Here is a 41,664-nt window from a genome sequence, read left to right on the forward strand (position 1 = left end):
CCGGCGCGTCTTCCTGCTTCATGCCGACAGTGTGATAGCCGGCATCAACGTGATGCGTCTCGCCAGTCACGCCCGATGACAGGTCGGACAGCAGGTAAAGACCCGCACCGCCCACGTCCTCGATCGTGACATTCCGGCGCAGCGGGCTGTTCAGCTCGTTCCACTTGAGGATGTAGCGGAAATCGCCGATGCCGCTGGCGGCCAGCGTCTTGATCGGACCTGCCGAAATCGCATTCACGCGCACGCCCGAAGGCCCGCAGTCGTTGGCGAGGTACTTCACGCTGGTTTCCAGCGCCGCCTTGGCCACGCCCATCACGTTGTAGTGCGGCACGACCTTTTCCGCGCCGTAATAGGTCAGCGTCAGGATCGACCCGCCGTTCGGCATCATCTCCATGGCCCGCTTGGTCACCGCCACGAGGCTGTAGGCCGAGATGTTCATGGTCATCAGGAAGTTGTCGAGCGTGGTGTCGTAGAACTTTCCACGCAGCTGGTTCTTGTCGGAATAGCCGATGGCGTGGACGATGAAGTCGATCGTCGGCCACTTCGCCTTCAGTGTTTCGAACGTCTGGTCGAGCGCGGCCATGTCGGACACGTCGCATTCGATCAGGAAATCGCTGCCAAGGCTCGCGGCCAGCGGGCGCACGCGCTTCTCCAGCGCTTCGCCCTGGTAGGAAAAGGCCAGTTCCGCGCCGTGTTCGTGAAGCTGCTTGGCAATGCCCCAGGCGAGCGACTTGTCATTGGCGAGGCCCATGATCAGGCCGCGCTTGCCTTCCATAAGTCCAGTCATGCGTCAGTGTTCTCGCTTCTTGTCTCGTTCCCGGCGCTCGTGCGCGATGCGCGTGCGCGATTGTCAGCCTGGCCCAGCATGTCGCGCTCTTCCGGTGTTTCGGCAAGTGCGGCGTTGAGTTCGGCCCCCACCACCATCCCTAAGCCCACCAGCCAGAAAAAGAAAAGGGCGATCATCACCCCGGCGAGACTTCCGTAGGTGAGATCGTACGAAAAGAACGTCCGCAAGGCGGTGGGCAGCAGCGTCGTCACTACAATCCACCAGATCGTCACGAACAGCGCCCCCGGCCATTTCGGATAGCCGCGCCCGCGATAGGCGCCGGGGGTCAGCGAAATGAACAGCAGCCACAGCGCGCCATAAAGAACCACGGCGGGAATGAAGCGCGAAAGGGCCAGGCTGCCGAGGATATCCGCGAATTGCGGCAACCATGCCTCGATGACTTCCTGCGCAGCGCCGATCACGACCTGTGCGAAAATGGCGAAGAGAATGAGGACGACCGACGCCAGCGTGATTCCGGTCGATGCCAGCCGGTATCGCCAGAAGGCATGTTCCCAGCGCGTGCCATAGGCGCGGCGCAGGATGTCCCGGATCGTCTCGACCAGACTGCCCACTGTCCACAGGCCGAAGATTCCGCCGATCCACAGGAGCCAGCCGGTACGCGCTTCGATCACGCTGCGGGCAACCGGTTCGATGGTCGTCGCAACGACCGGAGGCAGGGCGATGAGCACCGTATCGATTGCGGCCGCGCGCTGGCTCGCCTCGCCGATAAACGAGAACAGCGCGGCCCCGGTAATGAAGAACGGGAACAGCGCGATGACGATCATGTAGGCAAGATTGCCGGCATGGATCGAACCGTCATTGAAGACGCCGGTCCACACGCGCTTGATCACTTCCCAGGCCCTGCTCCCTGGGCCTAGCCTTTCGCGGGCCTCGGCAAGTCCGGAGCGCCAGCGCAGCGCTTCGCGCCGCCGTGCTTCGGGCGAAAGATCCGGCATGTCGACAAGCGGGCGGGGCCCCGGCGGGGTCTGGCCGGGAGCGTTCACTCAGACACCAAGCTTGTCACGAAGGTTGCGCATGTCCGCCCAACCCTCGAGACGTGCTTTCAGGTCCCCGTCATCGGCAGGAATGTCGATCTGCAGCGTCACCAGCTGGTCGCCGCGGGTGCCATCCTTGCGGGTGAAGCCCTTGCCCTTGAGGCGCAGCGTCTTGCCGCTCGAACTGCCCGGAGCCACGGTCAGCATGACGGCGCCATCGACTGTCGGCACCTTGACCTTTGCTCCGTTCAGCGCCTCGGCAAGGCTGATCGGCAGGGCGAGCCGGATGTTGTCGCCGTCGCGCTCGTAGAAGGGGTGGCTGCCGATCTCGATAGTGACGATGGCGTCGCCGTTGCCGCCGGGGCCGGGTTCGCCCTTGCCACCCAGCCGCATCTGCTGGCCGCTCTCGAGCCCTGCAGGCAGCTTCAGGTCGATGGTCTTGCCGTCCGACAGGGTGATGCGCTGGTTGGCGCGCGTCGCTGCATCGACGAACGAGACCTGCAGGCGGTAGTTCACATTGGCGCCCTTGGGCGGAGGACCGCGGCGCGCCCCGCCACCCATTCCACCCATTCCACCCATTCCGCCGCGACCGCCGAACAGTCCTTCGAAGATGTCGCCGATATCGACTCCCTCGGCGCCGCCGAAGCCGCCTTCGAAGCCGCCGTCATGGCGGAAACCGCCCTGGTGCCCGCGAAAGCCGCCGCCTCCGCCGAAGCCACCGCCGAACGGGCCGGTCGGATTGCCTTCTGCGTCGATCTCGCCACGATCGAACTTGGCCCGCTTGTCCTTGTCGGACAGCAGGTCATAGGCGCGGGTCACTTCGGAAAAGCGCTCCGCCGCCTTGGGGTTGTCCTTGTTGGTGTCCGGGTGCAGTTCCTTGGCCAGCTTGCGATAGGCGGACTTGATGTCCTTCTCGCTTGCGTTGCGCGGAACCCCCAGGGTGGAATACGGATCGGCCATGGCACTCTAGCTAGGATTTGCAAGCGTTGCCCGCAAGGTTGCCTTTCCTACATCGCAGCAGAAGAGTAGGCCGGTCTCCATGCAATTGATCCCGGTCATGGAAAACCGCTCCCGCCATGCCAGACACCTCATGAAGGCAGGGAGCCCGGTCGTTCAGAAAACCCCGCCGGAAAGTTTTCTCTGGACTGTGTAAACCCCGTAAACCCCTTTCAGGAAATTCCAGTGCAACCTGAACAGACTTCCGACGCGATCCCCCATGCCGATCCGCTCGCGATCTTCGAATCGTGGTATGCTCAGGCGCAGGCCAGCGAGCCCAATGATCCCAACGCCATGGCGCTGGCGACATCTACGCCCGACGGCCATCCCTCGGTGCGCATGGTGCTGCTCAAGGGCCACGGCCCGGACGGCTTCGTGTTCTACACCAACTTCCACAGCCGCAAGGGCGGCGAATTGGCGGCAAATCCCCACGTCGCGCTGCTGTTCCACTGGAAGTCGCTGCGCCGCCAGATCCGCATCGAGGGTTCGATTGCCGAAGTCACGGCTGCCGAGGCCGATGCCTATTTCGCCAGCCGCCATCCCGAATCGCGCCTTGGCTCGGCCGCATCGGACCAGTCGCGCCCGCTGCCGGACCGTCAGGTCTACCTCGACCGGGTCGATGCGTTGCGGCAGCGCTATCCCGATGGCAACGTGCCGCGCCCGGCGCACTGGTCGGGCTACCGCGTAACCCCTGTCGCAATCGAGTTCTGGCAAGACCGCGATTACCGCCTGCACGAACGTCGCCGCTTCGTGGCCGACGGAGCAGGCGGCTGGACCAGCACCCTGCTTTACCCCTAAGGCACCCGCCATGGACATGACCCGCGCCGACACCCACGCCGACCTCAACCGCAAGGCTGCGCTTGCCAGCATTTCGGTGGCGGTGCTTCTCGTCGGCATGAAGGCGTGGGCAGTGCTCTCGACCGGGTCGACTGCCATGCTCGGCAGCCTTGCCGATACCGCGCTCGATCTGGTGGCGAGCCTTGCCACCTTGCTCGGCGTGTGGGTCGCCTCGCAGCCTGACGACCACAACCACCGCTTCGGGCATGGCAAGGCCGAAGCGCTGGCGGCGATGTTCCAGGTCGTGCTGATCTCGATCTCGGCCATCGGCCTTGCCTTCCGTGCGGTCGGGCAGTTCCTCGGGCAGGCGCAAGTGGCCGAGGCGGAGTCGGGCGTCGTTGTCTCGACCATCGCGCTCGGCGCGACCCTGGCACTGCTGGCCTACCAGCGCCACGTCATCCGTCAGACCGGCAGCCTGGCGATCAGCACCGACAATGTGCACTACAAGTCCGACCTGTTCCTCAACCTCGCGGTCATCGCCGCGCTGGTGCTCGACACTTATGTAGGCATCAAGGGTGCCGACGCGGTGTTCGCATTCGGCATCGCGCTATGGCTGGCGTGGGGCGCGTGGGGCGCATCGCAGGAAGCCGTCGATCAGCTGATGGACCACGAATGGCCGCTCGAGAAGCGCGAGCGTTTTCTCGAAGTCGTCGCCCAGCACCCTGAGCTCAAGGGCCTGCACGACTTGCGCACCCGCACCAGCGGCAACCGCGATTTCGTCCAGTTCCACGTCTGGGTCGACGGACGCATGACCGTGACCGAGGCGCACCGTGTTATGGACGAGATCGAGGACAAGCTGATGGCGGAGTTCCCCGGCGTCGAGATCCTCATCCACCCAGACCCCGAAGGGCTGGTCGACGAGGACATGATGGGCGCCGAGAACCTGCTCAGCCCCGGTCCCGATGGCACCAGCCCGGCCATCCTCGCACAGGGTGCGCCGAACACTTGAGGACAGCCGCGTGACCGATTCCCGAGTTCCCTACTTCCACGTCGATGCTTTCACCGCCCGCGCCCTGGGTGGCAATCAGGCGGCGGTGATGATGCTCGATGCCTGGCCTGACGACGCAACGCTTCAGGCGATCGGCGCGGAGAACATGTTCGCCGAAACCGCCTTCCTCGTGCCCGATCAAACCGGCAGGGCCGATTTCGAGCTCCGCTGGTTCACCCCTGCTGTCGAAGTGGCGATGTGTGGCCACGCCACGCTGGCATCCGGGCACGTCGTGCTGGCGCAGGACCCGATGCGGGGCCGTGTCACGTTCTCGACGCGCAAGGCCGGCGTGCTCGAGGTTGCGCGCGATGGCGATCGCTACGTGCTTTCGCTTCCGGCCGTGCCCACGGCTCCCGGTGCGTTCGACGATGCGGTGCCTCTGCTCGGGCCGGGCAAGCCGATCGACGTCTGGCAGGGCGATGGCTACAACATCTTTCATTACGCCACGGCTGACGAAGTCCTCGCACTCGCGCCGGATTTCAAGGCCCTGCTACGGTTCGGCGACACGCAGTTCATCGCCACCGCCGCGGGCAGCGGACATGCCTCGGGCGCAGACATCGTCAGCCGCGTGTTCGTGCCGGGTGGCGGGATTGACGAGGATGCCGCCACCGGATCGGCCCACGCTGCGCTCGCGCCGTACTGGGCAAGCAAGCTCGGGCGCGCGACATTCTCGGCGCATCAGGCCTCGGCACGCGGCGCGGACTTCGTCTGCCGCCTCGAAGGTGACCGCGTGTTGCTGGGCGGCGATTGCGTGACCGTGGTCGAGGGGCTGTTCCGCCTGCCGTGAAGCCTCAGCGGTAGAGCGCCACAACGTCCGCCAGGCCGTCCACCAGCGGGGCCAGCTGTTCGTCCGGCGTCTTGCCGAGGCGCACCACGGTAAGCCCGCGGCTCGGGCTGACGATCACGTACTGGCCAAGATGGCCGATGCAGGCGAACAGGTCCTTAGGGCCACGATCGGGAAACAGCGAGGATTCGCCGTTCGTAGGGGTTCGGTTGAGCCAGATCTGCGCGCCGTACTGCGCCTCGCGCGGTGAGGGCGTGACCATGAACTCGATCCACTGCCGCGGGATGATCTGCGCGCCCTTGACCGAGCCCTTGTTGCGCAGAAACTCGCCGAACTTTGCCCAGTCGCGCGCGGTGCCGTGGATCAGCGAACCGCCGATCAGCGTGCCCGCGGCGTCGAATTCGGGCAGCATCGATTTCATGCCAGCCGGTTCGAACAGGCGGGTGCGCAGGTAATCGGCCACGGCCTGACGGCGATTCTCCGGGTTCGGCGCGGGCGAGAGCACGCGCGCTGCGAGATCGGCGAGGATCACGCTGGTCGCCGAAGAGTATTCGAACTTGCGGCCGGGCTCCGCTTCGAGCGGCTGGTCCTCGGCATAGCGCGCCATGTCGTCGCGACCGTCGAGGAACAGCATGCGCACTTCGTCGGATTCGTAGACCGGATCGATCGCTTCGGAATGGCGCAGGCCCGACCGCATCTGCAGCAACTGGCGAAGCGTGATCTCGCCGCGCGGATCGCCGGGGCGCTGCCACGCCGGAACCGGCGCGGTCTCGTCCAGCCGCAGGCGCCCATCGGACACGAGCATCCCGATCATCACGCCGGTGACCGACTTGGCCATCGACCAGCTGACGAAGCGGGTATTCTCGTGATAGCCCTCGGCGTATCGCTCGGCGACGATGCGGCCGTTCTTCATCACGATGACGGCGCGCGTCTCGCCCATCTCTGGCGCGAACAGGGCGTCGACCGCGCGGGCCAGCTTTTCGCGACCGGTGCCGGGGTCCTTGACCACCGCCTTCATCGCTTCTTCCGAGATGGGCGGCGGACCTTCGGCCTCATTCGTCCCCCGCGAACAGCCAGCCACGGCTGGCAGCAGCGCAAGGGTCAGGATAAGGGAGAGCGAGCGGCGGGCCATCGGGCCAGTCCTTTCGACCAGAATCGGCAGTCATGGCAACCGGCAACCACAGTTCCCCCACAGCTCCGTCATTGACGATCGCACCCAAACGCAGCTGGCGCTGGCGCGCGCTGCTGATCGCACTGGCTCTGCTGCTTGCGGTGCTGGCGACGTTCTGGACCGCAATTCGCGGCTATGCGACGACCGGGGCAAGCTATGGCGCGCGCGTGGCATGTTCGTGCCGCTTCGTCGGCGGGCGCGAACTGTCGGATTGCCGCAAGGATTTCGAGCCGGGAATGGAACTGGTGTCCCTGAGCGAGGATGCCGAGGCCAAGAGCGTGACAGCGCGCTTCGCCCTGCTGTTCAGCCAGACCGCAACCTATCGCAAGGGGCCGGGCTGCGTGCTCGAGCCGTGGAAGAAATAAGGCGCAAGAATTGAAGCTTCAGGCGTCCCAACGCTCGGTCGAATCGATCCAGCCGCCGCCGACCACCCGCTCGCCCGCATAGAGCACAGCGGCCTGCCCCGGAGCGACGCCGTACTCGGGCTGCATGAAGCGGATCGTTGCGCTGGCGCCTTCGCCGAACGGACCTTCCAGTTCGACCGGTACGGGCTTTGCCAGCGAGCGCACCTTTGCCGTCAGCGGTCCCGCCGGGAGCGGGCCGATGCGGTTGGTTTCCGTGATCTTCGCGCGGCTGACTGCCAGCATCGGACGCGGCCCCACCAGCACGCGGCGCTGCGGCGCATCGAGACCGATCACGTAGAGCGGTTCGGGCTGTCCGCCGATCTCGAGGCCGCGCCGCTGGCCCACGGTATAGTGGATGATGCCGCGATGGTGCCCGAGCACTCCGCCACTGGCAGCATGGACGATCTCGCCGGGCGCGTCGCCTTCGGGCCGGACCGACCGCACGATCTTCGCATAGTCGCCATCCGGCACGAAGCAGATGTCCTGGCTGTCGGGCTTGGCGGCGACGACGAGGCCCATGTCCTCGGCGATGCGGCGCGTTTCGGTCTTCGGCAGGCCGCCCAGCGGGAAACGCAGGAAATCGAGCTGGGCCTCGGTCGTGCCATAGAGAAAGTAGGACTGGTCGCGCGCCGGATCGAACGCACGGTGGAGTTCGGGGCCGTCGGCACCGACCACGCGGCGCACGTAGTGACCGGTCGCCAGGCAATCTGCACCCAATTCGCGGGCCATCGCCAGAAGATCGGTAAACTTCGGTCCCATGTTGCAGCGAACGCAGGGAATCGGAGTCCGACCGTTGAGATAATCATCGGCAAAGCGCTCGACGACTTCCTCGCGGAAGCTGGATTCGTGGTCGAAGACGTAATGGGCGATGCCCAGGCGGTCGGCCACGGCACGTGCATCGCGGATGTCGTCACCGGCGCAGCATGCGCCCTTGCGCCCGGTCGCCGCGCCATAATCGTAAAGTTGCAGGGTAATGCCGATCACTTCGGCCCCGCTTGCCGCAGCAATTCCCGCCACGACCGAACTGTCGACGCCGCCGGACATGGCAACGACGATGCGCCGCGCCTTGACCGGTTGGGGCAGGTCGAAGAGGTCTGGAAGTGTTGCCGTGTCGAGCATGAGGCGCGCCATAGTCGGTTTGGCGCCGCAGCGCAAAGCGTGCGGCAGGAACACGGATTCGGACCGTCACAAGATTAACAACAATTAAACGGCCCCTTTACCGGACCTTAGCCATCTCGCGCCTAGAAGCACCGCGATGGATATGAGTTTGAACGATCATGCGGCGTTTTTCGGCGGCGATACGGTTTCGACAGCCGGGTCCGGGTTGCGTCCGCTGTCGTGGCACGGGCTGTGCGCCCGCATCGCCGCAACGCAGGATCTGCGCCGATCGATGTGTGCGGAAGGCGAAGATGGGCTCGCCGAGGAAGGTGGCAGTTTCCACAGACTCACCGCCGCCTTCATTGCGTCGAACGTATGGGGCAATCCACCGCATGAACGGGTCGTTAACCCTAAGTCTTCAGCGAATGGCAAAGCAGGACTGGGCACATTCGCCGCCGATATGACCGTGACGCGGCAAGGCCGCGCCGAAGCACGAGACTGACATGATCGAGAACCAGAAAATCCGTCCGGCACAAGTCATCGGCCCGCTCGGCGAACCCCTGACGCTCGACAGTCTGCCGCCTGCCAACACCACGCGCTGGGTGGTCCGGCGCAAGGCGGAAGTCGTAGCGGCAGTGAACGGCGGGCTCCTGACCATCGACGAGGTCTGCGAGCGCTACAACCTCACGCTCGAGGAGTTCGCATCGTGGCAGCGCGCGGTCGACCGCTCGGGCATGCAGGGCCTGCGCGTGACCCGGATCCAGCATTATCGCGACCTGTACGAGCGACAGCTCAAGTATTGATCGCAACAACCAGCTCCATCCGCGGCGGCCGCTTCCTTCGGGAGGCGGCCGTTGTTCTTTGGGGCATCTGTTCCGTTGTTCGCTTGCACTGCAAAGGTATCCGGCGGGTTACAAAAAGTTACAGGTGCAAGAAAGACACGGTGTCCATTTCGGCATAAGTCCTTCGTCGAGACGGAATTGCGCCTCGTCGGAAGGGTAGCTATTGCAATGCAATGACCTGCCATACGGCGGTGCCGCATGCTTGCGGCAAGTGCGTTATGAATGTAACACACCTACTCGAATTTCAAGGGGCCTGCCCTCGCCCCGCCGCGGGACGAAGGCATTGACGAACATGAACTACGAAACGACGATCAACGCCGACAATACCGTCTCGCCCGCTTTTGACGGAGAGGGCGATGGTCGGCTGTCGTCCCGACGCATCTGGATCATCGGTGCAGCGGTTCTGGCGGTTCTGGCAGCAGCGTGGTTTCTCATGCACCGGGGCGATGGCAATGCCGCTGCCGATGCGCAGGAATCGCAGGCGCAGGTCGTGACCGTCGTGGTGCCCGGTACCACCACCATCGCTGGAACCATCACGGCCAGCGGCACGATTGCCGCGAGGCGCGAGATGCCGGTCGGGGTTGCCGGGGAAGGCGGGCAGATCGTGCAGGTGCTGGTGGATGCGGGCGACTGGGTCCGTGCAGGCCAGGTTCTCGCTGTGATCGACCGGTCGGTCCAGGGCCAGCAGATCGCGAGCCAGGCCGCCAATGTCGAAGTGGCCGCCGCCGATGCCCGGCTGGCACAGGCCAACCTCGATCGTGCGCTGAAGCTGGTGGAGCGCGGATTTATCTCAAAGGCAGACATCGACCGGCTCACCGCCACCCGCGATGCCGCCAATGCACGGGTGCGGGTGGCAAGGGCCAGCCTTGGCGAACTCGGTGCCCGCGCTGCGCGTCTGAATATCGTCGCGCCGGCGGCGGGTCTTGTCCTGACGCGTGCGGCCGAACCGGGCCAGATCGTTACCCCGGGTTCTGGCGTTCTGTTTTCCATGGCGCGTGACGGGCAGATGGAAATGCAGGCCCGCCTTTCGGAATCCGACCTTGCGCGTCTTGCGGTGGGCGCGAGCGCGGAAGTCACGCCTGTCGGCACCGACCGCAAGTTCTCGGGTCAGGTCTGGCAACTCTCGCCGACGATCGACCAGACAAGTCGCGAAGGGATCGCGCGCATTGCCCTTGCCTACGACAAGGTCCTGCGCCCCGGCGGCTTTGCCACCGCAACGCTGGTTTCCGGGACAACGAACGCGCCGCTTCTGCCGGAATCGGCCATCCTCAGCGACGATAAGGGGTCCTACGTCTTCGTCATCGACCAGGATGACAAGGCGGTTCGCCGCCCGGTGAAGACCGGTCAGGTCAGTGCGAAGGGCATCGCCGTCGTCGAGGGCCTTTCGGGCCGCGAGCGGGTGGTGCTGCGGGCCGGCGGCTTCCTCAATCCGGGGGACAAGGTCCGGCCGGTCGTTCAGAAATAAGGGCTGGCGATGAACTTCCAGAACATCTCGGCCTGGTGCATCCGCAACCCGGTCGTACCCATCGTCCTGTTCCTCGGGCTTACGCTCGCTGGCCTCGTCTCGTTCATGCAGATGAAGGTCCAGGACAACCCGGACATCGAATTCCCGGTCGTCATCGTGCAGATCAGCCAGCCCGGCGCTGCTCCGACGGAGATCGAGAACCAGATCACGCAGCGTGTCGAATCGGCCGTGCGATCGATCGCCGGTGTCGACACGCTGACGTCGACTGCCTCCGAAGGCAGCAGCCAGACGCAGGTCCAGTTCAAGATCGGCCAGGACATCAACGCCGCGGTCAACGAGGTCAAGAACAAGGTCGACCAGATCCGTTCCGACCTGCCCGAGGGCATCCTCGAGCCGCAGGTGTTCAAGGTCGAGACCTCATCCAACCCGATTGCCTACTTCGCGGTCGCGGCGGACGACATGACCATCGAGCAGCTCTCGTGGTTCATTGACGATACGATCGCCAAGCGCCTGCTGACCGTGCCCGGCATGGCCGAGGTCAGCCGTTCGGGCGGGGTCAATCGCGAGATTGCCGTCACGCTCGATCCGATGAAGATGACAAGCCTCGGCGTCACTGCAAGCCAGGTCAATGCAGCGCTGCGCCAGGTCAACATCAACGCGGCAGGCGGCAAGACCGAAGTGGCCGGCTCGCGCCAGTCGGTTCGCGTCCTCGGCAATGCGAAGACCGCGTACGAACTGTCGCAGACCGAGATCAGCCTCAGCGGCAATCGCACGGTGCGTTTGGCCGACGTTGCCGATGTCAGCGATTCCTATAGCGAACTGACCTCGATCGCGAAGTTCAACGGCAAGCCTGTCGTGACCTTCTCGTTTTCGCGTGCGCGCGCGGAGTCCGACGTGTCCGTCTATGACGGTGCGCTCAAGGAAATGGAGAAGATCAAGCAGGAGCAGGGCGGCAAGATCCACTTCGAGCTCCTGTTTACCTCGGTCATCCAGACCAAGGATCAGTACCGTTCGTCGATGAACGCGATGGTCGAAGGCGCTGTCCTGGCGGTGGTCGTGGTGTTCCTGTTCCTGAGGGACTGGCGCGCGACGATCGTGTCGGCGCTGGCCATTCCCCTGTCTTCGATCCCCACGTTCTGGGTCCTTGACCTGATGGGCTTCACGCTCAACCAGATGTCGCTTCTGGCGCTGGGGCTTGTCGCGGGCGTACTGGTCGATGACGCGATCGTCGAGATCGAGAATATCGTCAGACACATGCGAATGGGCAAGACCGCCTATCAGGCGGCGATCGACGCCGCCGACGAAATCGGTCTCGCGGTTGTGGCGACGACGTTCTCCATCGTAGCCGTGTTCTTTCCCGTGGCGCTCATGCCCGGCGTATCCGGCCAGTTCTTCAAGAACTTCGGCCTGACCGTGGTCATCTCGGTCCTGTTCTCGCTGCTGGTCGCGCGCATGATCACCCCGATGATCGCGGCCTATTTCCTGCAGGCGCACGGCGAGGCGGAGCATGGCAGCGGGCCGTGGATGGACAAGTACATGAAGGTGCTGGGCTGGTCGCTCGATACCTCGAAGGCGAGGGCCTACCGCGCCGAGCATCCGCGCCGCCGCTTCCGCGCGCGCTTGCGCGACCACCGGTTGTGGATGATGGGCATCGGGGCCGGTGCCTTCGTGCTGACCATCGTCATGTTCATGTCGATCCCGGCACAGTTCTTCCCCGACGCCGACAGCGATTCGAGCACGGTCACCATCGAAATGGTCCCGGGCACGACCTTGCAACAGACCGAGCGCAAGGTGGGCGAGGTCGTCGACCTGCTCGCCAAGCAGCCCGAGGTGGAATCGCAGCTGGCCTCGGTGCGGGAGGGGCGCGGCAACATCTATGTCAACCTCCGGCCCGACCGCGAACGGACGAGCCTGGTCTTCGAACGCGAATTGACCCCGCAATTGCAGTCCATCTCGGACATCCGGGCGAACTTCCAGGCCCAGGGGCCGAGCGGTCCCGGTGGCGGTTCGGGCCGACCGATCAGCATCATGCTGGCCGGGTCCGATCCAGAATTGCTGCAGAAGACCGCACAGACGCTGGTCGATCAGATGAGCACGCTGCCGCTCGTCGTGGCCCCGCGCATCAGTGCCGACTTGCGCCGGCCTGAAGTGATCATCAAGCCAAGGCTTGATCTTGCGGCGAGCCTCGGCGTGACAACGCAGACGCTGAGCCAGGTGATCCGCATCGCGACTCAGGGCGAAATCGACCAGAACAGCGCCAAGTTCTCGCTGTCCGATCGTCAGGTTCCGATCCGCGTGAAGTTGCCGGAAGCCTCGCGCCGGGACCTTTCGACGCTGGAGAACCTGCCGGTTCCGACCGCTTCGGGTGGATCGGTTCCGCTGTCGCGCGTGGCCGAGATCGAATTCGGTTCGGGGCCGACGCAGATCCAGCGCTACAACCAGAGCCGCCGCGTCTTTGTCGGTGCGGACTTGCCTCCGGGCGTGGTCAAGGGCGATGCAATGAACGCCATCGCGAAGCTGCCCGTAATGCGAAATCTGCCGCAGGGCGTTTCCAACACTGCGGCAGGCGAAGACAAGTTCCAGGCCGAGCTGATGTACAATTTCGTCATCGCCGTCGCTTCGGGCATCTTGCTGGTGTTTTCGGTACTGGTGCTGCTCTACCACCGCTTCATCTCGCCGCTGGTGAACATGGGGTCGCTGTTCCTCGCCCCGCTGGGCGGCTTGCTGGCGATCGGCCTGATGGGGCAGGCGCTGTCTCTGCCCGTGTTCATCGGCATTCTCATGCTGTTCGGCATCGTGGCGAAGAACTCGATCCTGCTGATCGACTTCGCGATCGAGGAGATGGCCACCGGGAAGGCCAAGCTCGAGGCCATTACCGAAGCCGGGCACAAGCGTGCGCAGCCGATCATCATGACCACCGTGGCCATGGTTGCCGGCATGATCCCGACCGCGGTTTCGGTCGGCGGCGATGGTGGATGGCGTGCTCCGATGGGCGTCGTGGTGATCGGCGGGCTCACGCTGTCCACGGCCTTGACACTGCTGATCGTGCCGGCGGGCTTCAGCCTTGCCGACGGTCTCGAGAAGCGCGTCGGGCCATGGCTCGCCCGCAAGGTTCTCGGGCATGAGCCGGCACCAAGGCCCGTTGCCAAGCCGATTGTACCAGCCACGCGGAACGAACCGCAGCACGAGGCATTTCCGGCGGAGTGACCGCCAGATCGCAACAGCCCGTCGAAGCAGCGCCTTCGAACCCCAGCGGACCCGTCCGCATCGGTAGAGGGCGCGCCATGCCAGTGGTGGTTGATCGTGCCCGGCGGATGCGTATCGTCGCCACCTGCCTGCTGGTGGCGATGGCGCTGATCTATGTTGCCACTCGACGGTATGAGGGACTGCATCCGGCAATCGGCTTCATCCGGGCCTTTGCCGAAGCGGCGATGGTCGGTGGCCTGGCGGACTGGTTTGCGGTAACCGCGCTGTTTCGGCATCCGCTCGGGCTGCCAATCCCGCACACGGCGATCATACCCGAAAACAAGGACCGCATCGCCGATACGATGGCATCGTTCCTGCAGGCCAATTTCCTGACTCCGCAGGTTGTCGCGCGCCGCATGGGGGCGGTCAACGCCGCCGCCGCCGCCGGTGCGTTTCTGTCCGATCCGCGGACGGGGGAAAGCCGCTTGCGCGATGGCGCGGCAGGGTTGCTGGCCGATGTGCTGGAATCGCTCGATCCCGATGAACTTGGCGGTCTTGCCAAAGGCGCATTGCGGACGCAGCTGGAGAAGCTGGAACTGGCGCCATTGCTGGGCCAGCTGCTGGGCGCGGCAATCGCCGATGGGCGGCACATGCCGGTCATCGAAAGCCTGATCCGCAAGGCTGCAGAGACGATCGAGGCAAACGAGCCTCTCATCCAGTCAACCATTCACGAGCGCGCCAACACGATCCTGCGCTGGACAGGCCTTGATGAAAAGCTGGCGAATGCCATCCTCGATGGCCTTTACAAGCTTCTGGCCGAAACGCTGGTCGTCCCCGACCACCCGTTGCGCCGCAAGATCGAGGAAGGTCTGGCAACGCTTGCCGACGATCTGGTGAACGACGCCGATATGCGCGCGAAGGTCGAACGGATGAAGCACGAGGTGCTGGCCAATCCCGCATTCGGCCGGTGGCTGGACGGATTGTGGGAACGTGGCAGGATGCGCCTCCTGCAGGTCGTCCGCAACCCGCGCGGCGCGCTGGGCGGCCAGTTGGGGGCAAGCCTTGCCGAGCTTGGCAATGCGCTGCAGCGCGATGTGCGACTGCAGAAGGTGGTCAATCGCTTTGCCCGGCGGACGCTGGTCGGCGTGTCGACGCGCTACGGCGCGCAGATCGTGCGGCTCGTGTCCGAAACCGTGAAGCGGTGGGACGCCCGCACCGTGACTGATCGCATTGAAGGGGCGGTCGGCCGGGACCTGCAGTTCATCCGCATCAACGGCACCCTGGTCGGTGGACTCGTTGGCCTCGTGTTGCATGCGATGGACGTAATGTTGTGAACGAGCTGCCGCAGTTGGAGACGGATCGGCTGATCCTCAGAGTGCCGGGGCGCGACGATTATCTTCTCCTGCGCGATCTTGTCGCCGATCCCGAAGTGCATCGGTTCCTCGGGCCTCGGCCGGAAGACCCTACCACAGACATGTTTTCGCGTGCCCTGCGCGGGGCTGGCTCATGGCAGCTCTACGGCTACGGCATGTTTCTCGTGCACGAGAAGGGCAGCAATGCCTTCGTCGGGCAAATGGGCCTGTTCCATTCACTGCGCGGCTTCGGCAAGGGGCTTGATGACGTGGTCGAGGCAGGGTGGATCGTGGCGCGGACCTTCTGGGGCCGTGGCTATGCAAGAGAAGGCATGGAGGCGGCGCTGGACTGGTTCGACCGCACTCATGAGCCGCGCCGCATCGCTTGCATGATCGAGCCTGAGAACCATTCGTCCGTGCGACTGGCCGAGCGTCTTGGCTTCGTTCGTTATGACGAACATACCTTCGAGGACGAAGCGGCTGTCGACCTCTACGAGCGGGTCATAGAGAGCTGACTGCAGGAGACGGCACTCCAGAGGGATGGGCTAGATTGCCGGCGAGCAGGCGCGCAGCCTGTCGCTGGAGTTCCTCGATGGGGAAGGGCTTGGTCAGGACCGCGGTTCGATCCTCCAGACGGGCATCGTTCTGCAGCACTACGCTGTCGGCGTAACCTGTCACGAACAGGACGCCTAGATCAGGCAGGCGGCGGCGCGCCTCGTCGGCAACCTGTCGGCCGTTGAGCCCGCCTGGCAGGCCCACGTCGGTGACAAGCAGGTCGATATCGGGGTAGCGATCAAGCACGGCGAGCGCCGCTGCGCCATCGGCAGCTTCGATGCAGCGCATGCCGATCATGGCCAGCGCGTCGAGCATCATCATGCGCACGGTAGGTTCGTCGTCCACGACCAGCACGGTGGCATCGGGCGGCGTATCGAGGCCACGGATGTCTGCGTGCTCCACGACATCTTCGAGCGCAGCATCGTGCCTCGGCAGGTAGATCCGCACTTGCGTGCCCACGCCCTGCGTCGAACGGATCCGGACAATGCCGTTGCTCTGGCGTGCAAAGCCGTAGACCATTGACAGGCCCAGGCCTGTTCCCTTGCCCGTGGGCTTGGTCGTGAAGAAGGGTTCGAACACGCGGTCGAGATCTTCGTCGGCAATGCCCACGCCGGAGTCGGACACGGTGAACGTCATGTAGTCACCGGATGGAAGACCCCGGCTGCGCGCATCGTCCTCGTCCAGCGCGAGATTGAGCGTCGAGATGGCAAGCGTGCCGCCGTCCGGCATCGCGTCGCGGGCATTGATGCACAGATTGAGCAGTGCGTTCTCGAGCTGGTTGGCGTCTACCAGCGCGAGCCAGAGTGCAGGATCGAGATCGGTTTGCACGGCAATCTGCGGCCCCATGGTGCGCCGGACGAGTTCGATGAAGTCCTCGATCAGGCGATTGGCATGTGTTGCCCGCGGCGACAGGGTCTGGCGACGGGAAAACGCAAGCAACCTGTGGGTCAGTGCTGCAGCGCGTTGTGCGGCGCCAAGCCCTGCTTCGACATAGCGTGGCACCTCGTCACTGCGGCCTTGGTTCACGCGCCGGCCTACCAGCTCGAACGCGCCGGTTATACCTGCCAGGAGGTTGTTGAAATCGTGCGCGAGGCCACCGGTCAACTGGCCCACCGCTTCCATTTTCTGCGCCTGGCGCAGGGCGTTCTCGGCCTGCTCACGCTGCGCGAGCGCATCGGCAATCCGCTGTTCGAGCGTTTCATTGAGCTGGTGCAAGGCGCCTTCGGCCCGGACCCTCTCGGTCACGTCCTTGAACAGGACCGCGACCAGCCGATCCTCGAACGTGCCGATGCGGAACGACGAAACCTCGAGGTGGCGGTTGGTTGCGACCAATTCGTTGCGGAACCGGATTGGCTCGCCCGTGTGCAGCACCTTGCCGTAGAAGGCGATCCAGTCATCGGCCTCGTCAGGCACCATGTCGCGCAAGTGCTGCCCGACTACGTTCGGAATTCCGGTGTGCCGCTCGTAAGCAGGGTTGGCGAGGACGTGGACATAGTCACTGAGGGGGCCGTGGGGCCCATCGAGGAACTTGATGACGCAAAAGCCATCGTCCATGTTCTCGAACAGGATGCGATAGATCTCATGGCCGACAGCGGGCGCGCGGAAAGACGGATCCGCTACGGCGACGCCGTCTTTCACGGATGGATCGATTCAGGCGAGCAGGATTGGGCGCAGTCCATCGCATGCCAAACGCAGTTCATCGCAGCTTGTTCCCGCGTCCTGCCAAAAGGGGCGGGAAAACGAAAAAGGCCGGAAGGATTGCTCCTTCCGGCCCAATTCGTGTCAGCTTGAACAGGCGTGGACTTAGAAGTCCATGCCGCCCATGCCGCCCATGCCGCCCATCGGCGGCATCGCGGGCTTGTCGTCCGGCTTCTCGCTGATCGCCGCTTCGGTGGTGATCAGCAGGCCCGAGACCGAGGCAGCGTCCTGCAGGGCAGTGCGCACGACCTTGGTCGGGTCGATCACGCCGGCAGCCTTGAGGTTCTCATAGGTGTCGGTCGCGGCGTTGAAGCCCTGGTTCTCGTCGTTCTCGCGCAGCAGGTTGCCGGCGACGACAGCACCGTCGTGACCCGCGTTTGCAGCGATCTGACGGATCGGGGCCTGGATCGCGCGGCGCACGATGTCGATGCCCTTGGTCTGGTCGTCGTTGGCGCCCTTGAGGCCGTCGAGAGCCTTGGTCGCATAGAGCAGCGCGGTACCGCCGCCCGAAACGATGCCTTCCTCAACCGCAGCGCGGGTGGCGTGGAGAGCGTCGTCGACGCGGTCCTTGCGCTCCTTCACTTCGACTTCGGTCGCACCGCCGACCTTGATGACGGCAACGCCGCCAGCAAGCTTGGCCAGACGCTCCTGCAGCTTCTCACGGTCGTAGTCCGAAGTGGTGACTTCGATCTGCGCACGGATCTGCTCGACGCGGGCCTTGATCTCGTCGGCCGAACCGGCACCGTCGACGATCGTGGTGTTGTCCTTGTCGATGGTGACCTTCTTGGCCTGGCCGAGCATGGCGAGCGTGACGCTCTCCAGCTTGATGCCGAGGTCTTCGGAGATCATTTCGCCGGCGGTCAGCGTGGCGATGTCGCCCAGCATGGCCTTGCGACGGTCACCGAAGCCCGGAGCCTTGACGGCAGCGATCTTGAGGCCACCGCGCAGCTTGTTGACGACGAGGGTCGCCAGCGCTTCGCCTTCGATGTCTTCGGCGATGATCAGCAGCGGGCGGCCCGACTGCACAACCGCTTCGAGGATCGGCAGCATCGCCTGGAGCGACGAGAGCTTCTTCTCGTGGATCAGGATGTACGGGTTCTCGAGCTCGACCGTCATCTTTTCCGGGTTGGTGATGAAGTAGGGCGAGAGGTAGCCGCGGTCGAACTGCATGCCTTCGACGACATCGAGTTCGAATTCGAGGCCCTTGGCCTCTTCCACGGTGATCACGCCTTCCTTGCCGACCTTTTCCATCGCCTCGGCGATCTTCTGGCCGACTTCGGTGTCACCGTTGGCCGAGATGATGCCGACCTGGGCGATTTCGGCCGAGCCTGCGACCGGGGTCGAACGCGCCTTGAGGTTCTCGACGACCTTGCCGACGGCGATGTCGATGCCGCGCTTGAGGTCCATCGGGTTCATGCCCGCAGCAACCGCGGTCATGCCTTCGCGAACGATCGCCTGGGCGAGAACGGTCGCGGTGGTGGTGCCGTCACCGGCCGCGTCATTGGCCTTCGAGGCCACTTCGCGCAGCATCTGGGCGCCCATGTTCTCGAACTTGTCCTTGAGTTCGATTTCCTTGGCGACCGAAACACCGTCCTTGGTGATGCGGGGCGCGCCGAAGCTCTTGTCGATCACGACGTTGCGGCCCTTGGGGCCCAGCGTGACCTTCACCGCGTCGGCGAGGATGTCGACGCCGCGCAGAATGCGTTCACGAGCGTCGCGCGAAAAGCGTACGTCCTTGGCAGCCATTTCTCGTTCCTTTGAATGTCTTGAGTTGATTCAGGAAATCCGGGGTTCGGCTCAGCCGATCACGCCCAGGATGTCCGATTCCTTCATGATCAGCAGGTCTTCGCCCGAAACCTTGACTTCGGTGCCGGACCACTTGCCGAACAGGACGCGGTCGCCGACCTTGACGTCGAGCGGGGTGATCGTGCCGTTTTCGGCGCGAGCGCCGGTGCCGGTGGCGACGATCTCGCCCTCAGCGGGCTTTTCCTTGGCGCTGTCGGGGATGATGATCCCGCCGGCAGTCTTTTCCTCGGCTTCGACGCGGCGTACGAGCACGCGATCGTGCAGCGGACGGAAAGTCATGGGTTGCTCCCTCTTCCAAGTTAAAAAATGAGCCTTGGCACTCTCAAGGCGAGAGTGCCAGCGGGCGGCATATGGGTGCCGGTGGAAGGGGCGTCAATGGGTCTGGCGCAGATTCTTTTCACGCAGATGAACAAATCGGCGAAGCGCACCGTCAGGCCGGCAGGAGCCCCAGCTTCGCGCGGTTTGCCCAGCGCCAGTGCATCAGTCCGGCAACGAAGATCAGCCCGACAAGCAGGCCGAACCACACGCCCAAGCCACCAAAGCCGGTAAACAGACCCAAGCCCAGCGCCGTGCCCACGCCTGGCACCCAGTAGCCGAAGATTGCGATGAGCATTGGCACGCGGGTGTCCTGCAATCCCCGCAGCTGGCTGGCCCCGACTGCCTGCGCGCCATCGAACAGCTGGAATGCAGCTGCAACCATCATGTACTGCAGTGCCAGCGCCACGACCGTCGCGTTCTGTGGGGCAGCAGGGTCAATGTAGAGCTGCAGGAGCTGAAGCGGGAACAGCAGCATGACGGCGGCCGACAGGGCCATGAAGCCAATGCCGAGTTGAGTCGCCACCCGGCCAGCTAGGGCGATGGCCGGGTTGTCGCCCGCGCCATAAGCGAGGCCGACGCGGATCGTCGCCGCCTGGCCGACGCCAAACGGTACCTGAAAGGCGATTGCCGCGAATTGCAGGGCCAGCGTATGTGCGGCCAGCTCGACTTCGCCGATTCTGCCCATCAGGAAGGCCGCGCCGTTGAACATGCCGGCCTCGGCGATGATCGTGCCGCAGATCGGCAGGCCGATCTTCAGAACATCCGCGAACCGCGTCCATTCGGGCTTCCACCACCGGCCAAGCAGGCGATAGCGGTGGAGCCTTCGATCGAAGCGTATCACGACGACGAACGCCAGCAGCATCGCCACGCTGGTCAACACGCTGGAGATCGCGGAACCAAGCAGGCCCAGTTCGGGCGCCCCCATGTGGCCGAAGACGAAGAGCCAGTTTCCCAGAGCATTGATCGCCACCGCCATGCCGGTGATCGCGGTGCCGATGCCGGGCCTGCCGAGCGTTGCTACAACGGTGCGGAGAAGCGCTGCAAGGACTGCGGGAATCGCGGCCCACATCAGCACCTGCAGGAAGGGAACGGCGCGCGCGATCACGCCAAGGTCCTGCCCGGTGATGCGCATCAGGGGCCCGCCGAGCATGCACACACCGATCGCGACGAGGGAGGCAAGCAGGCCAGCCCAGGCAGCCATGCGCACCGTGCGGCGCACTTCGCGAACTGCGTGCCGCCTTCGCCCAAGTTCCGCCGCGATCAGTGGCGATGCGGCACCGACGAGGCCCGTCAGGCTCCATACCAGCAGACCGAACAGCGAAACCGACAGCGACGAGGCTGCCAGCGCTTCCGGCCCGAGCCGCGCCACGAACACGACATCGACCGCGAAGACTGCCATCTGCAGGAGGTTGGCACCGACAAGCGGCGCGGCGAGCCGCAGCATCGCCCGCAGTTCGTCGATCCATCTGTGAGGCGGCCGTTCAAACATGGGACGCGCGGTGTAGGGCCGGGGGGCCCGGAAGGAAAGCGCTGTGTGACCGAGTCGCGGCAGGCCATGGCGCCACGCGGTCCAAGGGCCGTGGGCAGAAACTCCGCCATGAGCCAAGCGCCGTCACAAATCCATGATATATGTGGATTTCATGCGGCTTGATGTCACAAATCATGTCCGCGTGGCGGCAATGGTTGACCCACTCCCCGGTCAGTGACAGCGTTCTGCCGATGGAAGGGTTCGGCCAATGGGCAGACCGGCTGCGCATGGCACGCAAACCGGCGGCGCGGGCGCAAGGCGGCATCGGTCGCCTTCGCGCGCTTGTCGATGCGCACCCGCCGCATGGACCGAATCTGTCGCGACTGGCGGTGCGCGCAGCGACGCTTCTGCTGGTCATGGCCGCCGTCCAGGCCGTGGCGAGCCTCGCCTTCTACGATGTCATCGACAAGGAGACGCTGCGCGAGGATCACGCTCGGCGCGTTGCCGAACTGCTCGTGGTCAGCAACCGCGTGCACGAACTGCATCCGGACGCACTCGGCACGATCATGAGCACGAGCCACCTGGAAGTCGCGCTGTCCAACTCGCCACAGGCGCTGGTCGGTCGCGAGGACGAAGCTGTCAGCGAGATCCGGGGGCACATTCTGCGCTGGGAGCCCACCTTGGCCGGGCAGCAGATCATGCTCGGACTTGAGCCGTCGCGCTTGGGCTACGGCAATCTCGTCGGAGCGATGCGGCTTCGAGACGGGCATTGGCTCAACTTCCGTTCGCGCGACGTGACCTCGGGCTGGCCGATTGCCCTGCGCGCCACGGTATTGACGCTGATCACGGCCGTAGTCGGCTTTGCCCTGTCGCTGTGGTCGCTGCGCATCATCACCCGGCCCTTGCGCGAACTGACCGACGCCGCCGACGCGATCGGCAAGGGGCAGGTCGTGCCGGTGCGCGAAAGCGGCCCCAACGACCTGCGCAGTCTCGCCCGGTCGATGAATGCCATGCAGGAGCGCATCGCGGCGATGCTCGAGGATCAGGCGCGATCGTTCGAGGCCATCAGCCATGATCTGCGCACGCCCCTCTCGCGCGTGACCATAGCCGCCGACCTGATCGACGATGCCGAGATTGCAGGCCTTGTCCGTGATGCCACGAGCGAAATGGAAGCCATGCTGATGTCTCTCCAGCGCTACCTCAGGGCTCAGCACCTTGCGCCTGAAGCGGTCATGATGGACCTCGGCCTCGCAGTGACGGACCTTGTCATGGGCAGCTTTGAAGGGAAGGCCGAGGTCGAGGTTACGCCAGGGGCCATGATCTGCACCTGGCGCGAGCCCTTGCTGATGGCCCTGCACCCGCTGATCGAAAATGCCGTGCATTATGGCGGCAAGGCAAAGGTCTGCGTCGAACCGGATGCGCAAGGCCGCTGGCATGTATTGATCGCCGATGACGGGCCGGGAATTTCCGAAGACCAGTTCGAACGGATTCTTGCGCCGTTCTACCGCATCGACGACGCGCGGGCGCGCGACACGGCAGGTTTCGGGCTTGGCATTCCCACTGCACATCGTCTCCTTGAGCGCTTTGGTGGCGCTATCAAGTTCGCACGCGCGGAAAGCGGTGGGCTGTTGGTCTGCGTGCGGGTCCCCGTCGCAACGGACTGACCACAAACGAAAAAGGCGGAGCTGAATGCCCCGCCTTTCCCTGTAACTTGTCCGGAAAACCGGAAGAAGATTACTTGACTTCGACGGTGCCGCCGGCTTCCTCGATCTTCTTCTTGATGTCTTCGGCTTCAGCCTTCGACACGCCTTCCTTGATCGCCTTCGGAGCGCCTTCGACCAGCGCCTTGGCTTCGGTCAGGCCCAGGTTGGTGATCGCGCGGACTTCCTTGATGACCTGGATCTTCTTGCCACCGTCGCCGGTGAGGATGACGTCGAATTCGGTCTTCTCTTCAGCGGCTTCAGCAGCAGCGCCAGCCGGAGCAGCAGCAACGGCAACAGCAGCAGCGGCGGAAACGCCCCATGCTTCTTCGAGAGCCTTGGCGAGGTCAGCGGCTTCGAGGACGGTCAGCTTCGAAAGTTCTTCAACGAGCTTGGCGATATCGGCCATGGTATTTCACTCCTGATCTTGTGGTGCCCACGCGCCCGAGTGGCGCGGCGAGCGTAAATCGAACGAACGGTCTTATGCGGCTTCCTTGGCGTAGGCGCCGAAGACGCGGGCCAGCTTGGCTGCCGGAGCAGTCGTGAGCTGGGCGATCTTCGTGGCCGGAGCCTGGATGAGGCCGATAAGCGTGCCGCGCAGCTCGTCGAGGCTGGGCATGGAGGCGAGCGCCTTGACCCCGGCTTCGTTGAGAACCTGCGAACCCATTGCACCACCGACGATTTCGATCTTGTCGGTGGTCTTGGCGAACTCGACCACTGCCTTGGCGGCAGCAACCGGATCGACAGAGGCGGCGATTGCGGTCGGACCGGTGAAGAAATCACCCAGACCTTCGTAATCGGTGCCTGCGACGGCAAGCTTGGCAAGACTGTTCTTCGCAACCTTGTAGGTCGCGCCCGCTTCGCGGATCTTCGTGCGCAGGGCGGTGGACTGGGCCACCGTCATGCCGAGGTTGCGGGTGATGACCACCGCGCCGGCCTCGCTGAAGACGCCGTTAAGGAAGGCGACCGAATCGGCTTTCTGCGAACGATCCATGCCATACTCCTTCACATGTGACTGAGCCGGGAGACCCGGACAGTCGGCTACGTTTGTCGATGGCCCGAAGACCACCGGCGAGTCCGTGACAAGGGAAGGAGGTGCGCCGTAAAGCGCGAGGGGCGCCACGATCCTTGCAGGAGCGAGGGGCCTTGAAACTCTTTTCCCCGTCTAGGCTGGAGATTAAGTGCAGGCAGATCCTGCACACCAACTGTCTCGGACGGATGATCGGCAAGGCCAAAGAGGCCCACCGGTCGGGCGGGCCTCTGGCGGATTCGCGCTGTGAAGTCAAGCTTCGGGGCTATCGCCGCCTTCCGGTTCATAGCCCAGAACGTCGCCGGGCTGGCAGTCAAGTTCCCGGCAGATCGCTTCCAGCGTCGAGAAGCGGATGGCCTTGGCCTTGCCGGTCTTGAGGATCGAGACGTTGGCGAGTGTCAGGTCGATGCGTTCGGCCAGTTCGGTCAGCGTCATGCGGCGGGCGTGGAGCAGGTCGTCAAGTTTGACATTGATCGGCATCACACGGTCCCTTCCAGGTCTTCGCGCATCTGCGCGCCGGTGCGGAACACCCGGGCGAGGATGAACAGGACGAGGGCCAGAAGCAGGCCGTTTGTCGAGAACTCGGCGTCGATGTTGACGGACCCCGCTTCGCTCGTGGCTTTCTCGAGCAGCGAGCCGACTACTCCCACGGGAAGCGAAAGAAGCTGGATAATGACCGACAACCACGCCATCGCCCGCAGACGCTCGGCGTTGTCCGGAATGAACGGATCGCCATCCTCCACCGTGCAGACGATGGCGCGAAGCTTCTCGACGAAGCGATGCATTGCGGCAAGCATTGCGGCGATCAGCGGAAACATTGCCAGAACGAGCCAGTAGGCTGATTCGCCTGCACCGGCCTTCGCCAGCTTTTCAGCGACCATGCCGTGCAGCCCTATTGCAGCGGCAAAGCCGATGCCGAGGCCGACCATGCCGATCACGATGACGACAAGCATGAACGTGAGCAGAGCCTTGGCCAATCCCAGAAGCGGGTCGGTGCGGAGTGTGGACATTGGATGGCCTCCTGTTGAGTGAGCGGTCAGGCGGCGAGCGGGAGCTGGTAGGTCGCCATGACCGGACCATCGGCGAGCGCGAACGGGGCAGAGCCGGCATCCACCGTCGGCAGCCACAGCGTGGCGGCCAGCAGCAGCGAGAGGATCGCGGCGGCGGTCTGGGGAAGCAGGCGGGACATGATCGTTCTCCGATAAGGTCGATATCGATATTCAATAATGTCGATCCGCCTTATCGTCAATCAATAATATTGAAAAACGATATATCGCTTATCGTTTTGCGACGTTGCCGCGCATTTGCCATGCAAAAAGGCCCCGTCCAGCGGACGAGGCTCATTTGTCCTTGAGGGGTTTTGGAAGGGTTCAGGCCTGCGCGTAGTCCGTGCGAACCTCGGGCGCGACCTGTTCGGGGCGCGTGGTCGGCACTTCGCTGCGTGCGGCCATCGATTGCACCATGATCCGCGCACGGCGGCGGCGCGCCTTGCGCGACTGGAACGGGTTGGCATCGTCTGGCGGAGACGCAACGATGCGTTCGATCAGGGCTTCGCGCTCGCTCGCGGTGCGGGTGCTTGCAGCCGACATGGCGTATGTCGGGGTCGAGGGTCGCTCGGGCGGCATTGGCGGCGCGACGCGGCGCTCGGGCTGGGGCCTCAGACTGGGCCGGGTTGCCACCGAGGGCACGAAATCCACATCTTCCGCATACACGCGACGGCGGCGGCTGACGGCAAGGCCCACGCCACCCAGCACGAGCAGGGTTGCTGCAGCGCCGACCGGCAGTACCCAGCCCGGTGCTGCACTGTCCGTGGCGACGTCTGCCGCAACGGGGGCTGCTGTCGTTGGCTCTGAAACGGAAGAAGGTGCAACAGCCGGGATGGGGGCCGGGACGGGGGCTGCGACCGGCGTTGGCGTCGATTCCGTTGCAGCTGCTGGCGCAGGTGCAGGCGCCGACTCACGCGCCACTGAACGCGGCGCGGGACGCGCGGCCGGTCGGGGCTGCGCGATCGGCGTGGCCACTGGCGTCGATGCGGTCGCGGGCTCAGGAACAGGCTCCGGCGTTGCAGTCGGGATCACGATGGTCGGAGCTGCCGGCGCGGGAGTCACGACAGGGGCCGCTGCCACAGGTGCATCAGTTACAGGAATAGTAACGTCCTGCGCATGGGCAGTTCCGGCAGTAAGCAGCAGCATGGCTGAAATCGCCATGGTGTTGCGGGGCGATATGGCGTTGATCTTGGTCATGAAGTGAAAACGCGACGAACCGCGCAATAGGTTCCGTATTGGCGACGAAACGAGCGGTTATTGCCCGTGAGGTGTCGCCACTTTGGTCTCCGCAACAATGTTTCACGGTTTCTGAACCGACGTTCATCGTTTAACGGAATTACTTGGCGGTGCCTCCCGTGGCTCCCGAAATGCCTTTGCGCCCTTTGACTTAACGATCGGCATTGCCTATATGCCGCCCCTGTCCAGCGCTTCGAGCAAGGCCGTCCCATGCGCAGGGGGTGGCTCGGGAAGGAGGCGCAGGGCAATCCATCTGACGCAAGAGGCTGCGGGCCATGGCTTCCGTTGAACGGGGTGCCGTGCGCTGTGCGGCCTTTCGCCGTTTGGTGGCCCATCGCCCGCGCGTGGCAGAATTTCCGCCGGTTTTCCGGCCATTTGTTGAAAGAGGCTCGCAACCTTTATGGTTTCCAAGACAGCCAGTCGTCCCGGTGTGAAGAAGCGCATCCGCAAGATCTTCGGGGACATCCACGAGGTCGTGCAGATGCCGAACCTCATCGAGGTCCAGCGCGAATCGTACGAGCAGTTCCTCCGCTCCGATCCGTCGATCGGCTATGTCTCGGGCCTCGAGAAAACGCTGCGTTCGGTCTTCCCGATCCAGGATTTCGCCGGCACCGCCAGCCTCGATATCAAGGAGCGTGACGGTTACGTCCTCGAAGCGCCGAAGTACGACGTGAACGAATGCCGCCAGCGCGGCATCACCTATGCTGCTCCGATGAAGGTCACGCTCAAGCTCGCCACCTTCGAGGTCGATGCCGAGACCGAGACCAAGTCGCTCATCGATATCAAGGAGCAGGACGTCTACATGGGCGACATCCCGCTCATGACCGAGAACGGGACGTTCTTCATCAACGGCACCGAGCGCGTGATCGTGTCGCAGATGCACCGTTCGCCCGGCGTGCTGTTCGACCATGACCGCGGCAAGACCCACTCCTCGGGCAAGTACCTCTTCGCGGCCCGCGTGATCCCCTACCGTGGTTCGTGGCTCGACTTCGAATTCGACGCCAAGGACATCGTCAACGTCCGTATCGACCGCAAGCGCAAGCTGCCGGTCACCGCGCTGCTTCATGCGCTGGGCCTGGACGACGAGCAGATCCTCCACCACTTCTACGACACCGTGAACTGGGCACGTGCCGAGGGCGGCTGGAAGGTGCCCTTCGTGCTCGAACAGTGGCGCGGATCGAAGCCGATGTTCGACATCGTCGATGCCAAGTCGGGCGAAGTGATCTTCCCGGCGGGCCAGAAGATCTCCCCCCGCGCTGCCAACAAGGCGGCCAAGGACGGGCTTGAAGAGCTGCTGATCCCGACCGAGGAGATCTTCGGCCGCTATGCCGCGCGTGACCTGATCGACGAAGCCACGGGCCGCATCTGGATCGAAGCCGGTGACGAAGTCTCGCCGGAAAACCTCGATCTGCTCGACAAGGCCGGGATCGACACGCTCGAACTGCTCGACATCGATCACGTCTCGACCGGTCCCTGGATCCGCAATACCCTCAAGGCCGACAAGGCTCCGGATCGCGACCACGCGCTGGCCGATATCTATCGCGTCATGCGCCCGGGCGAGCCGCCGACGCGCGAAACCGCCGAAGCGCTGTTCGATGGCCTGTTCTTCGATGCCGACCGCTACGACCTCTCGGCCGTGGGTCGCGTCAAGCTGAACATGCGCCTCGGCCTCGAGTGCGATGACAGCGTCACCACCCTGCGCACCGACGACATCCTCGCCGTGGTCAAGGAACTGGTGAACCTCAAGGACGGCAAGGGCGAAGTCGACGACATCGACAACCTCGGCAACCGTCGCGTGCGTTCGGTGGGCGAGCTGCTGGAAAACCAGTACCGCGTCGGCCTGCTGCGCATGGAGCGCGCCGTGAAGGAGCGCATGTCCTCGGTCGACGTGTCGACCGTCATGCCGAACGACCTGATCAACGCAAAGCCCGCCGTGGCCGCCGTGCGCGAGTTCTTCGGTTCCTCGCAGCTCTCGCAGTTCATGGACCAGACCAACCCGCTTTCGGAAGTCACCCACAAGCGCCGCGTTTCGGCACTTGGGCCGGGCGGTCTGACCCGCGAGCGCGCCGGCTTCGAAGTCCGCGACGTTCACCCGACCCACTATGGCCGCATCTGCCCGATCGAAACGCCGGAAGGCCCGAACATCGGTCTGATCAACTCGCTGTCGACCTTCGCGCGCGTCAACAAGTACGGCTTCATCGAGACGCCGTACCGCAAGGTCGTGGACGGCAAGGTGACCAAGGACGTCATCTATCTCTCGGCGATGGAAGAGCAGAAGCACACCGTGGCGCAGGCCTCGGCCGAGCTGAATGCTGACGGATCGTTCGTCGAGGAACTCGTCTCGGCCCGCCAGAACGGCGAATTCGTGATGAGCCCGCGTGACCAGATCACGCTGATGGACGTCAGCCCCAAGCAGCTCGTCTCGGTTGCCGCCTCGCTCATTCCGTTCCTGGAAAACGACGACGCCAACCGCGCGCTCATGGGCTCGAACATGCAGCGCCAGGCCGTGCCGCTGATCAAGGCCGATGCGCCGTTTGTCGGCACCGGCATGGAAGAGACCGTGGCGCGCGATTCGGGCGCTGCGATCTCGGCCCTGCGTTCGGGCGTGGTCGACCAGGTCGACGCAACCCGTATCGTGATCCGCGCCTCGGGCGATATCGAACCCGGCCAGTCGGGCGTCGACATCTATCGCCTGCAGAAGTTCGAGCGCTCGAACCAGTCGACCTGCATCAACCAGCGTCCGCTGGTGAAGGTGGGCGACCTGATCGAGAAGGGCGACATCATCGCCGACGGTCCGTCGACAGAGTTCGGTGAACTGGCGCTGGGCCGCAACGTGCTCGTCGCGTTCATGCCCTGGAACGGCTACAACTACGAAGACTCGATCCTGATCAGCGAACGCATCGTCAAGGAAGACGTCTTCACCTCGATCCACATCGAGGAGTTCGAAGTCATGGCCCGCGACACCAAGCTCGGGCCTGAGGACATCACCCGCGACATCCCGAACGTCGGCGAGGAAGCCCTGCGCAACCTCGACGAGGCGGGCATCGTCTACATCGGTGCGGAAGTTCACCCCGGTGACATCCTCGTCGGCAAGATCACCCCGAAGGGTGAATCGCCGATGACGCCGGAAGAGAAGCTGCTCCGCGCGATCTTCGGTGAAAAGGCCAGCGACGTGCGCGACACCTCGCTTCGCCTCCCGCCCGGCGTTGCCGGAACGATCGTCGACGTTCGCGTCTTCAACCGTCACGGCATCGAGATCGACGACCGTACCCGCGCCATCCAGAACGAGGAAATCGAACGCCTCGCCAAGGACCGCGAGGACGAGCGTGCGATCCTCAACCGCGCCACCTTCAACCGCCTGCGCGACATGCTGCTCGGCCAGGCCTCGGCTGCAGCGCCCAAGGGCATCAAGAAGGGCGAAGTCATCGACGAGCAGGTTCTCGCCGATGTCGAGCGTCACGAATGGTGGAAGTTCGCCGTCGCCGACGATGCACGCCAGCAGCAGCTGGAGGCGGTCAAGGCGCAGTACGACACTGCGGTGAAGGCGATCCAGGAGAAGTTCGAGGACCGCAAGGAAAAGCTCGAGCGTGGCGATGAACTCGCCCCCGGCGTGCTCAAGATGGTCAAGGTCTTCGTTGCCGTGAAGCGCAAGCTGCAGCCGGGCGACAAGATGGCCGGCCGTCACGGCAACAAGGGCATCATCAGCCGCATCCTGCCGCAGGAAGACATGCCCTTCCTCGAGGACGGCACGCCTGTCGACTTCGTGCTCAACCCGCTGGGCGTGCCTTCGCGCATGAACGTCGGGCAGATCTTCGAAACGCACCTTGGCTGGGCCGCCCGCGGTCTTGGCAAGCGCATTGGCGCGGCTCTCGATGCATGGCGCGAGGCCAACCCGAACCCCGAAGCCGGCCAGCCGCCGGAAGCGGTGCGCGAGCTGCTCAAGGAGATCTACGGCGACAACTATGCCGACGAGATCGACGCCCGCAACGACGCGCAGATCATCGACTTTGCCCAAGCTGTCCGCAACGGCGTGCCGATGGGCTCGCCGGTGTTCGACGGCGCGGTGGAAAAGGACGTGACCGACATGCTGCGTCTGGCCGGGCTCGATGAATCGGGTCAGGTCACGCTGTTCGACGGTCGCACCGGCGATGCCTTCGACCGCAAGGTGACGGTGGGCATGAAGTACGTGCTCAAGCTTCACCACCTGGTCGACGACAAGATCCACGCACGTTCGATCGGGCCGTACTCGCTCGTTACCCAGCAGCCGCTGGGCGGCAAGGCGCAGTTCGGTGGTCAGCGCTTCGGCGAAATGGAGGTCTGGGCGCTTCAGGCCTACGGCGCGGCATACACGCTGCAGGAAATGCTCACGGTGAAGTCGGACGACGTGGTCGGCCGCACCAAGGTCTACGAAGCGATCGTCAAGGGCGACGACACCTTCGAGGCCGGCATTCCCGAAAGCTTCAACGTGCTCGTCAAGGAAATGCGCTCGCTGGGCCTCAACGTCGAACTGTCGTCGCTCGATGACACGGATGACGACGGCCTCGCCGAGGCGGCGGAGTAAGGAACACGGGCGGCGGTTCTGCCGCCGCCCACCCCTTCGCACCAGAATTCACGTCCAACGCCCTTTCACAGGGCAAGGGAACGGCACCAAATGAACGACCTGACCAAATTCACCAACCAGCTCGCCAAGCCCGAGACCTTCGACCAGATCCAGATCGGTCTGGCGTCGCCTGAGCGCATTCGCAGCTGGTCCTTCGGCGAGATCAAGAAGCCGGAAACCATCAACTACCGCACGTTCAAGCCCGAGCGTGACGGCCTGTTCTGCGCGCGCATCTTCGGCCCCGTGAAGGACTACGAGTGCCTCTGCGGCAAGTACAAGCGCATGAAGTACAAGGGCGTCGTCTGCGAAAAGTGCGGCGTCGAAGTCACCGTCACCAAGGTGCGCCGCGAGCGCATGGGCCATATCGAACTGGCCGCGCCGGTCGCGCACATCTGGTTCCTCAAGTCGCTGCCTTCGCGCATCGGCCTGCTCCTCGACATGCAGCTCAAGCAGCTTGAGCGCATCCTCTACTTCGAAAGCTACGTCGTCATCGAGCCGGGCCTGACCCCGCTCGAGAAGTACCAGCTGCTGACCGAGGACGAACTGCTCGACGCGCAGGACGAGTATGGCGAAGACGCCTTCTCGGCCGGCATCGGTGCCGAGGCCGTCAAGCACATGCTGATGAACCTCGATCTCGAGCAGGAGCGCGACGATCTGATGGAAGAGCTGCGGACGACCAAGTCCGAGCTGAAGCCCAAGAAGATCATCAAGCGCCTCAAGGTCGTGGAATCGTTCATCGATTCGGGCAATCGCCCGGAATGGATGATCCTCGATGTCGTGCCGGTCATTCCGCCCGAACTGCGCCCGCTGGTGCCATTGGACGGTGGCCGCTTCGCGACCTCGGACCTCAACGACCTCTATCGCCGCGTCATCAACCGCAACAACCGCCTCAAGCGCCTGATCGAGCTGCGCGCGCCGGACATCATCGTCCGCAACGAAAAGCGCATGCTGCAGGAAGCCGTTGACGCGCTGTTCGACAACGGTCGCCGTGGCCGCGTGATCACCGGCGCCAACAAGCGTCCGCTGAAGTCGCTGTCCGACATGCTCAAGGGCAAGCAGGGCCGCTTCCGCCAGAACCTGCTCGGCAAGCGCGTCGACTATTCGGGCCGTTCGGTCATCGTGACCGGCCCGGAACTCAAGCTGCACCAGTGCGGCCTTCCGAAGAAGATGGCGCTCGAACTGTTCAAGCCGTTCATCTACGCGCGTCTTGATGCGAAGGGTCTGTCGATGACCCTGAAGCAGGCCAAGAAGTGGGTCGAGAAGGAGCGCAAGGAAGTCTGGGACATCCTCGACGAGGTGATCCGCGAACACCCGGTCATGCTGAACCGTGCGCCGACGCTTCACCGTCTCGGCATCCAGGCGTTCGAGCCGGTCCTCATCGAAGGCAAGGCGATCCAGCTGCACCCGCTCGTCTGCTCGGCCTTCAACGCCGACTTCGACGGTGACCAGATGGCCGTCCACGTGCCGCTTTCGCTGGAAGCCCAGCTCGAAGCGCGCGTGCTGATGATGTCGACCAACAACATCCTCTCGCCCGCCAACGGCAAGCCGATCATCGTGCCTTCGCAGGACATGGTGCTGGGCATCTACTATCTGTCGATGGACCGCGCCGGCGAGCCGGGCGAAGGCATGATGCTGGCCGACATGGCCGAAGTGCACCAGGCGCTGGAGGCCAAGGCCGTCACGCTGCACTCGAAGATCATCGCCCGCGTTCCGCAGACCGACGAGAACGGCAAGCAGTACCTCAAGCGTTTCGAAACGACGCCGGGCCGCATGCTGATCGGCGAATGCCTGCCCAAGAGCCACAAGGTTCCGTTCGAGATCGTCAACCGCCTTCTGACCAAGAAGGAAATCGGCGACGTGATCGACCAGGTCTATCGCCACACCGGCCAGAAGGACACGGTGCTGTTCGCCGACGCCATCATGGCGCTGGGCTTCCGCAACGCGTTCAAGGCAGGCATCTCGTTCGGCAAGGATGACATGATCATCCCCGACAGCAAGGATGCGCTGGTTGCCGAGACCAAGGAACTGGTTGCCGACTACGAGCAGCAGTACCAGGACGGCCTGATCACCCAGCAGGAAAAGTACAACAAGGTGATCGACGCCTGGAGCCGTTGCGGCGACCAGGTTGCGAATGCCATGATGGAAGAGCTCAAGAGCTCGCCTGTCGACGAGGCGACCGGCCGTCAGAAGCCGATCAACGCGATCTACATGATGTCGCACTCGGGCGCTCGTGGCTCCCCGGCGCAGATGAAGCAGCTTGCGGGCATGCGCGGCCTGATGGCCAAGCCCTCGGGCGAGATCATCGAAACCCCGATCATCTCGAACTTCAAGGAAGGTCTGACCGTTCTTGAATACTTCAACTCGACCCACGGTGCTCGTAAGGGCCTCGCGGACACCGCGCTGAAGACCGCGAACTCGGGTTACCTGACCCGTCGTCTGGTCGACGTGTCGCAGGACTGCGTCGTGATCGAGGAAGACTGCGGCACCGAGCGTGCGCTGGAAATGCGCGCGATCGTCCAGGGCGGCTCGACGATTGCCTCGCTGGGCGAGCGCATCCTTGGCCGTACCCTCGCCGAAGACCTGATCGAGGCGAAGTCGGGCGAGGTCATCGCGCAGAAGGGCGAACTGCTCGACGAAGCCGCGATCGCGAAGATCGAAGCTGCCGGCGTGCAGTCGGCCAAGATCCGCTCGCCGCTGGTCTGCGAAGCCCAGCAGGGCGTGTGCGGCACGTGCTATGGCCGTGACCTTGCGCGCGGTACGCCGGTCAACATCGGTGAAGCTGTCGGCGTCATCGCCGCGCAGTCGATCGGTGAGCCGGGCACCCAGCTGACCATGCGTACCTTCCACATCGGTGGCGCGGCGCAGGTCAACGAGCAGTCGCACCTCGAGGCGATCTCGGATGGTACCGTGGTCTACCGCGACATTCCGACGATCACCGACAAGCGCGGCCGTCGTCTGTCGCTGGCTCGCAACGGCGAAATCGTGGTCATGGACACCGAGGGCCGTGAGCGCGCGATCCACCGCGTGCCTTACGGTACCCACCTGCTGCACGAGAACGGCGCTATCATCTCGCAGGGCGATCGCCTGGCCGAGTGGGACCCGTTCACCCTGCCGGTGATCACCGAAAAGCCGGGTATCGTGCGCTATCAGGACCTTGTCGACGGCAAGACCCTGACCGAGCAGACCGACGAAGCCACCGGCATGTCGAGCCGCGTCGTCACCGAGAACCGTGCCGCCGGCCGGGGCAAGAAGGAGGACCTGCGTCCTCGCCTGACCCTGCTCGACGACGATTCGGGCGAAGCTGCACGCTACCTGATGGCTCCGGGCACCACGCTCTCGGTCGAGGACGGCCAGCGCGTCGAAGCGGGCGACATCCTCGCCCGTGCATCGCGCGAAGCCGCCAAGACCCGCGACATCACCGGCGGTCTGCCGCGCGTTGCCGAACTGTTCGAGGCCCGCAAGCCGAAGGACAATTCGATCATTGCCAAGATCGCAGGGCGCATCGAGTTCGTGCGTGACTACAAGGCCAAGCGCAAGATCGCGATCATCCCGGAAGAGGGTGAACCGGTCGAGTACCTCGTGCCGAAGAGCCGCGTGATCGACGTGCAGGAAGGTGACTACGTCAAGAAGGGCGACAACCTGATCTCGGGCTCGCCCGATCCGCACGACATTCTGGAAGTGATGGGTGTCGAGGCTCTGGCCGAATACCTCGTCGCGGAAATCCAGGAAGTCTATCGCTTGCAGGGCGTGAAGATCAACGACAAGCACATCGAGGTGATCGTTCGCCAGATGCTGCAGAAGGTCGAGATCACCAACGGTGGCGACACCACCCTGCTGCCGGGCGAACAGGTCGACCTCGAGGAGATGCTCGAAACCAACGCCAAGCTGGAAGAGGGCATGCAGCCCGCCGAAGGCAAGCCGGTGCTGCTGGGCATCACCAAGGCCTCGCTGCAGACGCGCTCGTTCATCTCGGCCGCGTCGTTCCAGGAAACCACCCGCGTGCTCACGCAGGCGGCCGTGGAAGGCAAGAAGGACTCGCTGATCGGTCTCAAGGAGAACGTGATCGTCGGTCGTCTCATCCCCGCCGGTACCGGTGCGGGCATGAACCGCCTGCGCGTCGCCGCCTCCTCGCGCGATGCCGCGCTGCGTGCCTCCTACCGCAAGCTCCAGGAATCGCTGATCGCTCCGGCGACAGCAGCGGAAGAGCATGCAGCCGAGCTGGCGCAAGGGCCGGAAGCAGCAATCGGTGACGATCCGCTGGCGGCGGTCGAGGGCGAGACCCACGGCACCGACGCCGATGCCGGCGATTACCTGATCGAGGGCGACGAGGCGTAAGGCTTCGTCGATCCGTCAGGGACAGTTTGAAGGCCTCGCCGGAGCGATCCGGCGGGGCCTTTTTACGTCTGCTTGACAGGGGCGCCGGGCTTCTACGGCAGTAGAACTTCCTACGCTCCTGACACGCCAATCTAACTTCGTTGCCTCATGCCATGTATACCAATCTCAAGGGACACGGCATGCTCAGTGAGCAGACTTCACGTGGCGCCAAACTGGTCGTCGCATTGATACTCGCGGCGATCCTGATCGTGGGCGTGGCGGTCAGCTATATTCGGTTCGGCGGACCGCTCCACAAGCAGAACCTGTTGCAGGACGAACTCCTGGCAGACATCCTGCCGCCGCCGGCGTTCGTCGTCGAACCCTATCTTCACGCCACATGGTCGCTGACCGACCCCGCGCGCGCCGTTCACGCAAAGGCGGAACTCGCCGAAGAGCGCGCGCTGTTCGAACAGCGCAAGGCCTATTGGGCCACGGCGCCTGTGCCTGATGAACTGCGCAACGAAGTGCAGGCCACCATCGGCACTGCCGATGCATTCTGGCAGGCCATCGACCAGCGATTTCTTCCGGCTCTCGAATCCGGGGATACCGCGACGATGCTGCGAGTCCAGCAGGAGGAACTTGCCCCTGCCTACCTGAAACAGCACGACGCGGTCGAGCGTCTCGTTGAGCGGTCCACCGCCTATCGCGCCGCGCTGATGGAAAATGCCAATCGCCTCGTGTTCATCCTGATCGCAGCGTTCGCGGCGATTGCCTGCGCTGTTCTCGCTATCGTGCTGTTTGCCGCCAGGATGATCCGGCAGCGCGTCGTTGCGCCGTTGGTCGAGACTGCCGGGACGATGCAGCGCATGGCCGAAGGCGATTACCGCGTTGAAGCCTCGGGGGCAGAGCGGAATGACGAGATCGGCGTGATGGCACGCGCCATTGGTGTTTTCCGGGAGAACGGCATGGCCCGGGCCAAGGCGCAGGAGGAGCAGCAGGCAGTCGTTGCGGCGCTATCGGCGGGCTTGGACTGCATGGCGCGGCAGAATCTTGAGTACCGCATTGATGAGGCGTTCCCGGAAAGCTACGAGGCCCTGCGCGCCAACTACAACACTGCTGTTGATGCGCTCGCATCGGCGATGCGCACGGTGCGGGTCGGAGCAGCCAGCGTGATGAGCTCCATCGCCGAAATCCGCGACGCCAGCGCTGACCTTGCCCACCGCAACGAACAGCAAGCCTCCAGCCTTGCGCAAACCGCAGGGGCCATGAAGGCCGTGACCGGGAGCGTACGCGAAACCGCTTCCGGCGCGCGCGACGTCCACGCTGCAATCAATTCGGCGCACGACGACGCCAGCAACGGTGGTGAAGTCGTTCGGCAGGCCATTGCTGCCATGGCCGCGATCGAAGCATCGGCGCAGGAGATCAGCAATATCATCTCGGTCATCGATGGAATCGCGTTCCAGACCAACCTGCTGGCCCTGAATGCTGGTGTCGAGGCCGCACGCGCAGGCGAATCCGGCAAGGGCTTTGCCGTTGTCGCAACCGAAGTCCGCGCCTTGGCCCAGCGCTCTGCCGAAGCGGCGCAGAACATCAAGACACTGATCGAGAACAGCACCAGCCAGGTGGAAGAGGGGGTCCGCCTGGTTGGCGAAACCGGCTCACGCCTGACCGGTATCGTCGATCAGATTGCGGCGGTGGACACGTTGGTCTCACAGATCGCCCAGTCGGCAGCCCGCCAGGCCCAGAACCTGGAGCAGGTCAACGATGCCGTTGCAGCGATGGACCGCATGACGCAGGCCAACGCCGCGATGGTCGAGGAATCCTCGGCAGCGACCCGGAGCCTTTCGGTAGAGGCCGAAGCCCTCACCACCCTCGTTTCCAGCTTCAGGACACGCGATCTGAAAACGCGTGCATCAACGATCGGAGACGCCACCCGCCTTCGCGGCAGTTCGGCTGCCGCAGCGCTTGGTCTGGAAACTGACGTCAGGAAATACGGAACGTGAGTAGCCGACGGGTCAGGCTGCTGCAGATTTTCCTTCGCCCGTGTCCTTGTCGCCCTCGTTCTGGCGCTTCTCGAACTCCTCGTCTGACATCTCGATAAGCTTGCGCGCCCCTTCGGAGTTGCGCTCTTTAAGCTTCTCGATGACGGCACGAATTCTTGCGCCGCGCTTCGGGAAATGAGGATCACGTACCAGCATGCGCAAGGTTGTCTCGGCCTGGTCGAACTGGGCGCGAGCCAGTTGCGAAGCGGCAACTTCTTCGCGGATGCCTCGATCGTATGGAGCGAGTTCCAGCGATCGTGCCAGGGCCTGAAGCGCGTTCGCGGTCGGCTTGATCCCCTGGCTGAGGAAAGTCTCGTAGAAATAGAGCAATGGCAGGGGATGGTCCGGGTCAAGGCTGTTCGCTTTCAGAAAGGCGGCGCGAACGGCGTTCCATTCCGCAGGACCTGGATGTCCCGCCTGCGCCTTGGCGAGCAGGCCACGTCCCTTCAGGATATGCGCATTGATCGCAGCGGGATCAGCGGCGAGAGCCCTGTCTGCCGCTGCGAGCGCAGCGTCGATGTTGCCCGCTTTCAGTTCTGCCTGGCCGAGAATGGTCTGCACCGTAGCATGGGCCGGATGCGTTGCCGCAACGGCTCTTGCATCAACTGCCAGTCCTGCTGCTTCGCTTTCGGCAACCCCACGAGCCAGGCGCATGCGCAATTGCATCGCGTCGGCCGTCGCCTGATCGACTTCGCGCACCTGGACGGGGGCGGGCGCAAGGGTTTCGCCCTTGATCAGGTAATAGGGCATCGTGACCTTGCGGCCGTAAGTCTGGAGATCGAGTTCGAGCTGCCGGAGATCGCCGAAGGCATCAATTGCCGCTTCCCGATCCGCAAGCCCGCGTGACAGTGCCGATGCATACTTCTGGAGCTGCCCCTGGCGCCCCGCATCGAAGGTCAGCATATGATAAAGCAGCCAGGCGCGGGGATAGAACTGGTCGAAAGCAATCTCGCGTCGCGCGAAGTAGGCCTGACTGTCGACCAGCATTTCTGCAGGTACCGTGACTTGATGCGTAAGCTGCCAACCGCGCCATTCCCCGGGCAGGCCCATGCCGACAGAGCCGTTCTTCTCGAAACGCGCGGTTGAAACGAACTCTGCAAATCCCTCGTTCAGCCACAACGGATAGAGGACCGACTGGTTTTCGGAAACGAAGTGATGCGCGTACTCGTGCAGCAGAACCCCTTCGGCAAACCCGTTCTCGCCCGTTTCCTGCACGTTGAACGGTGGCACGATCGCATAGGATCCACCCGCCACCGAGGCATAGAAGCCGCCGATGTAATTGCCGCCCTTGCCGAAAAGCCGCGAAACGTCGTTGGGCGATTGAACCATGTAGATCGTGACGCGATTCGACGGCGCGATCGGTTCGTCGCGGCGTCCGGTCAATTGCCGAAGGGCCGCGTCGAACCGCTCCAGCTTGCCAGCCATGATCCGCACCTGGTCCGCCCCTCGATCGGAATAGACCACGAAATGCCGCGATGATGCCTCGAACCATTTGGCCTGCGCCATGCTGGAGAACCCGAAAAGGGTAACCAAGCCAAGTGCGATCCGCATGATACTGTTCACGAAACTATTTCCCCGTACGTCACTGCGGTGCAGCCGAACCCGTTACTTTCAGGCTAGGTTGCGAAATGGCAGACGCAACAGAATTTTGCCAAATATAGACGACGTTACGACGATTCTTGTCTGACCAAGACAAGAAAAAGGCCCGGCAGCGCGATGCTGCCGGGCCTGGATTTCATTATCCGGCGTAGTTCACCGCCCCCTGCGGTGCTCGCCCTTGACCCAGCGCACGGTGCCGGATGAGGCGCGCATCACCACGCTTTCGGTGGTCATCACGCCGCTCTTGTGCACCTTGACGCCTGCCAGCAGCGAACCATCGGTCACGCCGGTGGCGGCAAAGATGCAGTCACCCTTGGCCAGCTCGATCAGGTCATACTGCTTGTTCAGGTCCTCGATGCCCCACTTGCGGGCGCGGGCCTTCTCGTCCTCGTTGCGGAACAGCAGGCGGCCCTTGAACTGCCCGCCAACGCAGCGCAGCGCCGCTGCGGCAAGCACGCCTTCCGGAGCGCCGCCAGTGCCCATGTACATGTCGACGCCGGTTTCCTCGTTGGTCACCGCGATCACGCCCGCCACGTCACCATCGGGGATCAGCTTGATGCCGCAACCCAGCGAGCGCAGCTCAGCAATCAGGGCAGAATGGCGCGGACGATCCAGCACGCAGACATTGATGTCGCCGGGAGCGACGCCCTTGGCCGCTGCCACGGCCTTCACGTTCTCGGTGGGCGACTTGTCGAGGTCGATGATCCCGTCGGGATAGCCGGGGCCACAGGCCAGCTTGTCCATGTAGACGTCCGGTGCGTTGAGCAGGCCGCCTTCTTCAGCCACGGCCAGCACGGCAAGTGCGTTGGGGCCATCCTTGGCGGTGATGGTCGTGCCTTCGAGCGGATCGAGAGCGATGTCGATCTTCGGGCCCTTGCCCGGCGCCGCGCCGACCTTTTCGCCGATATAGAGCATTGGCGCCTCGTCGCGCTCGCCTTCGCCGATCACCACGGTGCCGTCCATGTAGAGTTCGTTGAAGGCAGCCCGCATGGCTTCCACTGCCGCAGCATCGGCGGCCTTCTCGTCTCCACGGCCAATCAGGCGCGAGGCGCCAATCGCCGCGGCCTCGGTCACCCGGACCATTTCGAGCACGAGGACGCGGTCAAGAACCTGCGAAGCGGCGGGATTTTTGGTCATTTCGGTCACGATGGCTCCAGCTTGGTCGGGTGGTGACGAATCTAGCACGAGTATTGTCATGGTTCAGCCGATGTGCAGCATTTCCCCGGCAGACCCGGCTCGACGCGGCGCACAAGCTGTGCAAACGTATGCGCAAACATCACTATGTCTCGCAAAAGGCAATGCGTGGCACAGATGACGCTGGTGTGACCTGGCACTAGACGTGAGGTAAGGGTCTTGTCGAGACAGAGAGTGGCAGTTCTGGCAGGCCTTGCGCTTCTTTTTGGCGCGTGTCCCGCGTCTGCGCAGGATCAGGCGCCCGCGGCAACTCCGGCGAAGCAGGGGCCGGTCGTACCTGGTGCGGCGACCAGCGACGCGGAAGTTGCGCGAAACCTGCTGACCACTTCCCAGACCCAGCGGTGCAGGCCGATGCAGAGGTCTGACGGAACCATCTTGGTCTGCGGCGGCAAGGACGCGAGCGACCGCGAGCGCGTGCCGCTTCGCGACGAAACCGACGGCGCAAAGTCGACCGACGACGGCCTGCCCCGCGCGCCGAACGTCTCGGGCCTGCGCGATTGCAGCCGGGGCTGCATCGGCCTTGGCGGCAAGCCCCACGAGATCTACATGTTCGATATCAAGGCGCTGCCGCCGCCACCGCCGGGCTCGGACGCGGACCGGATTGCCAAGGGCGAAATCCCCGCGCCCTGACGGCGGCCGTCGTTATTCGCCGAGGATATGCATGACCAGCGGCGGCTCTGCCAGAACCGGTGAGCCATCAAGCAGGCGCAGCGCTTCGGTGATCGCGCTTTCCGGCCCTTCGTGCGTGACCAGCGAGACCATGACCGGCGCGTTGTCGGCCCCGCCCTTCTGGATCAGGCTTTCGATGGATACGCCCGCATCGCGCATTGCCGCAGTGATCTCGGCCAGAACACCGGGGCGGTCCGCGACGTTGAAGCGGATATAGGCCTTGCCGGTACGGTGGCCCACGTCTGCGGGAGCCGCATGATCGAGTTCGGCCACGGGAATCGAGAACGGCGCACCGATATCGCCGCGGGCAATGTCAATAAGGTCGGCCACGACCGCACTGGCCGTAGGGCCATCACCGGCGCCCGCGCCCTGGAACAGCAGGCGGCCGACGAAGTTGCCCTCCGCGACGACGGCATTCGTGGCACCATCGACATGGGCAAGCGGGTGGTCGCGGTGGACGAGATGCGGGTGCACGCGCTGGAACAGGCGGCGGTTGCCGGCGGCGTCGACCTCCGTCTCGGCCATGCCGATCAGGCGGATATAGTAGCCGAGCGCATCGGCCTGCGCGATATCGGCCGCCAGCACGCGGCGAATGCCGGTCGCTGCAACCGGCGCGAAGTCTACCGCGGTGCCGAACGCGATCGAGGAGAGGATCGAGAGTTTGTGGGCAGCGTCGATGCCGTCGATGTCGAAGGTCGGATCGGCCTCCGCATAGCCCTTGGCCTGCGCCTCGGCGAGGACGTCGGCAAAGTCGCGGCCGGTGTCCTCCATGGTCGAGAGGATGTAATTGCAGGTGCCGTTGAGGATGCCGTAGACCCGCGCGATCTCGTTCGCGGCAACGCCTTCCTTCAGGCCCTTGATGACCGGGATGCCACCGGCGACTGCCGCCTCGAACTTGAGAGCGACTTTCGCCGCCTCGGCCTTCGTCGCCAGTTCCACGCCGTGGTGCGCGATCATGGCCTTGTTGGCGGTGACCAGCGCCTTGCCTGCTTCGAACGTGGTGCGAGCCAGCGCGAGCGCCGGACCATCGGCACCGCCGACCAGCTCGACCACCACGTCGACGTCGGGCCGCTCGCCCAGGATGACCATGTCGTCTTCCCAGGCATAGCGCGAGACGTCGAAGCCCCGGTCCTTTTGGCGATTGCGCGCGCTGACGGTGGTAATGACGATCGGACGACCCGCACGCCTTGCGATGAGGTCCGCATTGGCCTCGATCAACCGGATTACCCCGCCGCCGACAGTGCCCAGCCCGGCCAGCGCGATGCGCAAAGGTTCGCTCATGTCATTCCCGTCCGCTGAAACTGGCAGATGCCATCAGCAAATTATGCCAATAACAGATTCTGCGCGGCGGGCCTTAGGAGACATGAGCGAGGCGGGCAACCTCGCGTTTGATCAGCGCTCCACTGCGGGCCGGTTGCGGCTGCACTCGCCAAGCTGGGCAATGA

Annotated in this window: 33 protein-coding genes; 15 read left to right on the plus strand and 18 right to left on the minus strand. The window is 64.1% G+C overall.

Translation table 11 applies throughout. From position 1 onward, the window contains the following. The 3 genes from fabI to AX703_RS07420 all read right to left on the minus strand — a co-directional run. Positions 1-787: enoyl-ACP reductase FabI (gene fabI, locus AX703_RS07410; protein ID WP_062343492.1), on the minus strand; the 787-nt coding region annotated here is incomplete at its 3' end. Next, positions 784-1,782, minus strand: a complete 999-nt coding sequence (locus tag AX703_RS07415) for a YihY/virulence factor BrkB family protein (protein WP_039337858.1) — start codon at positions 1,780-1,782, stop codon at positions 784-786. The genes fabI and AX703_RS07415, both read right to left, overlap by 4 nt. A 48-nt stretch (positions 1,783-1,830) precedes the next feature. Further along, a complete protein-coding gene (locus tag AX703_RS07420; RefSeq protein ID WP_062343476.1) occupies positions 1,831-2,781 on the minus strand; it encodes a DnaJ C-terminal domain-containing protein in 951 nt (316 codons plus the stop codon). Positions 2,782-3,003: 222 nt separating this feature from the next. Between AX703_RS07420 and pdxH the strand changes: the two genes are divergently transcribed. The 3 genes from pdxH to AX703_RS07435 are packed head-to-tail and all read left to right on the plus strand — an operon-like array spanning position 3,004 to position 5,429. After that, a complete protein-coding gene (gene pdxH / locus AX703_RS07425) occupies positions 3,004-3,615 on the plus strand; it encodes a pyridoxamine 5'-phosphate oxidase (protein WP_062343477.1) in 612 nt (203 codons plus the stop codon). A 10-nt stretch (positions 3,616-3,625) separates the two neighbouring features. Then, entirely contained in the window at positions 3,626-4,603 is a 978-nt protein-coding gene (locus AX703_RS07430; RefSeq protein WP_039337833.1) for a cation diffusion facilitator family transporter, read from the plus strand. 10 nt (positions 4,604-4,613) lie between these two features. Continuing rightward, a complete protein-coding gene (locus tag AX703_RS07435) occupies positions 4,614-5,429 on the plus strand; it encodes a PhzF family phenazine biosynthesis protein (RefSeq protein WP_062343478.1) in 816 nt (271 codons plus the stop codon). 4 nt (positions 5,430-5,433) lie between these two features. Here AX703_RS07435 and AX703_RS07440 read toward each other — a convergent pair whose 3' ends face one another. Then, positions 5,434-6,558, minus strand: coding sequence for a serine hydrolase (locus AX703_RS07440; protein WP_062343479.1), 1,125 nt, complete (start codon positions 6,556-6,558; stop codon positions 5,434-5,436). Positions 6,559-6,629: 71 nt separating this feature from the next. Here AX703_RS07440 and AX703_RS07445 point away from each other — a divergent pair, with 71 nt between their 5' ends. Then, complete coding sequence (locus AX703_RS07445; protein WP_369820997.1) at positions 6,630-6,962, plus strand: hypothetical protein; 333 nt, start codon at positions 6,630-6,632, stop codon at positions 6,960-6,962. Positions 6,963-6,980: 18 nt separating this feature from the next. Here the strand turns inward: AX703_RS07445 and mnmA are convergent, their stop codons facing one another. Further along, a complete protein-coding gene (gene mnmA / locus AX703_RS07450) occupies positions 6,981-8,120 on the minus strand; it encodes a tRNA 2-thiouridine(34) synthase MnmA (protein ID WP_062343493.1) in 1,140 nt (379 codons plus the stop codon). A gap of 148 nt (positions 8,121-8,268) precedes the next feature. On the opposite strand from mnmA, the gene AX703_RS07455 reads away from it, so the two are divergent. From AX703_RS07455 to AX703_RS07480, 6 genes are all read left to right on the plus strand, one after another. Then, complete coding sequence (locus AX703_RS07455) at positions 8,269-8,601, plus strand: hypothetical protein (protein ID WP_156451957.1); 333 nt, start codon at positions 8,269-8,271, stop codon at positions 8,599-8,601. A gap of 1 nt (position 8,602) precedes the next feature. Next, positions 8,603-8,902 (plus strand): DUF1153 domain-containing protein, encoded by a 300-nt coding sequence (locus tag AX703_RS07460; protein ID WP_039337836.1) that lies wholly within the window; start codon positions 8,603-8,605, stop codon positions 8,900-8,902. Between the two features lie 331 nt (positions 8,903-9,233). Next, positions 9,234-10,406: an efflux RND transporter periplasmic adaptor subunit gene (locus AX703_RS07465; RefSeq protein ID WP_039337837.1), complete on the plus strand. Its 1,173-nt coding sequence runs from the start codon at positions 9,234-9,236 to the stop codon at positions 10,404-10,406. 9 nt (positions 10,407-10,415) lie between these two features. Further along, positions 10,416-13,613 carry an efflux RND transporter permease subunit gene (locus AX703_RS07470; RefSeq protein ID WP_039337838.1) on the plus strand — a complete coding sequence of 1,066 codons (3,198 nt, stop codon included), beginning with the start codon at positions 10,416-10,418 and terminating at the stop codon, positions 13,611-13,613. Between the two features lie 107 nt (positions 13,614-13,720). Then, the gene (locus tag AX703_RS07475) at positions 13,721-14,926 is read left to right on the plus strand and encodes a DUF445 domain-containing protein (RefSeq protein ID WP_062343481.1); all 1,206 of its coding nucleotides are present in this window, start codon (positions 13,721-13,723) and stop codon (positions 14,924-14,926) included. Beyond that, positions 14,923-15,459: a GNAT family N-acetyltransferase gene (locus AX703_RS07480; protein WP_062343482.1), complete on the plus strand. Its 537-nt coding sequence runs from the start codon at positions 14,923-14,925 to the stop codon at positions 15,457-15,459. The genes AX703_RS07475 and AX703_RS07480 overlap by 4 nt, the downstream gene beginning before the upstream one ends. Here AX703_RS07480 and AX703_RS07485 read toward each other — a convergent pair. The 4 genes from AX703_RS07485 to AX703_RS07500 all read right to left on the minus strand — a co-directional run bounded on the left by AX703_RS07485 (position 15,446) and on the right by AX703_RS07500 (position 20,810). After that, positions 15,446-17,137 (minus strand): ATP-binding protein, encoded by a 1,692-nt coding sequence (locus tag AX703_RS07485; RefSeq protein ID WP_231735435.1) that lies wholly within the window; start codon positions 17,135-17,137, stop codon positions 15,446-15,448. The genes AX703_RS07480 and AX703_RS07485 overlap by 14 nt on opposite strands. Positions 17,138-17,302: 165 nt before the next feature. Next, positions 17,303-18,943, minus strand: coding sequence for a chaperonin GroEL (groL, locus tag AX703_RS07490; RefSeq protein ID WP_062343483.1), 1,641 nt, complete (start codon positions 18,941-18,943; stop codon positions 17,303-17,305). Positions 18,944-18,994: 51 nt separating this feature from the next. Next, positions 18,995-19,282, minus strand: coding sequence for a co-chaperone GroES (groES, locus tag AX703_RS07495; RefSeq protein WP_039337841.1), 288 nt, complete (start codon positions 19,280-19,282; stop codon positions 18,995-18,997). Positions 19,283-19,433: 151 nt separating this feature from the next. Then, a complete protein-coding gene (locus AX703_RS07500; protein WP_062343484.1) occupies positions 19,434-20,810 on the minus strand; it encodes an MATE family efflux transporter in 1,377 nt (458 codons plus the stop codon). 194 nt (positions 20,811-21,004) lie between these two features. Here AX703_RS07500 and AX703_RS07505 point away from each other — a divergent pair, with 194 nt between their 5' ends. Next, entirely contained in the window at positions 21,005-22,453 is a 1,449-nt protein-coding gene (locus AX703_RS07505) for an ATP-binding protein (RefSeq protein ID WP_231735436.1), read from the plus strand. Positions 22,454-22,523: 70 nt separating this feature from the next. Here AX703_RS07505 and rplL read toward each other — a convergent pair whose 3' ends face one another. The 6 genes from rplL to AX703_RS07530 all read right to left on the minus strand — a co-directional run bounded on the left by rplL (position 22,524) and on the right by AX703_RS07530 (position 25,762). Beyond that, positions 22,524-22,898, minus strand: a complete 375-nt coding sequence (rplL, locus tag AX703_RS07510) for a 50S ribosomal protein L7/L12 (RefSeq protein WP_039337844.1) — start codon at positions 22,896-22,898, stop codon at positions 22,524-22,526. 72 nt (positions 22,899-22,970) lie between these two features. Continuing rightward, the gene (rplJ, locus tag AX703_RS07515) at positions 22,971-23,483 is read right to left on the minus strand and encodes a 50S ribosomal protein L10 (protein WP_039337847.1); all 513 of its coding nucleotides are present in this window, start codon (positions 23,481-23,483) and stop codon (positions 22,971-22,973) included. A 288-nt stretch (positions 23,484-23,771) separates the two neighbouring features. After that, a complete protein-coding gene (locus AX703_RS07520) occupies positions 23,772-23,999 on the minus strand; it encodes a helix-turn-helix transcriptional regulator (protein WP_039337848.1) in 228 nt (75 codons plus the stop codon). Beyond that, complete coding sequence (locus AX703_RS07525; RefSeq protein WP_062343485.1) at positions 23,999-24,529, minus strand: DUF2975 domain-containing protein; 531 nt, start codon at positions 24,527-24,529, stop codon at positions 23,999-24,001. Before AX703_RS07525 ends, AX703_RS07520 begins: the two co-directional genes overlap by 1 nt. Before the next feature lie 26 nt (positions 24,530-24,555). Further along, positions 24,556-24,708, minus strand: coding sequence for a hypothetical protein (locus AX703_RS27275; protein WP_156451958.1), 153 nt, complete (start codon positions 24,706-24,708; stop codon positions 24,556-24,558). A gap of 181 nt (positions 24,709-24,889) precedes the next feature. Then, positions 24,890-25,762: a hypothetical protein gene (locus AX703_RS07530; protein WP_062343486.1), complete on the minus strand. Its 873-nt coding sequence runs from the start codon at positions 25,760-25,762 to the stop codon at positions 24,890-24,892. Between the two features lie 439 nt (positions 25,763-26,201). On the opposite strand from AX703_RS07530, the gene rpoB reads away from it, so the two are divergent. The 3 genes from rpoB to AX703_RS07545 all read left to right on the plus strand — a co-directional run bounded on the left by rpoB (position 26,202) and on the right by AX703_RS07545 (position 36,718). Then, the gene (rpoB, locus tag AX703_RS07535; protein WP_062343487.1) at positions 26,202-30,362 is read left to right on the plus strand and encodes a DNA-directed RNA polymerase subunit beta; all 4,161 of its coding nucleotides are present in this window, start codon (positions 26,202-26,204) and stop codon (positions 30,360-30,362) included. A 90-nt stretch (positions 30,363-30,452) separates the two neighbouring features. Continuing rightward, the gene (gene rpoC / locus AX703_RS07540; protein ID WP_039337853.1) at positions 30,453-34,736 is read left to right on the plus strand and encodes a DNA-directed RNA polymerase subunit beta'; all 4,284 of its coding nucleotides are present in this window, start codon (positions 30,453-30,455) and stop codon (positions 34,734-34,736) included. A gap of 152 nt (positions 34,737-34,888) precedes the next feature. Next, the gene (locus AX703_RS07545; RefSeq protein WP_231735437.1) at positions 34,889-36,718 is read left to right on the plus strand and encodes a methyl-accepting chemotaxis protein; all 1,830 of its coding nucleotides are present in this window, start codon (positions 34,889-34,891) and stop codon (positions 36,716-36,718) included. 12 nt (positions 36,719-36,730) lie between these two features. On the opposite strand, the gene AX703_RS07550 is transcribed toward AX703_RS07545, so the two are convergent. Beyond that, complete coding sequence (locus AX703_RS07550) at positions 36,731-38,320, minus strand: hypothetical protein (RefSeq protein ID WP_156451959.1); 1,590 nt, start codon at positions 38,318-38,320, stop codon at positions 36,731-36,733. Between the two features lie 189 nt (positions 38,321-38,509). Next, positions 38,510-39,493, minus strand: a complete 984-nt coding sequence (gene glpX, locus AX703_RS07555; protein ID WP_156451962.1) for a class II fructose-bisphosphatase — start codon at positions 39,491-39,493, stop codon at positions 38,510-38,512. Positions 39,494-39,901: 408 nt separating this feature from the next. Here glpX and AX703_RS27280 point away from each other — a divergent pair, with 408 nt between their 5' ends. After that, a complete protein-coding gene (locus AX703_RS27280; protein ID WP_156451960.1) occupies positions 39,902-40,180 on the plus strand; it encodes a hypothetical protein in 279 nt (92 codons plus the stop codon). Positions 40,181-40,192: 12 nt separating this feature from the next. On the opposite strand, the gene AX703_RS07565 is transcribed toward AX703_RS27280, so the two are convergent. After that, entirely contained in the window at positions 40,193-41,500 is a 1,308-nt protein-coding gene (locus AX703_RS07565; protein WP_062343491.1) for a homoserine dehydrogenase, read from the minus strand. Positions 41,501-41,664: the final 164 nt, after the last annotated feature.

Origin of the sequence: Novosphingobium sp. CCH12-A3, from assembly GCF_001556015.1 — a bacterium.
In the GTDB taxonomy this organism is placed as follows: Bacteria; Pseudomonadota; Alphaproteobacteria; order Sphingomonadales; family Sphingomonadaceae; genus Novosphingobium; species Novosphingobium subterraneum.

What these genes read in the sequence shown, in the direction of transcription:
- AX703_RS07420 (WP_062343476.1), bottom strand. Translation starts at nt 2,781, where the DNA reads ATGGCCGATCCGTATTCCACCCTGGGGGTTCCGCGCAACGCAAGCGAG.
- AX703_RS27280 (WP_156451960.1), top strand. Translation starts at nt 39,902, where the DNA reads ATGCAGAGGTCTGACGGAACCATCTTGGTCTGCGGCGGCAAGGACGCG.
- AX703_RS07475 (WP_062343481.1), top strand. Translation starts at nt 13,721, where the DNA reads ATGCGTATCGTCGCCACCTGCCTGCTGGTGGCGATGGCGCTGATCTAT.
- AX703_RS07465 (WP_039337837.1), top strand. Translation starts at nt 9,234, where the DNA reads ATGAACTACGAAACGACGATCAACGCCGACAATACCGTCTCGCCCGCT.
- rplJ (WP_039337847.1), bottom strand. Translation starts at nt 23,483, where the DNA reads ATGGATCGTTCGCAGAAAGCCGATTCGGTCGCCTTCCTTAACGGCGTC.
- AX703_RS07415 (WP_039337858.1), bottom strand. Translation starts at nt 1,782, where the DNA reads ATGCCGGATCTTTCGCCCGAAGCACGGCGGCGCGAAGCGCTGCGCTGG.
- mnmA (WP_062343493.1), bottom strand. Translation starts at nt 8,120, where the DNA reads ATGCTCGACACGGCAACACTTCCAGACCTCTTCGACCTGCCCCAACCG.
- glpX (WP_156451962.1), bottom strand. Translation starts at nt 39,493, where the DNA reads ATGACCAAAAATCCCGCCGCTTCGCAGGTTCTTGACCGCGTCCTCGTG.
- rplL (WP_039337844.1), bottom strand. Translation starts at nt 22,898, where the DNA reads ATGGCCGATATCGCCAAGCTCGTTGAAGAACTTTCGAAGCTGACCGTC.
- AX703_RS07470 (WP_039337838.1), top strand. Translation starts at nt 10,416, where the DNA reads ATGAACTTCCAGAACATCTCGGCCTGGTGCATCCGCAACCCGGTCGTA.
- groES (WP_039337841.1), bottom strand. Translation starts at nt 19,282, where the DNA reads ATGACTTTCCGTCCGCTGCACGATCGCGTGCTCGTACGCCGCGTCGAA.
- groL (WP_062343483.1), bottom strand. Translation starts at nt 18,943, where the DNA reads ATGGCTGCCAAGGACGTACGCTTTTCGCGCGACGCTCGTGAACGCATT.
- rpoC (WP_039337853.1), top strand. Translation starts at nt 30,453, where the DNA reads ATGAACGACCTGACCAAATTCACCAACCAGCTCGCCAAGCCCGAGACC.
- AX703_RS27275 (WP_156451958.1), bottom strand. Translation starts at nt 24,708, where the DNA reads ATGTCCCGCCTGCTTCCCCAGACCGCCGCCGCGATCCTCTCGCTGCTG.
- AX703_RS07525 (WP_062343485.1), bottom strand. Translation starts at nt 24,529, where the DNA reads ATGTCCACACTCCGCACCGACCCGCTTCTGGGATTGGCCAAGGCTCTG.
- AX703_RS07430 (WP_039337833.1), top strand. Translation starts at nt 3,626, where the DNA reads ATGGACATGACCCGCGCCGACACCCACGCCGACCTCAACCGCAAGGCT.
- rpoB (WP_062343487.1), top strand. Translation starts at nt 26,202, where the DNA reads ATGGTTTCCAAGACAGCCAGTCGTCCCGGTGTGAAGAAGCGCATCCGC.
- AX703_RS07545 (WP_231735437.1), top strand. Translation starts at nt 34,889, where the DNA reads ATGTATACCAATCTCAAGGGACACGGCATGCTCAGTGAGCAGACTTCA.
- AX703_RS07520 (WP_039337848.1), bottom strand. Translation starts at nt 23,999, where the DNA reads ATGCCGATCAATGTCAAACTTGACGACCTGCTCCACGCCCGCCGCATG.
- AX703_RS07440 (WP_062343479.1), bottom strand. Translation starts at nt 6,558, where the DNA reads ATGGCCCGCCGCTCGCTCTCCCTTATCCTGACCCTTGCGCTGCTGCCA.
- AX703_RS07530 (WP_062343486.1), bottom strand. Translation starts at nt 25,762, where the DNA reads ATGACCAAGATCAACGCCATATCGCCCCGCAACACCATGGCGATTTCA.
- AX703_RS07500 (WP_062343484.1), bottom strand. Translation starts at nt 20,810, where the DNA reads ATGTTTGAACGGCCGCCTCACAGATGGATCGACGAACTGCGGGCGATG.
- AX703_RS07460 (WP_039337836.1), top strand. Translation starts at nt 8,603, where the DNA reads ATGATCGAGAACCAGAAAATCCGTCCGGCACAAGTCATCGGCCCGCTC.
- AX703_RS07565 (WP_062343491.1), bottom strand. Translation starts at nt 41,500, where the DNA reads ATGAGCGAACCTTTGCGCATCGCGCTGGCCGGGCTGGGCACTGTCGGC.